Annotated in this window: 47 protein-coding genes and 4 tRNA genes (2 of these 51 cut by a window edge); 21 read left to right on the forward strand and 30 right to left on the reverse strand. The window is 73.0% G+C overall.

Features of this window, described 5'->3' with window-relative positions:
* A protein-coding gene (locus tag ABTY56_RS07495) for a DUF5326 family protein (protein WP_350627421.1) crosses the window boundary here: on the reverse strand, positions 1-53 show its 5' portion. Its footprint begins 148 nt before the window's first position; 53 of the gene's 201 nt are visible here — the first part of the coding sequence; its start codon is at positions 51-53; its stop codon lies off the left edge, out of view.
* A 282-nt stretch (positions 54-335) separates the two neighbouring features.
* The gene (gene tenA, locus ABTY56_RS07500; RefSeq protein ID WP_350627422.1) at positions 336-1004 is read right to left on the reverse strand and encodes a thiaminase II; all 669 of its coding nucleotides are present in this window, start codon (positions 1002-1004) and stop codon (positions 336-338) included.
* Between the two features lie 143 nt (positions 1005-1147).
* Between tenA and ABTY56_RS07505 the strand changes: the two genes are divergently transcribed.
* Positions 1148-1528 (forward strand): phage holin family protein, encoded by a 381-nt coding sequence (locus ABTY56_RS07505; protein ID WP_350627423.1) that lies wholly within the window; start codon positions 1148-1150, stop codon positions 1526-1528.
* A 178-nt stretch (positions 1529-1706) separates the two neighbouring features.
* Here the strand turns inward: ABTY56_RS07505 and ABTY56_RS07510 are convergent, their stop codons facing one another.
* The gene (locus ABTY56_RS07510; protein ID WP_502893045.1) at positions 1707-2132 is read right to left on the reverse strand and encodes an SsgA family sporulation/cell division regulator; all 426 of its coding nucleotides are present in this window, start codon (positions 2130-2132) and stop codon (positions 1707-1709) included.
* A gap of 159 nt (positions 2133-2291) precedes the next feature.
* Between ABTY56_RS07510 and ABTY56_RS07515 the strand changes: the two genes are divergently transcribed.
* Positions 2292-2834 carry an NUDIX domain-containing protein gene (locus ABTY56_RS07515; protein WP_350627424.1) on the forward strand — a complete coding sequence of 181 codons (543 nt, stop codon included), beginning with the start codon at positions 2292-2294 and terminating at the stop codon, positions 2832-2834.
* Here ABTY56_RS07515 and ABTY56_RS07520 read toward each other — a convergent pair whose 3' ends face one another.
* From ABTY56_RS07520 to pdhA, 4 genes are all read right to left on the reverse strand, one after another.
* Positions 2835-4649, reverse strand: coding sequence for a globin domain-containing protein (locus ABTY56_RS07520; RefSeq protein ID WP_350627425.1), 1815 nt, complete (start codon positions 4647-4649; stop codon positions 2835-2837).
* Between the two features lie 234 nt (positions 4650-4883).
* Entirely contained in the window at positions 4884-6248 is a 1365-nt protein-coding gene (locus ABTY56_RS07525; protein ID WP_350627495.1) for a dihydrolipoamide acetyltransferase family protein, read from the reverse strand.
* Positions 6248-7249: an alpha-ketoacid dehydrogenase subunit beta gene (locus ABTY56_RS07530; RefSeq protein ID WP_350627426.1), complete on the reverse strand. Its 1002-nt coding sequence runs from the start codon at positions 7247-7249 to the stop codon at positions 6248-6250. The genes ABTY56_RS07525 and ABTY56_RS07530 overlap by 1 nt, the downstream gene beginning before the upstream one ends.
* Positions 7249-8388: a pyruvate dehydrogenase (acetyl-transferring) E1 component subunit alpha gene (pdhA, locus tag ABTY56_RS07535; RefSeq protein ID WP_350627427.1), complete on the reverse strand. Its 1140-nt coding sequence runs from the start codon at positions 8386-8388 to the stop codon at positions 7249-7251. The genes ABTY56_RS07530 and pdhA overlap by 1 nt, the downstream gene beginning before the upstream one ends.
* Positions 8389-8537: 149 nt before the next feature.
* On the opposite strand from pdhA, the gene ABTY56_RS07540 reads away from it, so the two are divergent.
* Positions 8538-8999: an Lrp/AsnC family transcriptional regulator gene (locus ABTY56_RS07540; RefSeq protein ID WP_350627428.1), complete on the forward strand. Its 462-nt coding sequence runs from the start codon at positions 8538-8540 to the stop codon at positions 8997-8999.
* A gap of 18 nt (positions 9000-9017) precedes the next feature.
* Here the strand turns inward: ABTY56_RS07540 and ABTY56_RS07545 are convergent, their stop codons facing one another.
* Positions 9018-9602 carry a TetR/AcrR family transcriptional regulator gene (locus ABTY56_RS07545; protein ID WP_350627429.1) on the reverse strand — a complete coding sequence of 195 codons (585 nt, stop codon included), beginning with the start codon at positions 9600-9602 and terminating at the stop codon, positions 9018-9020.
* A 189-nt stretch (positions 9603-9791) separates the two neighbouring features.
* On the opposite strand from ABTY56_RS07545, the gene ABTY56_RS07550 reads away from it, so the two are divergent.
* From ABTY56_RS07550 to ABTY56_RS07560, 3 genes are all read left to right on the forward strand, one after another.
* Positions 9792-11054: a hypothetical protein gene (locus ABTY56_RS07550; RefSeq protein ID WP_350627430.1), complete on the forward strand. Its 1263-nt coding sequence runs from the start codon at positions 9792-9794 to the stop codon at positions 11052-11054.
* Positions 11055-11206: 152 nt separating this feature from the next.
* Positions 11207-12907, forward strand: coding sequence for a phenylacetic acid degradation protein PaaN (gene paaN, locus ABTY56_RS07555; RefSeq protein ID WP_350627431.1), 1701 nt, complete (start codon positions 11207-11209; stop codon positions 12905-12907).
* A 157-nt stretch (positions 12908-13064) separates the two neighbouring features.
* On the forward strand, positions 13065-14555 hold the full coding sequence (locus ABTY56_RS07560; RefSeq protein ID WP_350627432.1) for an FAD-dependent monooxygenase: 1491 nt from the start codon (positions 13065-13067) through the stop codon (positions 14553-14555).
* 124 nt (positions 14556-14679) lie between these two features.
* Here ABTY56_RS07560 and ABTY56_RS07565 read toward each other — a convergent pair whose 3' ends face one another.
* Positions 14680-15246 (reverse strand): CGNR zinc finger domain-containing protein, encoded by a 567-nt coding sequence (locus ABTY56_RS07565; RefSeq protein WP_350627433.1) that lies wholly within the window; start codon positions 15244-15246, stop codon positions 14680-14682.
* A gap of 256 nt (positions 15247-15502) precedes the next feature.
* On the opposite strand from ABTY56_RS07565, the gene ABTY56_RS07570 reads away from it, so the two are divergent.
* From ABTY56_RS07570 to ABTY56_RS07585, 4 genes are all read left to right on the forward strand, one after another.
* A complete protein-coding gene (locus ABTY56_RS07570) occupies positions 15503-17665 on the forward strand; it encodes a protease pro-enzyme activation domain-containing protein (protein ID WP_350627434.1) in 2163 nt (720 codons plus the stop codon).
* 353 nt (positions 17666-18018) lie between these two features.
* Positions 18019-19035 (forward strand): XRE family transcriptional regulator, encoded by a 1017-nt coding sequence (locus tag ABTY56_RS07575; protein WP_350627435.1) that lies wholly within the window; start codon positions 18019-18021, stop codon positions 19033-19035.
* A gap of 194 nt (positions 19036-19229) precedes the next feature.
* Complete coding sequence (locus ABTY56_RS07580) at positions 19230-19700, forward strand: VOC family protein (RefSeq protein WP_350627436.1); 471 nt, start codon at positions 19230-19232, stop codon at positions 19698-19700.
* 122 nt (positions 19701-19822) lie between these two features.
* The gene (locus ABTY56_RS07585) at positions 19823-20734 is read left to right on the forward strand and encodes a pyridoxamine 5'-phosphate oxidase family protein (protein WP_350627437.1); all 912 of its coding nucleotides are present in this window, start codon (positions 19823-19825) and stop codon (positions 20732-20734) included.
* Positions 20735-20796: 62 nt separating this feature from the next.
* Here ABTY56_RS07585 and ABTY56_RS07590 read toward each other — a convergent pair whose 3' ends face one another.
* The 5 genes from ABTY56_RS07590 to ABTY56_RS07610 form a co-directional block, all read right to left on the reverse strand.
* The gene (locus ABTY56_RS07590) at positions 20797-21546 is read right to left on the reverse strand and encodes a TrmH family RNA methyltransferase (RefSeq protein ID WP_350627438.1); all 750 of its coding nucleotides are present in this window, start codon (positions 21544-21546) and stop codon (positions 20797-20799) included.
* 54 nt (positions 21547-21600) lie between these two features.
* Positions 21601-23715 carry an FUSC family protein gene (locus ABTY56_RS07595; RefSeq protein WP_350627439.1) on the reverse strand — a complete coding sequence of 705 codons (2115 nt, stop codon included), beginning with the start codon at positions 23713-23715 and terminating at the stop codon, positions 21601-21603.
* Between the two features lie 9 nt (positions 23716-23724).
* Positions 23725-25014, reverse strand: coding sequence for an HTTM domain-containing protein (locus ABTY56_RS07600; protein ID WP_350627440.1), 1290 nt, complete (start codon positions 25012-25014; stop codon positions 23725-23727).
* Positions 25011-25673, reverse strand: coding sequence for a DUF5819 family protein (locus ABTY56_RS07605; protein ID WP_350627441.1), 663 nt, complete (start codon positions 25671-25673; stop codon positions 25011-25013). Before ABTY56_RS07605 ends, ABTY56_RS07600 begins: the two co-directional genes overlap by 4 nt.
* A 140-nt stretch (positions 25674-25813) precedes the next feature.
* On the reverse strand, positions 25814-27043 hold the full coding sequence (locus tag ABTY56_RS07610) for a rhodanese-like domain-containing protein (protein WP_350627442.1): 1230 nt from the start codon (positions 27041-27043) through the stop codon (positions 25814-25816).
* 248 nt (positions 27044-27291) lie between these two features.
* On the opposite strand from ABTY56_RS07610, the gene ABTY56_RS07615 reads away from it, so the two are divergent.
* Positions 27292-30138 (forward strand): ATP-binding SpoIIE family protein phosphatase, encoded by a 2847-nt coding sequence (locus ABTY56_RS07615; protein WP_350627443.1) that lies wholly within the window; start codon positions 27292-27294, stop codon positions 30136-30138.
* A gap of 70 nt (positions 30139-30208) precedes the next feature.
* Here ABTY56_RS07615 and ABTY56_RS07620 read toward each other — a convergent pair whose 3' ends face one another.
* On the reverse strand, positions 30209-30922 hold the full coding sequence (locus tag ABTY56_RS07620) for a hypothetical protein (protein ID WP_350627444.1): 714 nt from the start codon (positions 30920-30922) through the stop codon (positions 30209-30211).
* A 257-nt stretch (positions 30923-31179) separates the two neighbouring features.
* Positions 31180-32949, reverse strand: a complete 1770-nt coding sequence (locus tag ABTY56_RS07625) for a phosphatidylglycerol lysyltransferase domain-containing protein (protein ID WP_350627496.1) — start codon at positions 32947-32949, stop codon at positions 31180-31182.
* A gap of 398 nt (positions 32950-33347) precedes the next feature.
* Between ABTY56_RS07625 and ABTY56_RS07630 the strand changes: the two genes are divergently transcribed.
* A complete protein-coding gene (locus tag ABTY56_RS07630) occupies positions 33348-34001 on the forward strand; it encodes a response regulator (protein ID WP_502893051.1) in 654 nt (217 codons plus the stop codon).
* Positions 33998-35143, forward strand: coding sequence for a sensor histidine kinase (locus ABTY56_RS07635; RefSeq protein ID WP_350627445.1), 1146 nt, complete (start codon positions 33998-34000; stop codon positions 35141-35143). Before ABTY56_RS07630 ends, ABTY56_RS07635 begins: the two co-directional genes overlap by 4 nt.
* 82 nt (positions 35144-35225) lie before the next feature.
* On the opposite strand, the gene ABTY56_RS07640 is transcribed toward ABTY56_RS07635, so the two are convergent.
* Positions 35226-35309, reverse strand: a tRNA-Leu gene (locus ABTY56_RS07640).
* Between the two features lie 419 nt (positions 35310-35728).
* Here ABTY56_RS07640 and ABTY56_RS07645 point away from each other — a divergent pair.
* From ABTY56_RS07645 to pknB, 6 genes are all read left to right on the forward strand, one after another.
* Positions 35729-36595, forward strand: coding sequence for an FHA domain-containing protein (locus ABTY56_RS07645; RefSeq protein WP_350627446.1), 867 nt, complete (start codon positions 35729-35731; stop codon positions 36593-36595).
* A gap of 46 nt (positions 36596-36641) precedes the next feature.
* A complete protein-coding gene (locus ABTY56_RS07650; RefSeq protein WP_350627447.1) occupies positions 36642-37208 on the forward strand; it encodes an FHA domain-containing protein FhaB/FipA in 567 nt (188 codons plus the stop codon).
* Positions 37209-37261: 53 nt separating this feature from the next.
* A complete protein-coding gene (locus ABTY56_RS07655) occupies positions 37262-38914 on the forward strand; it encodes a PP2C family protein-serine/threonine phosphatase (RefSeq protein WP_350627448.1) in 1653 nt (550 codons plus the stop codon).
* Between the two features lie 160 nt (positions 38915-39074).
* Positions 39075-40451, forward strand: a complete 1377-nt coding sequence (locus ABTY56_RS07660; RefSeq protein WP_350627498.1) for an FtsW/RodA/SpoVE family cell cycle protein — start codon at positions 39075-39077, stop codon at positions 40449-40451.
* A complete protein-coding gene (locus tag ABTY56_RS07665) occupies positions 40448-41905 on the forward strand; it encodes a peptidoglycan D,D-transpeptidase FtsI family protein (RefSeq protein WP_350627449.1) in 1458 nt (485 codons plus the stop codon). The genes ABTY56_RS07660 and ABTY56_RS07665 overlap by 4 nt, the downstream gene beginning before the upstream one ends.
* Positions 41906-42164: 259 nt before the next feature.
* On the forward strand, positions 42165-44279 hold the full coding sequence (pknB, locus tag ABTY56_RS07670) for a Stk1 family PASTA domain-containing Ser/Thr kinase (protein WP_350627450.1): 2115 nt from the start codon (positions 42165-42167) through the stop codon (positions 44277-44279).
* 168 nt (positions 44280-44447) lie between these two features.
* Here pknB and ABTY56_RS07675 read toward each other — a convergent pair whose 3' ends face one another.
* From ABTY56_RS07675 to ABTY56_RS07695, 5 genes are all read right to left on the reverse strand, one after another.
* Complete coding sequence (locus ABTY56_RS07675) at positions 44448-45284, reverse strand: class E sortase (protein ID WP_350627451.1); 837 nt, start codon at positions 45282-45284, stop codon at positions 44448-44450.
* Positions 45285-45321: 37 nt separating this feature from the next.
* Positions 45322-46425 (reverse strand): class E sortase, encoded by a 1104-nt coding sequence (locus tag ABTY56_RS07680; protein ID WP_350627452.1) that lies wholly within the window; start codon positions 46423-46425, stop codon positions 45322-45324.
* Positions 46426-46430: 5 nt separating this feature from the next.
* Positions 46431-47093 carry an aminodeoxychorismate/anthranilate synthase component II gene (locus ABTY56_RS07685; protein ID WP_350627453.1) on the reverse strand — a complete coding sequence of 221 codons (663 nt, stop codon included), beginning with the start codon at positions 47091-47093 and terminating at the stop codon, positions 46431-46433.
* A gap of 54 nt (positions 47094-47147) precedes the next feature.
* Positions 47148-47327, reverse strand: coding sequence for a hypothetical protein (locus ABTY56_RS07690; RefSeq protein WP_350627454.1), 180 nt, complete (start codon positions 47325-47327; stop codon positions 47148-47150).
* Between the two features lie 68 nt (positions 47328-47395).
* A complete protein-coding gene (locus ABTY56_RS07695; RefSeq protein WP_350627499.1) occupies positions 47396-48154 on the reverse strand; it encodes a DUF881 domain-containing protein in 759 nt (252 codons plus the stop codon).
* Positions 48155-48330: 176 nt separating this feature from the next.
* Between ABTY56_RS07695 and crgA the strand changes: the two genes are divergently transcribed.
* On the forward strand, positions 48331-48582 hold the full coding sequence (gene crgA / locus ABTY56_RS07700) for a cell division protein CrgA (RefSeq protein WP_350627455.1): 252 nt from the start codon (positions 48331-48333) through the stop codon (positions 48580-48582).
* A gap of 360 nt (positions 48583-48942) precedes the next feature.
* On the opposite strand, the gene ABTY56_RS07705 is transcribed toward crgA, so the two are convergent.
* Positions 48943-49836: a rhomboid family intramembrane serine protease gene (locus ABTY56_RS07705; RefSeq protein WP_350627456.1), complete on the reverse strand. Its 894-nt coding sequence runs from the start codon at positions 49834-49836 to the stop codon at positions 48943-48945.
* 241 nt (positions 49837-50077) lie between these two features.
* Here ABTY56_RS07705 and ABTY56_RS07710 point away from each other — a divergent pair, with 241 nt between their 5' ends.
* The gene (locus ABTY56_RS07710; RefSeq protein ID WP_350627457.1) at positions 50078-50791 is read left to right on the forward strand and encodes a DUF5324 family protein; all 714 of its coding nucleotides are present in this window, start codon (positions 50078-50080) and stop codon (positions 50789-50791) included.
* 89 nt (positions 50792-50880) lie between these two features.
* On the opposite strand, the gene ABTY56_RS07715 is transcribed toward ABTY56_RS07710, so the two are convergent.
* From ABTY56_RS07715 to gyrA, 7 genes are all read right to left on the reverse strand, one after another.
* A tRNA-Ala gene (locus tag ABTY56_RS07715) sits at positions 50881-50953 on the reverse strand.
* A gap of 168 nt (positions 50954-51121) precedes the next feature.
* Positions 51122-51250 carry a DLW-39 family protein gene (locus ABTY56_RS07720; RefSeq protein WP_014137031.1) on the reverse strand — a complete coding sequence of 43 codons (129 nt, stop codon included), beginning with the start codon at positions 51248-51250 and terminating at the stop codon, positions 51122-51124.
* A 386-nt stretch (positions 51251-51636) separates the two neighbouring features.
* Positions 51637-51710 (reverse strand) — tRNA-Ile (locus ABTY56_RS07725).
* An 85-nt stretch (positions 51711-51795) separates the two neighbouring features.
* Positions 51796-51872, reverse strand: a tRNA-Ile gene (locus tag ABTY56_RS07730).
* 16 nt (positions 51873-51888) lie between these two features.
* Positions 51889-53283, reverse strand: a complete 1395-nt coding sequence (locus tag ABTY56_RS07735) for a class I SAM-dependent methyltransferase (RefSeq protein WP_350627458.1) — start codon at positions 53281-53283, stop codon at positions 51889-51891.
* A 260-nt stretch (positions 53284-53543) separates the two neighbouring features.
* Complete coding sequence (locus tag ABTY56_RS07740) at positions 53544-54305, reverse strand: DUF3566 domain-containing protein (RefSeq protein WP_350627459.1); 762 nt, start codon at positions 54303-54305, stop codon at positions 53544-53546.
* A 101-nt stretch (positions 54306-54406) separates the two neighbouring features.
* On the reverse strand, positions 54407-56899 hold the 3' portion of the coding sequence (gyrA, locus tag ABTY56_RS07745) for a DNA gyrase subunit A (RefSeq protein WP_502893052.1). 54 nt of this gene lie beyond the right edge of the window; only the last 2493 of its 2547 coding nucleotides appear in the window; the start codon falls outside the window, past its right edge — the gene reads right to left on this strand; it ends in the stop codon at positions 54407-54409.

The following is a 56899-nucleotide window of genomic DNA, read 5'->3' on the forward strand; positions in this document are numbered from 1 at the left end:
GGGATGACGATGTTGCGCACCCACGAGGGCAGCGACTTCCAGAGCTCAGCCATGTCCGTTCCTCTTCTCCCCTCGGGTCGGCCGCCGTCCGGTGCCGCATCCCGCTTGCTTTCGATACTTCGATCGTACGGGGGTCGGAGTGCCGGAACGAGGCCCAACGGCCCGGAGAGAACCCCGAGATCACCCCGACCCCGACCCCCGGGAAGACCCCCCGGGGATCTACGGGGACACCCCCTGGGAGGCCCCCGCCGAACGGCCGGGAACCGGTTCGCCGCCGGTCGGACCGGCGGGCCCCCGGCGGTCCTCTCCGGAGCCGCCGCCGGATCCGCCGCCGGTCAGACCGGCCAGCGCTCACCGCGCCAGGCGGCGTCCCAGAACATCCACTCGTAGCGCGAGGTGGTCACGAAGTGCTCGACCACCTTGCGGCGTTCGGCCGCGGAGAGGTCCTCGCCGATCCGGTCGGTGAGCGCCAGCACCCGGCGGACCACCGACTGGAACGCCTCGTCGCCGTAGGTCGCGATCCACTTGGCGTAGAGCGGGTCGGGGGAGCCCTGGGCGAGCAGCGCCTCGCCGACCCGGGCGTAGATCCAGTAGCAGGGCAGCACCGCGCCGACGGCCTCGGCGAAGGAGCCGCCGTAGACGGTGGCCAGCAGGTAGCTGGTGTAGGCCCGGGTGGTCGGCAGCACCGGTTCGGCGGCGGCCTGCTCGGCGGTGCCGCCGAAGGCGGTCAGGAACTCGGCGTGCATGCCTTGCTCGGCGGCCAGCGCGCCGACCGCGTCGTCGGCGAAGGCCCGGACGTCCTCCTCGCCGGGCGCCTTGGCGGCGCAGACGGCGAGGGCGCGGGCGTAGTCGCGCAGGTAGTGAGAGTCCTGGACGACGAAGTGGCGGAAGGCCTCGCGCGGCAGGGTGCCGTCGGTGAGGCCGGCGAGGAAGGGGTGGGCCAGGATCTCGGCGTAGACCGGCTCGATGGCCGCCCAGAGTTCTTCGGTGAGGCTGCGGGTCATGCGGACGACCCTAGGCGAGCGCCCCGGCGGCGGGGTTCCGGTCCGCCGGCCGGACGTCCGGTCGGCGGCGGGAACGGGCTTTCGACACCAAACCGCCGCGTGGTGGTTCCCCCGGGCGGTGCCGCCTGCCAGGCTTGGGCGGTATGAAGGGTTTCGTCATCAAGACACTGATCAACGCGGCGGCCATCTGGGCCGCCGCCTGGATCGTCACAGGCATCCAACTCGCCCAGGGCAAGGCCGACTGGCAGCACAAGGCACTCACGGTGCTCGGCGTCGCCGTGGTCTTCGGCGTCGTCAACTGGCTGATCAAGCCGGTGGTCAAGCTGTTCTCGTTGCCGCTGTTCATCCTCACGCTGGGCCTGATCACCTTCGTGATCAACGCCCTGATGCTGATGCTGACCTCGTGGGCGTCGGGGAAGCTGGAGCTGGACTTCCACGTGACCGGCTTCTGGGCCGCGCTGGTCGGTTCGCTGATCATCAGCCTGGTGGCGTGGGGCCTGCACCTGGCCCTGGACGACGACTGACCGCCCGTCGTGCGGGGTACGCGCGAGGGGCCCGTACCCGGGTGGACCACCCGGGTGCGGGCCCCTCCGTCATGCCGCGGACGTGCCGCGGGGCACGCCGCAGGTACACGGCGGCCGTCCTCCGCAGGTACGCCGCGGCCGTCCTCCGCAGGCCGCGGGATGTCCTCCGCGGGCCGCCTCAGCCCGCGTTCTCCCGCCCGCGGAGGATGGCCGCGAGCTTGGCGTCGAGCTCCCGCCCGGTCAGCTCCTGCCCCATCGGCACCAGCCGGTCGGTGCCGGCCAGGAAGGCGAGCAGCGGCGCGGACGGGGCCCGCAGCACGGCGTCGCCGGCGGGGGAGCGCAGCACGATGCGCACCTCCGCGGACTCCTCGCCGACCGGGTGGATGTGCACGTCGCCCTCGCCCGCCGGGCCGGTGATCCCGTCGAGCAGCAACTCCCGCGCGAAGAACCAGGTGACCGGTGCGTCGCCGGGCAGGTGGAAGGCGAGCCGGACGGCGTACGGATCACCGGCCTCGTAGACCGCGTCCACCGGGACGCGCAGGGAGAGCTCGTGCGAGACCACGAGGTTCATCACCAGGTACCCCTGGACTCTGCTGTGCTGCATGGCGCCAGTCCCTCTCGTTCTGCCGGCCCGGACCCGGTCGGCGTTTCGACCCGTTCCCGGGGTCTCGACGTATTCCCCGGGTTTCGTCCCATTCCCGGGGTTTCGACGCATTCCCGGCGCGGGAGACTCCAGCACAACGCTCCAGCCCCGGAGGTGGTCATGGGCCCCGAGAACCGAACCCCACCACCGCGCCCGGTCGTGAAGCGGACGGCGCGGGCGATCCTGCTGGAGCTGGACCCGGACGATCCGTACGGCCCGGCGTCGATCGTGCTGATCCGGCGGGTCCGGCCGGGCGCGCCGCACCCGTACTGGATCACGCCCGGCGGCGGGGTCGAGCGCGGCGACCGGACGGTGGTCGAGGCGCTGCACCGCGAGGTGGACGAGGAGCTCGGCGGCAAGATCGTGGACGTGGTGCCCGCCTTCGTCGACACCATCAGCCACACGCACCATGACGACGGCACCCTCCTGCACCCGCACGGGCTCAAGGTGCAGCACTTCTTCGTCTGCCGGCTCGCCTCGATGGACCTCAGCCGGCGGCACGGGCCCGAGGTGACGGAGCCGAACGGCGAGTACGAGGTGGTCCGGCTGCCGTTCACCCGCGAGGGGGTCACCTCGGTCAACGTCGTCCCGCCCCGGCTGCGGGCGTACCTGGCGGCCAACATCGAGGGCATCCGCGCGCTGCTCGCGCCCGATCTCGGGTGATCACCCGGCGGCCAGGTCGCCGACCAGGTCGTGCCGGATCCGCTCGGCCGGCACGCCCGAGCGGAGCAGCACCCCGACGCCCCGGCGCACCATCGCGGGCGGCCCGCTGAGCACCGCGTCGCGGCCCGCCCACGGGCCGAACCGGCCGACCACCTCGGGGAGTTCGCCGGTCAGCGTCCCCTGGGCCGGGCCGTTGCCGCTGCCGGACAGCACCGGGTGCACCGTCAGCCAGGGGTGGACCCGGGCCAGCTCGCGCAGCCCGTCCAGCCCGTACAGCTCGGCGGTGCGGCGAGCGCCGTAGAACACCTCGACCCGGCGGCCGGGCGCGCCGTGCTCGGCGATCTCCTCGACCAGTGCGCGGATCGGCGCGATGCCGGTGCCGCCGCCGAGGCAGAGCAGGTCCGCGCCGCCGGTGTGGTCGACGGTCATCGCGCCGGCCGCCGGGCCCAGCCGCAGGACGTCCCCGGGCGCGGCCCGGTGGACCAGCGCGTTGCTCACCCAGCCCGCCTGGACGGCCTTGACGTGGAAGGTCAGCAGCCCGTCCGGGCGCGGGGCGGAGGCGAAGGAGTAGTGCCGCCAGACCCGCGGCCACCAGGGCGTCTCCAGGCTGGTGTACTGCCCGGCCCGGAAGGGGTACGCCTGGTCCGGGCGGACGGTGATCACCGCGACGTCCCGGGTGGGGCGCTCGTGCCGGACCACCTCGCCCTGCCACCAGGGCGGCGAGGTGCGGGCGGCCTCCTCGGCGGCCTCGATCATGATCGAGGAGATCAGCCGGTAGGCGCGCCGCCAGGCCAGCTCGGTGTCGGTGTCCCAGCGCCCGCCCGCGTACCTGGCCAGCGCCTGCACCAGGCACTCCCCCACCGGGGCGTAGTGGCCGGTCAGGGTGCCGTACCGGCGGTGGCCGCGGCCGAGAGCGCCCAGCCCGGCACGCAGGGCCACCGGGTCCTCGGCGCCGCGGGCGGCGGTGAGCAGGGCGCGGAACAGCCGGTCCCGCTGGACGTCCATGGCGGCGGGGAAGAGCGAGCGGACCTCGGGGTGGTGCAGGAAGAGCAGCGCGTAGAAGTGCGCGGTGGCCCGGTCGGCCACCGGCTCGACGGCCGCGAGGCTGGCCCGGATCAGCTCGATGTCCCGGGCGGTGAGCGGCAGTTCGACGGCGGGGACGAGGGCCTGCCCGACGCCCGGGGGTGCGGCCGGCAGCGCGGGCGGCGCGGCAGGGGGTGCGGGCAGTGCGGCGAGCGGCGCCGCCGGAGGCTGCCCGGTGGAGGTCGGAGCGGCCCAGGCGTCGCTCCAACTGTCCCCGGGTCCAGCCCAGTTGAGACTGGGCGCGTCGACGAGCAGCGGGCGGAAGGCGGGCGAGCTGCCGGTGATCGAGACCGCCTCCGGGTAGCTCGGCGCCGGATGGACCGCCTCCGGGTAGCTCGGCGCCGAATGGTCCGCCTGCGGGTAGCTCGGCTCGGGAAAGCCCGCCGCGGGGACGGCCGGCGCCGGAACGGCCGGTGGCTCGGACGGCATCGCCGGGATCACCGGGCGGAGGTGCTCCGGCCCTCGGGCGTCCGGGGCCGGCGGCCGGACGGCCGTGGGCCCGTCCGCCAGCGGCGCCGGAGGGACCGGCAGCGTCGGCGGCACCGGCGGCGTCGACAGCACCGGCGGCAGGTCCGGCGGGTCCAGCGGCATCGGCGGCCGTACGGCCCGCTCCGGCGACGGCGCCTGCGGCACCGGAGTCCCCTCGGGCGGGAGCTCCGGCAGGCCCGGGACGGAGGCGGCCCCCGCCGAGCCGTGCCCGGTGCGGACCAGAAGTGTTCTGCGGGACTTCACCGCTACGTTTCGAGTACCCAAGAGAATCGTTTCGCCTCCGGCCGGCCTACGCCACCACCTGGCTTGTCTCTGCTGACGCCTAGGCAGCGTGGCACGCCCGAACTGCTCATCCGACAAATCACGCGAAGCCCGGACACCCGGCCCGGCAACGCGCTACTCTCACTCGATCGCGGTCGCCCTGGGTGGCCCCCCGTCCACCCAGGGCAACCGCCGTCCGCTCGACGACGGTGCTCCTCAGAGCTGCCGCAGCAGCATCCCCGGCTGCTCCACGCAGTCCGCGACGAACCGCAGGAAGCCGCCCGCCGTGCCGCCGTCGCAGACCCGGTGGTCGAAGGTGAACGACAGCTGCGTCACCTCGCGCACCGCCAACTCCCCGGCGTGGACCCAGGGTTTGGCCACGATCCGGCCGACCCCGAGCATCGCCGCCTCGGGGTGGTTGAGGATCGGGGTGGAGCCGTCGACGCCGAACACCCCGTAGTTGTTCAACGTGAAGGTGCCACCGGTCAGCTCGGCCGGGGTGAGCGCGCCGCTGCGCGCCGCCTCGGTCAACCGGCCCAGCTCCTCGCCGAGTTGCTCGGTGCTGCGGGCCTGCGCGTCCCGCACCACCGGGACGACCAGGCCGCGCTCGCCCTGAGCGGCGAAGCCCAGGTGCACCGCCGAGTGCCGGACGATGCCCGAACCGTCCTCGGTCACCGAGGAGTTGAGTTCGGGGAAGCGCGCCAGCGCGACCGTACAGATTCGCGCCAGCAGCGCCAGAACGCTCACCTTCGGACCCGGCGTCGCATTCAACTGCCGCCGCAGCGCCATCAGTTCGGTGGCGTCGGCATCCACCCAGCAGGTCGCCGCCGGGATCTCCCGGTGGCTGCGGCTGAGCTTCTCGGCCACCGCCTTGCGCAGCCCGCGCAGCGGGATGACACCCTCCGGCACCACGGGCGCGGCAGGCCGGGCGGCGGCGGCCGGAGCGGCCACCTTGGCCGCGACCGCCCGTTCGACGTCCGCCCGCATGATCAGCCCGTCCGGTCCGCTGCCGGTGAGCGCGGCCAGGTCGACGCCCTGCTCCCGGGCCAGCCGCCGGACCAACGGCGAGATCACCGGCACCACGGCCGGACCGGCCGGAGCCGGGGCCGGAGCCACAACCGCCGCAACCGCCGCAGGCGCCGTCACCGCCGGAGCGGCCACCTGAGCGGCCACGCCGACCCGGCGCCGCCGACCGCCCTTCCCGGTCTCCGCGACGCCGTACCCGACCAACGGCCGCTCGACCTCGGCGGAGGCCGCATGAGCGCGCCCGGCACCCGAACCGGCCGAACCCGCCGACCCGGCGGAACCCACCGGCTCGTCGGCGGCCCCGCCCGACGTCGCCACCGCGACCGTCACCAGCGGAGCGCCCACGGCGATCTCCTCGCCCTCCTCGCCGTACCGCGCGGTGACCACCCCGCCGTACGGGCAGGGCACCTCCACCACGGCCTTGGCGGTCTCCACCTCCACCACCGGCTGGTCGACCGCGATCACCTCGCCGACCTCGACCATCCAGCGCACGACCTCCGCCCCGGTGAGTCCCTCACCGAGGTCGGGCAGTCGGAACTCCCGCACGACGGGCATCATGCTCGGTCCTCCCACTGCAGCCGGGCGACCGCGTCCAGGATCCGGTCCACCCCGGGCAGGTGGTGGTGTTCCAGCATCGGCGGCGGGTACGGGATGTCGAAGCCGGTGACCCGCAGCACGGGCGCGGCCAGGTGGTGGAAGCAGCGCTCGGTGACCCGCGCGGCGATCTCCGCACCGGTGCCGCCGAAGCCGGTCGCCTCGTGCACCACCACGGCCCGGCCGATCGAGCGCACCACCCGGCAGACCGTCTCGTCGTCGAACGGCACCAGGGTGCGCAGGTCCAGCACCGCGAGGTCCCAGCCCTCGGCCTTCGCCGTCTCGGCCGCCTCCAGGCAGACCGGCAGCGAGGGGCCGTAGGTGATCAGCACGGCGGACGTCCCGGTGCGCCGCAGCACGGCCCGGCCGATCGGCTCGACCGGCGCCGCCGGGTCGAGCTCGGCCTTGCCCCAGTAGAGCCGCTTGGGCTCCAGGAAGACCACCGGGTCGTCGGAGGCGATCGAGGCGCGCAGCAGCCCGTACGCGTCGCCGACCGTCGCGGGCGTGACCACGTGCAGGCCGGGGGTGCTGGTGTAGTACGCCTCGGAGGCGTCGCTGTGGTGCTCGACCCCGCCGATGCCACCGCCGTACGGGACCCGGACGGTGATCGGCAGCGGGAGCCGGCCCGCCGTACGGTTGCGCATCTTGGCGACGTGCGAGAACAGCTGCTCCAGCGCCGGGTAGGCGAAGGCGTCGAACTGCATCTCGACCACCGGGCGCAGGCCGTACATCGCCATGCCGATCGCGGTGCCGAGGATGCCGGCCTCGGCCAGCGGGGTGTCCAGGCAGCGGTCCGGGCCGAACTCGGCGGTCAGCCCGTCGGTGATCCGGAAGACGCCGCCGAGCGCGCCGACGTCCTCGCCGAGGACGTGCACCGCGGGGTCCTCGCGCATGGCGTCCCGCAGCGCGGAGTTGAGTGCCTGCGCCATGGAGGCGGTGCGGGAGGGGGCCAGGGTGGACATCAGTGCTGCACCTCGGCCTCGGCGGCCAGCTCGGCGGACAACTGGGCGGCCTGCTCCCGCAGCTGCGGGGTCGGCTCGGCGAAGACGTGGGCGAACAGCGACATCGGGTCGAGCTCCGGGTCGGCGTGGAACTCGGCCCGCATCCGGGCCGCCAGCGCCTCCGCCTCGTCCGCGGCCTCCTGCACCAGCCGGTCGTCCAGCACGCCGAGTTCGCGCAGCGCGCGCTCCATCAGCAGGATCGGGTCGTGCTCCCGCCAGGCGGCCACCTCGGGCTCGGTGCGGTAGCGGGTGGCGTCGTCGGCGTTGGTGTGCGCCTCGATCCGGTAGGTCAGCGCCTCGACCAGGGTCGGGCCGCCGCCGGTACGGGCCCGCTCGACCGCCTCGGCCAGCACGGAGTGCACGGCGGGGGCGTCGTTGCCGTCCACCAGCCGGCCCGGCATGCCGTAGCCGACGGCCTTGTGGGCCAGGGTGGGCGCGGCGGACTGCGCGCTGAGCGGGACGGAGATCGCGTAGCCGTTGTTCTGCACCAGGAAGACCACCGGCGCGTTGAGCACGGCGGCGAAGTTCAGCGCCTCGTGGAAGTCGCCCTCGCTGGTGCCGCCGTCGCCGAGCATCGCCAGCGCGACGGCCGGCTCGCCGCTCAGCCGGGCGGCGTGCGCCAGCCCGACGGCGTGCGGGGCCTGGGTGGCGAGCGGGGTGCAGAGCGGGGCGGTGCGGCTGGCGCGCGGGTCGTAGCCGGTGTGGGCGTTGCCGCGCAGCAGGGTCAGCGCCTCCAGCGGGTCGACGCCCCGGGAGACCACGGCGAGGGTGTCGCGGTAGCTGGGGAACAGCCAGTCGCGCTCGCCGAGCACCAGCGCGGCGGCGACCTGGCAGGCCTCCTGGCCGGTGGACGCCGGGTAGACGGCGAGGCGGCCCTGCTTGGTCAGGGTGGTCGCCTGCTGGTTGTAGCGGCGGCCGACGACCAGGCGTCGGTAGAGCTCGCGCAGCAGCGCCGGATCGTACTTCTCCAGCGCGGGGGTGCCGAGCACCCGGACGGGGGAGAGGTCCGGGAGTAGGGGGGCCGGATCGGTGCGCGGGGCGGTGGCTCCGGGCGCCCAACCGGGCACGAGCGGGTGGTGTCTGTGGTCGAGAACGGTCATCTCGGGGCACCTCCAGGAGTGGCGGGGGCTCCCTACCGATTGTTCGGTCGTCTGTTCATCTTGACCAGAAGCGTGACAAGGTGGTGGACATTCGGCCCGCTGAGCGGTCGACTGGTGGCAGGGTGTCCAATCGGTGAGGGTGGGGGGTCATGTCGGCTGAACAGATGTCCAGACTCGACCGGGTCGACCGGTCGATCCTGCGGCTGCTGCAGCAGGACGGACGAGCCTCGATCCGCTCGGTCGCCGAGCGGGTGCACGTGTCCCGGGCCAATGCGTACGCCCGGATCTCCAGGATGGTCGAGGACGGCATCATCCGCGGCTTCACCGCCCGGGTGGACCACGAACGGGCAGGTCAGGCCGCGTCCGCGTACCTCACCCTGAAGATCGTCCAGAACTCCTGGCGCACGGTCCGCGAGCAGTTGCTGGAGCTGCCCGGGGTGGCGCACATCGCGCTGGTCGGCGGGGACTTCGACGTCCTGCTGCTGGTCCACACCGCCGACAACCGGGCCCTGCGGGAGCTCGTGCTCAACCGCATCCAGTCCATCCCCCAGGTGCTCGGCACCCGCACCATGCTGGTCTTCGAGGAGACCGACCAGGTCCCCCCGGACTGACGGCCGCGCGCCGGCCGGCTACCGCGCCCGCAGCCCGTCGAAGGCCAGGTGCACCACCGCGTCCGCGACGCCGTCGGCGGCCTTGAGCCCCGGCCGGTACCACTCCACGATCGAGTTGATCATCCCGAACAGCAGCCGGGTGGCCAGCCGCGGCTCCACGTCCGCACGCAGCGAGCCGTCCGCGACCGCCGCCCGCAGCAGCTCCGCGACCTGGTGGTCGAAGTCCCGGCGCCGCTCCAGCGCCCACTGCTCCGCGGCCGTGTTGCCCCGCACCCGCAGCAGCAGCGTCACGTACGGCAGCTCCGCCAGCAGCACCTCCGCGGTGCGCCGCACCACGTGCTCCAGCCGCTCCACCGCCGGGCCCTCCACCGCCGCCGGCTCGGCCAGGATCGCGAACAGCCCGTCCAGCGCCCGCCCGACGGCCAGCCGCAGCAACTCCTCCTTGCCGCGCACGTGGTGGTAGATGGAGGACTTGGAGATCCCGGCCGCCCGGGACAGGTCCTCCATCGAGGTGCCGTCGTAACCGCGCTCGTTGAAGACGTCGACGGTCACCGCGAGCAGTGACTCCACGGTGTAGGCGGTGCGCGTGGTGTGATCGGCCATCCTCCGAGTATCCCCGGCCGCCCCGCGCGCTACGCGATCGGGTCCTCCTGGTCCACACCACCCGGGAGGCCAGGCTCCAGGGGCCGTCTTCAAACCCCCGGCGTCGCCCCGCAGGCGAGGGTTTGAAGACGGGCCCTAGACTCTCCGGACGATCCGTCCACGTCCAGAGCAGGCTGGGGTCCACGGCTGATGAACGCAATACCGGCAGTCGCCTCCGACGTGCCCGAGCAGCGCAGCGGGCAGCCGGAGAGCTCGCGCGGCTGGCAGGAGCGCGCCCGTGCGCTGCTGGTCCGCTTCGGGCCGGCCGTGTGGTGCTACGCGCTGCTGAAGCTGGTCGGCTTCACCGTGTTCATGAAGCTGCTCTCCTTCGCCGGTGACTACGCCAAGAAGCCCGCCCGGTTCGGCGGCGGCGCCAACCCCTGGGACGTCCTGGCCAGCTGGGACGGCTGGTGGTACCAGCAGGTGGCCCAGTTCGGCTACCACCCCGCGCTGGTCCCGGTCGCGGGGACGGAGGGGATGAGCGTCGAGCAGAACTCGGCCGCCTTCTTCCCGCTCTACCCGGGCCTGATGCGGATGACCTCGGACGTCACCGGCCTCGGCCTGTACGGCGCCGGGATGCTGGTCTCCGTGGTGGCCTCGCTGTTCGCCGCCGCCGGCATCTACGCCGTGGTGGAGAAGGTGTCCGGGGACGTCCGGGCGGGCGTGATCGCGGCCGGGATCTGGGCGATCGCGCCGGGCTCGGGCGCCGAGTGGGCCGTCTACTCGGACTCCACCTTCGTCGCGCTGGCCGCCTGGGCCTGCTACTGCGTGATGACCAGGCAGTGGGTCGCGGCCGGGGTGATCACCCTGGTCGCCGGGCTCAACCGGCCGACCGCGGCGGCCCTCATCGGCGCCGTGGGCCTGGCCGCGCTGGTCGAGCTGTACCGGCGGGACAGCGGCGTGCTGCGCCCGCTGACCGCGATACTGCTGGCCCCGATCGGCCTGCTCGGCTACGTCGGCTGGGTGGGCTGGCGGATGGGCGAGTGGGGCGGCTACTTCCGGCTGCAGCACGACGCCTGGCTGCACTACTTCGACGGCGGCCAGGGCACCTGGCACGCGATCCGCGGCGTCCTGCTGGGCCGCAACGACTACCCCTTCGCCTTCCCGGTGCCGGACCTGCTGGCCACGCTGATAGTGCTCAGCCTGCCGGTGCTGATCACGCTGATGATCCGGCTGCGCCCGCCGCTGGTGCTGACCGCCTACACCCTGGCCACGATCGTCTCGGTGCTCGGCAGCCTCGGCATCTTCGGCAACACCTCGCGCTACCTGCTGCCCGCGTTCCCCCTGCTCATCGCGCTCGCGGTCGGGATGCGCAAGCTGAGCTGGCCGGTGCTGGCCGCCGTGCTGGGCACCGGCGCGATCGCGTCCGGCTGGTACGGCGGGTACGTGCTGTTCGAGCTGGGCGTGCCGTAGACCCGGGCCACCCGAGCCCAACGGAGGGCGCGTCCGCCACGGACGCGCCCTCCGTCCGTTCCGGCGGATTCCCACCCCTGCACCCTCTTGAGCCGACCGATCGTTCGGTTACTCTGTGACGTGTCCCGTCCTCCCCTCTGAGGAGCGCACAGATGTCCGCAGCGGTCACCCACCCCCTCGTCAGCGAGCTCGTCGAGCGCCACCAGGCCACCCTGGACGCCGCGCTCGCCGCCGCCGCCAAGCGCGACTACTGGTCGCCCTACCCCGAGTTCCCGAAGGCCTACGGCGAGAACGGCCCGGCGGACGGCAAGGCCGCCTTCGACGCCCTGCTCGGCAAGCCCTTCGCCCTGGCCGGCCACCCCACCGACGGCGACCAGGTCGGCGGCGAGGCCTCCCCGTACGGCGTCGAGCTGGGCATCACCTACCCGCACGCCGACCCGGACGCGCTGATCGCCGCGCTCACCGCCGCCCGCCCCGGCTGGGCCGCCGCCTCCCCGCTGGAGCGCGCCGCCGTCTGCCTGGAGGTCCTGCACCGGATCAACGCCGCCTCCCACGAGCTCGCCCAGGCCGTCATGCACACCACCGGCCAGGCCTACGGCATGGCCTTCCAGGCCGGCGGCCCGCACGCCCAGGACCGCGGCCTGGAGGCCGTCGCCTACGCGTACGCCGAGCAGACCCGGCTGCCCGAGCGGGCCGGCTGGACCAAGCCCCAGGGCAAGCGCGAGCCGCTGGTGATGACCAAGGAGTTCACCGTCGTCCCGCGCGGCCTCGCGCTGCTGATCGGCTGCAACACCTTCCCCACCTGGAACGGCTACCCCGGCCTGTTCGCCTCGCTGGCCACCGGCAACCCGGTGCTGGTCAAGCCGCACCCCCGGGCCGTGCTGCCGCTCGCGCTGACCGTCCGGATCGCCCGCGAGGTGCTCGCCGAGGCCGGCTACGACGCCAACCTGGTCTGCCTGGCCGCCGAGCACGAGGGCGGCACCGTCGCCGCGACCCTCGCGGTCCGCCCCGAGATCAAGATGATCGACTACACCGGCTCCACCACCTTCGGCGACTGGCTGGAGGAGAACGCCAAGCAGGCCCAGGTGTACACCGAGAAGGCCGGCGTCAACGCGGTCGTCATCGACTCCACCGACGACTACAAGGGCATGCTGTCCAACCTGGCCTTCGCGCTCTCGCTCTACAGCGGCCAGATGTGCACCACCCCGCAGAACGTGCTGATCCCGCGCGGCGGCATCAGCACCGACCAGGGCGACAAGACCTACGACCAGGTGGTCGCCGACCTCGCCGGCGCGATCGAGGGCCTGCTCTCCGACGACGCCCGCGCCGCCGCCATCCTCGGTGCCGTCGTCAACCCCGGCGTGCTGCAGCGCTCGGCCGCCGCAGCCGGCGGCGAGTACGGCGAACTCGCCCTCGCCCCGCGCGCGGTGACCTCGCCCGACTTCCCCGGCGCGACCGTCCGCACCCCCGCCCTGGTCAAGCTGAACGCCGACAAGCCGGACGACCGCTCGGTCTTCCGCAGCGAGTGCTTCGGCCCGGTCTCCTTCGCCGTCGCCGTCGAATCCACCGCCGCCGGCATCGAGTTGCTGCGCACCACCGTCCGCGAGAAGGGCGCCATGACGGCCTCCGGCTACACCACCTCCCCCGAGGTGGAGGCGCTGCTGGTCGAGGCCGCGCTGGACTCCGGCGTCTCCCTCTCCCTCAACCTGACCGGCGGCGTCTACCCCAACCAGACCGCCGCCTTCTCCGACCTGCACGGCACCGGCGCCAACCCGGCCGCCAACTCCGCCTACTGCGACGGCGCGTTCGTCGCCAACCGGTTCCGCACGGTCGAGATCCGCCGGCACAGCTGAGCGTTCGTCCCGGCACCCCCACCCCCTCCCGGGCCCCGGCGGTCATCCACCGCCGGGGCCCGGCGGTTCACAGCTCCTGCCGGGCCCGGGATGATGGAGGCTGGGAGAACGCCGGGAACGGCGTCCAACCGCCCTCCGAACACCGGGAGCTGAATACATGGCCGTGAAGCCGACGACCGAAGCCGACGTCCTGATCGTCGGCGCCGGACCCACCGGACTGCTGCTGGCCGGCGACCTCGCCGCGGCCGGCGTCGGCGTCACCGTGCTGGAGAAGCGGGCCGCCAAGTCCAACCTCACCCGGGCCTTCGCCGTGCACGCCCGCAGCCTGGAGCAGCTGGACGCCCGCGGCCTCGCCGAGGACCTCATCGCCACCGGCCGTCCGCTCGACTCGCTGAAGCTGTTCAACCGCTTCCGCATCGACCTCGGCTCGTTGCAGACCCGCTTCCCGTTCGTCCTGATCACCCCGCAGTACAACGTCGAACGGCTGCTCCTGGAGCGCGCGCAGAAGGCCGGCGCGACCGTGCTGCGCGGCACCGAGGTCACCGGCCTGCGCCAGGACGCCGAGGGCGTGACGCTGGAGACCGCCGACGGGCACACCCACCGCGCCGCGTACGCGGTCGGCACCGACGGCGTCCACTCCACCGTCCGCGACCTGCTCGGCATCCCGTTCCCCGGCGAGTCGGTGGTCGACTCCGTGGTGCTGGCCGACGTCCGGCTGGAGCGCGAGCCCGCCGAAGCGATCACCGGCGGCGCGAACGAGACCGGCTTCGCCTTCATCGCACCGTTCGGCGACGGCTGGTACCGGGTGATCGCCTGGGACCGCAACGAGCGCCACCAGGACGGCACCGTCCCGTCGACCGAACAGCTCACCGCCCTCCTGGCGAGCGTCCTCGGCGAGGACTACGGCCCGCACGACGTGCGCTGGAGCTCCACCTTCCACAGCGACGAGCGCCAGGCACCCAACTACCGCTCCGGCCGGGTCTTCCTGGCCGGCGACGCCGCCCACTGCCACTCCCCGGCCGGCGGCCAGGGCATGAACACCGGCCTCCAGGACGCCGCCAACCTCTCCTGGAAGCTCGCCGCCGCCCTGCGCGGCCGGGCCACCGACGCCCTGCTGGACACCTACCAGACCGAGCGGCACCCGGTCGGGAAGACCGTCCTGCGTACCTCCGGCGCACTGATCCGGCTCGCCCTCGCCGAGTCCGCCCCCACCCGCGCCCTGCGCGGGGCGCTCACCGCGCTCGGCGGCCACCTCGACCTGATCACCGAGCGCGGCGCCCGGCTGGTCTCCGGCATCGAGATCTCCTACCCCGCGCCCAAGGGCGCCCACCCGCAGGTCGGAAAGCGCGTCCCGGACCTGCGGCTGACCGCCCTCAGCAAGCCCGCCGAGGGCGCCCCGGCCGCGCCCGAGCGTCTCTACGAGGCCCTGCGCGCCGGAAAGTTCGTCCTCGTCAGCAACGACGAGCTCGCCGCCGCCGAACCCTGGGCCGACCGCATGGTCTCCGCCGCCCCCGCCGATCCGCACGGCAAGCTGCGCGACACCGTCCTGCTGATCCGCCCGGACGGCTACGTCGCCTGGGCCGCCGTCGACCCCGGCCAGGGCGAACTCCGCGCCACCCTCACCACCTGGCTCGGCACCCCGGCCTGACCCCCGTTCGGGCGGGCGCCCCCACCCCGCGCCCGCCCGAACCACGTCAGAGCAACCTCCGCCACGACCGCCCCGGCCCCGCGCAGCGGCCCGCGACCGACCCGACCCATCGTTCGGTCGTCCGTTAACCCCGCGCCTTCTCGTAGTGCCGCGCCACCTTCGCCCGATTCCCGCACACCGCCATTCGGCACCACCGTCGGCGCCCGTTCTGCGAGGCGTCGAAGAAATGCAGAATGCACGCCTCGTGCGCACACTGCTTCACCCGCTGCGCCCCCTGCCCGAGCAGCGTGAGGAAGTCGTCCGCGGCCAGCCAGGGCGCCAGCCACTCCGGCCGGTCGGCCTCGAACCGGTCCTCGGCCCCGCCCGGTCCGGCCGTCCGCCGGATCCGCCCGTGCGCCAGCACCGCGTCCAGTCCCTCCCGCGCCGCGGTGCTCAACTCGCCCTGCTCGCGGGCGTCCTGGGCGGCCAGCCCGATCGCCTCGCGGGCCTGCCGGATCGCCGCCAGCCCCGCGTCGTCGGCCTCGCAGCGGCCGCTCAGCCCGGCGGAGGAGAGCCAGATCCCGTACCCCTCGACCCCGGTGAGCAGGTCGTTGACGGGCGTCCCGGCCCAGCGCGTGTTGAGCAGGTCGAGCGCGAGCGGCTCGCCGATCAGCGGTCGCGGGTCCCTCGGGTCTGCCTTCACGTCAGTCATCGTTCTCCCTCGGCTCCATCCGATTCTACGTCTGCGCCCCACCGCTCGAATTGGTATGGACCGACCCCTGAATTCCACTCATTCACTGTATGGATTCCGCGAGTTTCCCGGCCTCCACACTTGACTGTTTTTTAGCAACGAATTGCTTGATCATGAGCCACTTCGCACACCGGTTCTGTCATGTTCGAGCCAGCGTTCTCGACCCCGGAACGCCTGGCCCCTTGCCGGCCCCCACAGCCGGCCAGAGGAGGATCCGTTGCGCCCCCGCACCCTTGCTCTCGCCGCGGCGATAGCCGTCCTGCCGCTGACCGCCGTCTCGCTCGGCGTCTCCGCCGCGCAGGCCGCCACCCCCAACGCCGCCCCGCGCGTCGCCCTGCCGAACACCGTGAACCCCGCGGTGGCCCACTCGGAGAAGAAGGGCGACGTCCCCGCCGAGCAGCAGATCTCGGTGGCCGTCAGCCTGAAGCTGCGCAACACCGACGCCCTCGACCGCTTCCTCGCCGCGGTCGCCACCCCGGGCACCCCGGAGTTCGGCAAGTACCTGACGCCGGAGCAGTTCACGGCCCGGTTCGGCCCGACCCAGGCCGACGTCGAGCAGGTCAAGGCCTACCTGGCCCAGCAGGGCCTGACCGTCTCGGACGTGAGCGCCAACCGCCAGGTCGTCAACGCCCGCGGCACCGCCGCGCAGGTCTCGCAGGCCTTCGGCACCCACGAGAGCGCGTACGTGGACCCGCAGATGCAGCGCTCGTTCTTCGCCAACGACGACGCCGCCTCGATCCCGTCCTCGCTGGCCTCGGTGGTCCAGGGCGTCAGCGGCCTGGACAACCACCCGGTCCGCAAGACCCACCTGGTCAAGCCGGGCTCGCTCAGCCCGAACGCCGCGACCGCGAGCCCGTCCGGCATGTCCCCGGCCCAGTACACCGGCGCCTACAACCTGAACAAGACCGGCGCCGACGGCACCGGCGTGACGGTCGCGCTGTGGGAGTTCGACGGCTACAGCAAGACCAACCTGACCACCTACGACTCGCAGTTCGGCCTGACCGGCCCGGCCGTCTCCACGGTCTCCGTGGACGGCGCCAACTACGACTCCAAGCCCGGCGAGGGCCAGGGCGAGGTCGAGCTGGACAGCGAGATCGTCCGCGGTGCGGCGCCCAAGGCCACCCAGCTGCTCTACGAGGCCCCGAACAGCGACCAGGGCGAGATCGACATGGCCAACAAGATCGTGGCCGACAACCGCGCCTCGGTCATCTCGATCTCCTGGGGCTCCTGCGAGCCGGACACCACTCCCGCCTCGATGACGGCCGTCGACAACGCCTTCAAGCAGGCCGCCGCCCAGGGCATCTCGATCTTCTCGGCCTCCGGTGACGACGGCTCGCGCGACTGCACCCGCTCCACCAGCGGCGCGACCGTCAAGGCGGTCGACTTCCCGGCCTCCAGCCCGCACCAGACCGGTGTCGGCGGCACCAACCTCAAGGTCGGCAGCGGCAACGCCTACTCCTCGGAGAGCGCCTGGAGCACCGCCGGCGGCGGCGTCTCCACCGTGTTCGGCAAGCCGAGCTGGCAGACCGGCACCGGCGTCAGCGGCACCATGCGCACCGTCCCGGACGTCGCCTCCAACGCCGACCCGCAGAGCGGCTTCTCGATCTACACGGCCGGCGGCTGGCAGGTCTACGGCGGCACCAGCGCGGCCGCGCCGCTCTGGTCCGGCTACGCGGCCCAGTTCAACCAGAAGGCCAAGGCCGCCGGGCAGCCGGTCCTCGGCGAGGCGAGCCCGCGGCTGTACTCGGTCGCGAACAGCAGCGCCTACGGCAGCACCTTCCACGACGTGACCACCGGCGCCAACCAGGACTTCTCCACGAAGTCCGGCTACGACCAGGTCACCGGCTGGGGCTCCCCGGTCGCCGACGCCCTGACCACCGCCCTGCTCGGCGGCGGTGGCGGCACCACCCCGCCGCCCGGCGGCTGCACCGCGGCCCAGCTGGTCGGCAACGGCGGCTTCGAGACCGGCTCCGCCGCCCCGTGGACCACCTCCAGCGGCGTCGTCGACAACAGCTCCTCCCAGGCCGCCCACGCGGGCAGCTGGAAGGCCTGGATGAACGGCTACGGCTCGACCCACACCGACACCGTGTCGCAGACCGTCTCGATCCCGGCCGGCTGCACCTCCGCGAAGCTGACCTTCTGGCTGCACATCGACACCGCGGAGTCCGGCTCCACGGCGTACGACAAGCTGACCGTCCAGGCCAACAGCACCACGCTGGCGACCTACTCCAACGCGAACGCCGCCGCCGGGTACGTGCAGCGCACCCTGGACCTGACCTCCTTCGCCGGCCAGACCGTGACCATCAAGTTCACCGGCACCGAGGACTCGTCCCAGCAGACCAGCTTCGTGATCGACGACGTCGCCCTGAACGTCAACTGATCACGCTGCCGATCACCGCAACCGGTCACCGGGCGGCAACGCCCGGTGACCACCGGTAGTACCGGACAGCACCACCGAGACCCCCGCCGGGGCGGCGCCGAGAGGGCCCGCCCCGGCGGTGTCGCGTCCGCCGGGGCGGCCCGGCCCGGGGCCTCCGGTGAGGGCCGTGTTTCCGGAGTGTTTCAAGATCGCTAACCATTCGGTTGACCTGCCGTGACCACTGTCATACGCACGACTGATGACGTAGCCTCTCGACCGTGCATAGGGTTCCCCAAAGCTCGGTGAAGCCGCTGGCGGCGCGCCCCGGCGTCGACCCGGTGCCACCGAACTCACCTGGTGGGGAGGGTCACCGCATGGCCGCACAGCAGCCTCAGGACGCCGCGCGACTGCGGCTGGTCGGGTCGCACACGGAGCGCCCCGGGCCTCCCGCGCCCGGATCAGCCCCGGCGCCGGCACCGCCCGCCGCCCGGCTCGCCCCGGTCGGCGGCTTCGCGGACACCCTGCACCTGGCCATCGAGGCCAGCGGCCTCAGCCTGGACCGGATCCGCGCGGCCCTCGCCCAACGCGGCGTCAGGGTCAGTGTCACGACGCTGAGTTACTGGCGGCGCGGCCGCAGCCAGCCCGAGCGGGCCAGCTCGCTGCGCGCCGTCCACCTGCTGGAGGAACTGCTCGGGCTGCCGCACAGCGCGCTCTCCTCCCTGCTCGGCCCGCCCCGCCCACGCGGCCGCTGGGCCGCCGCGGCCAACACCCTGCACCTCGGGCTGGAGGACGTCTGGCCGGGCGAGCAGGAGATCGCCAACATCTTCGCCGAGCTGGACGCCCCGCCGGCCGGCGAGCTGGAGCGCCTGAGCATCCACGACTCCTACTACGTGGACGCCGAGCGGCGCGGCAACCTGCTGCGGATGCGCCAGGTGGTGCGCGCCACCGTCGGCGGCGTCGGCCGCTGCCTGGTGGTGCACATGGCCGACGAGGAGGCGGCCGGCTGCCCAGAGATCACCTCGGTGCGGCACGGCCGGCTGGGCCGGGTGCGCCGCCGCCCGGAGGCCGGGCTGACCGTCGCCGAGCTGATGCTGGACCGCCCGCTCGGGCTCGGCGACAGCACCGTCTTCGAGTACGAGGTGGAGATCCCGCCGGGCGGTCCCACGCTGGAGTACAGCCGCCGCTTCGCCACCCCGGTGCGCGAGTACGTGCTCCAGGTGCACTTCGACCCGGCCTCCGTTCCGGCGCACTGCGAGCGCTACGACCGCGAGCCCGGTGCCGACGTCGACCACCGGCGCGAGCAGCTCTGGATCGGCGCCTCGGCCAGTGCCCACGTCCTGGCCCCGGACCAGCAGCCGGGCCACATCGGCATCCGGTGGGAGTGGGCGTAGCCCCGCTCAGCCCTCCGTCTCCCGAGCCCCGTCGGACCACCAGGTCCGGCGGGGCTTTCGCATGTCCGCCCCGAACCACCTAACCACTTCAATGTCGCGCACTGGTTGACGATCCATCACCTAACTCCTACTCTCATGAATACCGGTTAGACATGAGTCTCGCCGGAAGCCCCAGCCCCCGGGAGTGACCAGGCATGTCCAGCACCACCCTGATCCGCACCCTGCAGACCGGCCACGTGGGCCTGAACGTCACCGACCTGGCCCGCTCGATCGACTTCTACCGCGCGGTCTTCGGCCTCCAGGTCACCCACGAGGGCACCGACCCCGAGCGCCGCTTCGCCCTGCTCGGCCGCGACGGCCGCCTGGTGGTGACCCTCTGGCAGCAGAGCGCCGGCACCTTCGCCACCACGAACCCCGGCCTGCACCACCTCTCCTTCGAGGTCGAGAGCCTCGACGAGGTCCGCGCCGCCGAGCGGCTGCTGCGCGAGCTCGGCGCCGAGTTCGCCCACGACGGCGTCGTCCCGCACAACGAGGGCTCGGCCTCCGGCGGCATCTTCTTCACCGACCCGGACGGCATCCGGCTGGAGATCTACACCCGCACCGGCGTGGACGAGACCGAGGCCACGGCCCCCACCACCGGCGCCCCGACCTGCGGTTTCTTCTAGGCCGCCGCCCCGGGCCGCACCGGGCCGCACCGAACCGCCACCGCACCGAACCGCCACCGCGCCGAACCGCCGCCGTCCGACCCAGCCCCAGCCCCAGACCCAGCCCCGGAAGGGAGCCGACCGTGACCACCACCAGCACGCCGTACCACCCCGGCGAGCGGGCCGCCCAGGCCCGGGCCGGCCGGACCGAGCGGGCCGACCACGCCGGCCGGTCGATCCGCAGCACCATCCCGGCGGTCGCCGCCCGCTTCCTGTCCGAGCGGCGGATGCTGGTCGTCGGCGCCGCCGACCGGGACGGCCGGGTCTGGGCCACCCAGCTGACCGGCCCGGCCGGCTTCCTGCAGGCGCCGGACGAGCGGACGATGTCGGTCGCCGCCCGTCCGGCCGGGGCCGACCCGCTGGCCGAGGCACTGGCCCGCCCGGCCCGGGTCGGCACCATCGCCCTCGACCCGGCCGGCCGGCGCCGGATGCGGCTCAACGGCGGCTCCGTCCCGGACGGCCGCGGCGGGCTGCTGGTCAGCGCCGCCGAGGTGGTCTCCAACTGCCCGAAGTACATCCAGCGCCGCAGCCCGCAGGACCGCCCGGAGGCCGGCCCGCCCCGTACGGTCGCCGCCGGCCCGCGGCTGACCACCGCGCAGCGCCTGGCCGCGGCCACCGCGGACACCTTCTTCATCGCCACCACCGGGCCGGACGGCAGCGTGGACGCCTCCCACCGCGGCGGCTTCCCCGGCTTCCTGGAGGCGGTGGCGCCGGACCGGCTGCGCTGGCCGGAGTACCCGGGCAACAGCATGTTCCTGACCCTCGGCAACCTGGAGCTGGACCCGCGGGCCGGGCTGCTGCTGCCCGACTGGGAGACCGGCGGGGCCCTGCTGGTCACCGGCGAGGCCCGCACCGACTGGTCGCCGGAGGCCCGGCAGGCCGCCCCGGGCGCCGAGCGGATGGTCGACCTGGCCGTCACCGGCGTGCTCGAACTCGCCGACGCCACCCCGCTGACCTGGACGGACCCCGAGTACTCGCCCGCCATCCCGCGCTGATCCCGCCTCGACCGCCTTCCCCGGCGCCGCCGCTTCTCCTGACCCGTCCCCCGGGGCCCGGCTCAGCGCTTCCCGGACATCCAGTGGAAGAGGCCCATCGCCACACTGGTCGCCAGGTTGAAGCTGGACACCCCCGCCTGCATCGGCACCGCGACCAGCTGGTCCGCCCGCGCCTTGAGCTCCTGCGACACCCCGTGCCGCTCGGTGCCGAAGGCGAGCAGGGCGTCGTCCGGGAACGGCACGTCCCGGATGTCCGCACCCTCCGGGTCCAGCACGAACAGCGGCCCGGCGGGCAGCTGCGGCAGCGTCAGCCGCTCCACCGCCGTGGCGAAGTGCAGACCGGCACTGCCCCGCAGCACGTTCGGGTGCCACGGGTCCAGATCCCCCGTGGTCACCACCCCCGTGGCCCCGAACCCCGCCGCCAACCGGATCACCGCCCCGACGTTCCCCAGATTCCGCGGGTTCTCCAACACCACCACCGGCGCCCGCCGCGGCCGCGCCCCCAACACCGCCAGATTGGCCCCGGCAGCAGGCCGCACCGCCAGCGCGACCACCCCGGTCGGGTGCAGCCGGGGCACCAGCGTCCGCACCACCGCCTCCGGCGCCTCCACCGCGAGCCCGTCCACCGCCGGCACGACGTCCTCGGCCAACTCGGCGGCCAGCGCCGTCAACGCCCCCCGATCGACGGTCACCACCTTCCGAACATCCCCACCGAACCGCAGCGCGTGCTTCAACGCGTGGAACCCGTCCAGCAGCACCACCCCCGGCTCCCGCTCAGCCGCCCGCCACTCCCGCACCAGCTCCTCGTCCATGCCGCCCACTCTGCCACCCCCTGTACCGGAGCCCACCCGGCGAGCGCCCCCGCGCTACCGGGCCTCCGCGCTGCCCCGCAGGGCCCGCTCCAGATCCCGCAGCGCCTGCCCCACCAACCGCACCCCCGCCCGCACCACATCCCGCTGCACCCCGGCCGGCATCCCCGCCAGTCCCTCCTCCAACCACGCCTGCGCCGCCCGCACCGCCCCGAACTCCACCGCCTGCCCGGTCAGCAGCGCCGCCGCCGCGAGCGCGGTGGCGAGGCGCAGTTCCTCCGCGTACGCCTTCGCTCCCGGCACGGGCTCCGCGTCGCCCGTCGGCAGGTGCGCCTCCAGCAGCACCCCCGCCCGCCCGAGCGATCCGACCGCCGCCAGGGCCCGGTCGATCTGGCGCCGGCTGACCCCCTCCAGCCCGGACTCGTGCCGCCCCGGTTCGGCGTCGGCCCGCTCCATCGCCTGGATGAGTTCGGACCGCGCCTCCCGCGAGTCCAGCAGCGCGCTCCGCACGGCCCGCTCCCGCGGCGCCGCCGGTGTCTCGTAGCAGGCGATCACGGCGCCGGCGTACCGCCCGGCGGCCGCGAGCCATTCGGCGAGCCGTTCCCCGAGCCGCGCGGTCTGCCAGGTGGGGAACAGCGCGTACGTGACCAGCGCGATCGTCCCGCCGAGCAGCGTGAGCCCGACCCGTTCGACGGCGGTCACCAGCGGGTTCCCCTCCTGCAGCCCGAGCAGGAACACCACGTACGTCGAGATCCCGACCGTGGTCAGCGCGTACCCGGTCCGGAACGCGAGGTACGCCCCGCCGATGCAGACCACCGCCAGCGCGGCCAGCACCCACTCCCCGGGATGGGCCAGCTGCACCACCAGCGTGGAGACCGCGACCCCGACGACCGTCCCGGCCAGCCGCGCGACGCCCCGGCTGTAGGTCTGCGCGAAGTCCGGCCGCATCACCATGGCGGCGGTCATCGGCGCCCAGTACCCGTGGTGGAACCCGGCCAGCCGGGCCAGCAGGTACGCGACGGTGACCACCCCCGAGAGCCGTACGGCGTGCTGGAAGATCGCCGAACGCGGATGCAGCTGCCGCCGGACGGTCCGCGCCGCGACGGGCAGCATCCGGCCGATCGACGGCTTGTGCAGCGCCCCGCCGGCCCCGACCACGGGGGTGGTGATGGTGTCCGCGTCGTTGCGTTCGAGGGTGTCCGCGGCCTTCCGCAGCAGTCCGCCGAGCCGTCGGGCGGAACGCCGGGCGGCGCCCCGCAGCCGTGGTCCCTCGTCGTCCGGCCGGATCAGGGTGAGCGCGGGCGCGGACCGGGGGAGCCGGACGGGGTCGCCGGTGCGGATCGCCCGGGCGAGGGCGTCCATGACCTCGGCGGCGGCGGCCAGCACCTCCCGGGCCCGGTCACGTTCCGGCCCTTCCTCGGGGGCGCCGACCTTGGGGTCGGCGAGCGCGGCGAGGGTGGGCCGGATGCGTTCGGCGAGGCCGCGCAGGCCGCGCAGTTCGGGAGGACGGTGCCGGTCCTGCCAGGGCGTCACGGCGGAGGCGTGCCGGGCGGTCATGAACGGTTCCGGGTCGACGTGCGCGGTCGGGTCCTGCCGCAACCGGCGGGCGTAGTCGGCGAGTTCGGCGTAGGTGTCGGCGAGGGCGGCGCGCTGGGCGCTCCAACTTCCGATCGGCCAGACGGTGATGACGACGGCCTGGACGACCCCGCCGAGGGCGGCGACCAGTCCGTGGCCGAGCGCGGTGACGGTGCTGACCGGCAGCTGGACGACGATCAGCATCACCGAGACGGTGTTGGTCGCGACCACCCCCGCGGTGGGCCCGATCGCCCAGGACAGCCCGGCTCCGAAGGCCCACACCGCGAGCAGCACCGGGAACAGCCCGTACACCCCCGCGGCCAGGTAGCCGAGGAAGGTGCTGATGCCGAGTCCGAGGCCGGCCACGACGGCGAGGCTGGCGCGGGGCCGGAAGCTGCGCTGGAAGGTGGCCGAGCCGGCGATGAACGCCCCCATCGCGGCCGAGGTGGCGAGCGGGACGCCGCTGAGCGCGAGCGTCGGGAAAAGCACCAGCGCCACGGCGACCGCCCCGCGCACGGCCCGCTTGGGGTCGGTGAGCGCCCGGTCCAGGGTGAGTCCGGTCCGCGCGGTGTCACGAAGCGCGGCGAACCAGGACATACCGACATCCTAGGGTGCGGACTTCCGCCGGATCCGACCGGTACGGATCCGACTCACCCGCGCCGCCGCCCAGAGCAGTGCCCCGGTCGGCAGGAACACCGCGTCCGCGGCGATCATCGCCAGCGAGAACACCGGCAGCCCGAGCACCACCGCGATCCCGACGTGCTCCAGCATCATGACGGCCAGCAGCCCGTTCTTGACCCGCCGGTTGAGCAGCGTGAACGGGAAGGCCACCTGCAGGATCACGGTGCCGTACGAGATCAGGAACACCGGCAGCAGCGCCGAGCCGACCAGCGCGGACAGCCCGGGCCAGGGCGCGAAGTAGTCCAGGTGCACCGGGTAGTAGAGCGCGGTGCCGTCCTGCCAGCGCGAGCCCTGCACCTTGTACCAGCCGGCCGTGGCGTAGATCAGCACCACCTCGACGGCGATCACCAGCATCGCGCAGTTGTGCACCATGGTGGCCAGCGCGTCGAGCACCGCCCGGAGCTCGCCGTCCGGCCGCAGCCGTCCGACGGCCCACCAGACCCCGGCCACCGCCCAGAGCCCCCAGAACAGCGGCGACCAGCCGAGGTGGGGGAAGGTCCGGCTGGTCCAGGTCAGGCTCTCGCCGGAGAAACCGCCGAACTGACAGGCCGCCAGGACCACCCCGAGGGCGGCCCAGAGCACCACTCCGCTCCGCCCGTCCCGCCCGGTGCGCCGAGCCCGGCCTGGGGGCACCTCCCGGCCGGAGGCCGGGGGAGCGTCCAGCGACCAGACCTCGGCGCAGCGGGTGAAGACCAGGTAGACCGCCATCAGGTGGACGACGTTGTCGCCGCCGTCGCCAAGGAAGACGTCGCGGTTCTGCAGCGACAGCACCGTCACCAGGAACAGCACGGTGCTCGCCCTGGTCCGCCAGCCCAGCAGCACGCCGAGGGCCGCCAGCACCGCCAGGTGGTAGACCAGCTCGAACCAGGGCCGGCCGCCGAACCAGGGCAGCACGGTGAACGCCCCGTCGTCGCCCAGCAGCCGATCGGCCAGCTCCATCGACCAGGGGGAACGGTCGCCGTACAGCACCCGCCGGTTGGGCCACTCGCGCAGCAGGTAGGCGAGCCAGACCAGCCCGAACCCGATCCGCACCGCCGCGGCCTGGTGGCGTCCGAGCACCCGCCCGGTGAAGGCCTCGACGGCCCGTCCGAGCAGCTCGGCCGCCCCCGGCCCGCGCGGCGCCGGCACGTCCGGCCCGGGTACGGGCGGCTGCCCGGCGACGGCCTGCCGCGGAACGCCGTCCGCCCGGGGATCCCGCGCCGACACCCCGTTCATCCGAGCAGTCCCCGGTAGTCCTCGTCCGCCACCGGCCACCACGGCAGCTCCCGTACCTTGGGCGCCGGCGGCGCCGCCTCGCCGCTCCAGGCCGGCGGCGGCACGGTCGCCGCGGTCACCCGGAACCGGATCTCCAGGATCCGCTCGCCGTCCGCCTCCCGGCCGATCCGCTGCAGCGCGATCCGCTTCAGGTACTGCTCGGCGAGCTTGCCGCGCGCGTTGGCCGGCGTCTCGTCCTGCGGGTTGTGCGAGCCGTCGTAGAAGTCCCAGGCCCGGCGCAGCAGGTTCTGGTCGACGTGGCTGGGTGCCGGGTTGCCCCGTATCGCGGCGATGTCCTGCGCGGTCAGCCCGGTCCAGTCGCGGGTGGTGGTCGCCCCGCCGGGGGCGACGGTCCGCACCTGGGCGTCCAGGCTGACGTTCTGCTGCAGCGGGTTGGGGGCGAACAGCTTCCAATTCTGCTCGAACTCCGGGTACACCACGCCGTCGATCGCGGTCCGGTACTGCCGGGACAGCGAGTTGGCAGGCGCGACGTGCAGGAACACCGCGGCGAGGAACAGGCCGGTGCCGCCGATCAGTGCCGCCCCGGCGAGGCCGAGGACGAGCTGCGCGGGCTTCGACCAGGCCCTCCCCGCGGCCGGCCGGTCCGTCGTCTCCGTCATGGCCTCCCCAGCCCGGTCGGCGGGCGCCCCCGGCCCGGTACCGGCGCGCTCGCGCGCGCCCATCCTGCCCTACCGGGTGACGGGCGACGGCGGGCCCGCGGGCCCGGGAGTCCCGGCCCGGGAGTCCGCGCCCGGGAGTCCTAGAGGACGAAGGCCTCCTGGCCGGTGCTGCTCACCATCGGACGGCCGGCGCCCTGCCAGGCGTACATCCCGCCGTCCACGTTCACCGCGTCCCGGCCCTGCTGGACCAGGTACTGGACGACCTGCGCGGAGCGGCCGCCGACCCGGCAGAGCACGTACAGCTTCTCCTCGGGCAGCTCGCCGAGCCGGGCGATCACCTGGCCCAGCGGGATGTGCAGCGCGCCGTCCACGTGCCCGGCGTCCCACTCGTCCTGCTCGCGCACGTCCAGCAGGGCGGCGTCGGCGGGCACGGCGGCGGCGTCGGCGGTGGGGATCTGCGCGAACATCGTGTGGCTCTCCTGGGCGTGGGAAGGCTGGGGGTGGATCGGGTCCGTGCCATTGTCGCCCACCGGCTCCGAAGCGTCGCCGGCCACCGGGCCGGGGCCGCCGAGCAGCCGCTCCAGCTCGGCCTGCCGGTCGGCGGCCTTGGCCAGCAGTTCCTCGGCGAGCTGCTCCAGCAGCCGGTCCGGGTCCTGCGGGGCGAGGGCGAGCAGCTGGCCCATCGGGGTCTGCTCCAGCCGGACCTGCTCGGTGGCGGTCTCGGCGATCTTGGCGGTCAGCCAGTCCAGCCGGCGGCGCAGCCAGCCCGACCGGTCGGGGGAGTCGACGGCGGGCGCGGCCTCGGGCGCGGTGGACCACTCCGCGGCCAGGCCCTCCAGTACGGCGGCGTCACCGAACGCGTAGGCCTCGTTGACCCTGACCAGGAAGGCGGCCCGGCGCTGCTGCTCGGCCGGGTCGGTGGTCAGGTCGGGGTGGGCGCGGCGGACCAGCTCGCGGTAGATCCGCTGGGCCTCCTTGCCGGGCCGCACCCGGGTCGGCGCGGCGGGCGGCGGTGGTGCCGCCTCCTCGCCCCGGCCGGACTGCTCCCGCTGCTCCTGGACGGAGTCGAACAGCGCGTCCAGGTCCGGCAGTTCCTCGACCTGCTGCCGCGCCTCGGCGGCCCGGCGCAGGTCCTCCGGCCGACCGGTGCGGGCCGCGACCGCCTCGGCGACCAGCGCGTCCAGCTCGTCCAGCCGGGCGTACAGCGGGCCGAGCAGCTGGTGGTGGATCAGGGCGAAGTTGTCGATCTCGACCCGCAGCGTCTGCACGTCCACGTCCATGCTGAGCCAGGCGAGCTCGGCGGCGGCGACCCGCTCCTCCAGCTCCTGCTGCTCCGGGTCCGTCCAGCGGGCGGGGCTCTGCGCGCTCACTTCTCGCCTCTGTCTCGTCCGGGCGGCTGCGTCCTGCGGGGCCGCCGGGCGGGCGGTCCGGCCTGCCACCCTACCGCCGCGCACGAAAGCCCCGTCCGGGTGAACCGGGGGTACGGACCGGCGCGCGACGCGCGACACGCAACCGATACTGAGGAATCTCCCCGTTTCGGTATCAAGCCCGGCCCGGTCCGTGCTTCGCTGGTATCCGCACAGCGTGCCTTCCTCCGGAGAGACGGCCGCCTCCAGGCGTGGCGGCCAGGCGGGAGCAGACCGAATCCATGGTGGCCGAGTCCAACTCCACACCGCGTCCGGCGGCCGACGGAACCGAACCGGGCGACCACCCCGCGGGCGTGGCCGCCCTGGTGCGGCTCGCCCTCGTCCAGGTCGACCGGTCCGGCCGGATCGCGCAGTGGGGCCGAGCCGCCGAGGAGCTGTTCGGACACCGCGCCGAGGTCGCCCACGACCGCCCCGCCTCCGGCCTGCTGCCCGCCGTGGAGTCACGGGCGCTCGGCCGGTGCTCCGTCCGCCGCACCGGCGACGCCTTCGACACCCTCGCCGAGCTGACCGCGACCGGCCGCCCCTGGGCCGGTCGGCTGACCGTCACCGACCGCGAGGAGCACCAGCGCGACGTGCTCTGGTGGGCCTATCCGCTGCCCGGCCCGTCCGGCGGGCTGCTCGCCCTGGCAGCCGACGCCCGCCCGCTGCGCACCGCCGGCCCCCGGCTCGCGCTCGGCGAGCGGCTGCTGCCGTTCGCCGCCGCCCCCGCCGCCCGGGGCGGCTTCCACGGGCTGGCCGCCACGCTCACCGCGCCCGCCGACCGGGTACCCGAGCCGCTGGCCCGGCTGCTGCCCGCCGCCCACCGGCCGGCGGTGCTGACCGCGATCGGGCTCGGTGGGCTGCCCGCCCTGCGGCTGGACGCGGTCACCGTACTGCCGGTGCTGCCCGCCGACGCGCAGACCGGGACGGCGCACGCGGCCGCCGGCCTGGGCCGCCGCTACCCGACGCCGCAGCAGCGCGCCGCCCGGGTCGGCCCGCCGCCGCAGCCCGACCAGACCGCGCCCGGCCGCCGTCCGGACGGCCGGCTCCCGGCCCAGCGCGACACCGCCCTGCGCGACCCCGCGCAGCGCGAGACCGCCGACCTGCCCGTCCCCCAGCCCGTCCCCCAGCCCGTCGCCCAGCCCGTCGCCGCCGTCAGCGGTGCCGCGGCGGGCGGCGGCCCGTCCGTGCCTCCCCCGGCCTCCGGCCGGGAGGTGCCCCCACCAACGGGAGGAGGAGCCACCATCGACCGAGCCACCGTCGAGTCGTCCGCCACGGACCACCCGACGCCCCGCGCCGCCCAGGCCCCGCCCGCCGCCGTGCCCGTCCCGGTCCCCGCCCCCGCGAGCGCCTCGGGCCCGCCGTCCGGACGACTCGGCCCGTTCCTCACCAACGGCCAGGCCGGCGAGCAGCTGGCGCTGCTGAACGAGGTCGGCGGCAAGGTCGGCACCACCCTGGACCTCGGCTTCACCGCCCACGAGCTGTGCCAGGTGCTGGTCCCCAGGGTCGCCGACTTCGCCTGCGTGGACCTGGTGGACGGGCTGATCTCGGACTCCGAGCTGCCGGTCGCCCGCCCGGACGACGACACCATGCTGCGCCGGGTCGCCCTGGTCTACAACGAGACCGGCGGCGCCTGGGACCACGTGCTCACGGAGGGCTCGCTGGTCAGCATGCCCCGCCGCACCCCGCCCGGGATGGCCCTGCAGCTGAACCAGCCGGTGCTGGTCCCGGTGGTCAGCGCGGACGTCGCGGTCGACTACGCGATCGCGCTCGGCGGCGTCCGGCTGGCCCCGGTGGTCTCCGGCCGCTCGATGCTGGTCGTCCCGCTCTCCGCCCGGGGCACCGTGCTGGGCATCCTCAAGCTGCTCCGGCTGCCCGACCGCGCCCCCTTCGACGAGAGCGACGCCGCGACCCTCAAGGAACTGGCCGTCCGCGCCGCGCTGTCGCTGGACAACGCCCGGCTGCACCGCGCCGAGGCGAGGGTCGCCACCACCCTGCAGCGCTCGATGATCCCGACCCGCCCGCCGCAGATCCCCGGCGTGCAGATCGCCCACCGCTACCTGCCCGGCGACCCCAAGGCCGAGGTCGGCGGCGACTGGTTCGACGCGATCCAGCTGCCCGGCAGCCGGGTCGCCCTGGTGGTCGGCGACGTGATGGGCCACGGCATCCACTCGGCCGCCGCGATGGGCCGCTTCCGCACCGCCATGCAGACCCTCGCCGCCCTGGACCTGCCGCCCGGCCAGCTGCTGCGCCACCTGGACAACCTGGCCCACAAGCTCGGCGACGACCACCTCGCGACCTGCCTGTACGCGGTCTACGACCCGATCAACCGGACCTGCGAGCTGGCCAGCGCCGGCCACGTCCCGCCCGTCCTGGTGCACCCGGACGGCACCGGCGAACTGCTGGAGATCCCGGCCGGCGCACCGATCGGCGTCGGCGGGGTGCCGTTCGTCGCCAAGACCATCGACGTCTCGGACGGCTCGATGCTGGTGCTGTGCACCGACGGCCTGGTCGAGGTCCGGGGCGGGGACATAGGAGCGGGCCTCGCGGCGCTCTGCGGCAACCTGATCGACCCGCAGCAGAGCCCCGAGCAGGCCTGCGACGAGGTGCTGCGCCGGCTGCACACCGACGACCGCAAGGACGACGTGGCCCTGCTGGTGGCCCGCTTCGACGGGGTCGCCCCGTCCGAGGTGGCCACCTGGGACCTCACGGTGGACCAGCGCGAGGTCCGCCGGGCCCGCTCGCTGGTCCGCGAGCAGCTGGCCGGCTGGCACCTGCAGGCCCTCAGCGACACCACCGAGCTGCTGGTCAGCGAGCTGGTGACGAACGCCGTCCGGGTCGCCAGGGACCGGGTCCAGCTGCAGCTGATCCGGGTGGACAAGCTGCTGGTCGAGGTCAGCGACGACAACCACAACCTGCCCTCGCTGGAGCCGGCCGAGCAGCTCGGCGAGACCGGCCGCGGCCTCACCCTGGTCACCAAGCTGGCCGAACGCTGGGGCACCGCCCGCAAGGCCGTCGGCAAGGTCGTCTGGTTCGAACTGCCCCTCCCGCACGCCTGACGGCCGCGTACGGATGTCCGTACGCGGCCGTCAGGGGTGGACAGCGTCCGTCAGGAACAGGCAGCGTCCGTCAGGGGATGAGCGCCCCGGCCGGCCGACGCCGCCGGGCCTCCACCGCGACCTCCCGCGAGGCGGCCGTGGCCACCGAGGTGGCGGCGCCGACCCCGGCCAGCACCCGCGGCCAGAAGTCCCCGAAGACCTCAACCGAGACGGCGATCAGCAGCGCGGTGATCACCGCGACCACGTGCTCCAGGCCCGCCAGGTTCGGCAGCACGATCGCCTCGCCGACCATCGTGGCCACCACCAGGCAGGCGGTGAACCAGGCCCGGCATCGGAACGCGATGCAGATCGCCAGTGCCACCACCGCGGCCGACGGCCCGGTGTCCCGCACGTAGGCGACCCACTTCGGGAAGCCGAACAGGTGGTGCGGCCCGATCGCCACGCCGACCCGGGCGAACAGCGTGCCCGCCAGGGTGCAGGCGTAGGCGACCACCAGGGTCATCCGCCGGCCGAGCACGATCTCGGCGATCGCGAAGACCACGAACACCTGGGCCAGCGCCCCCCAGACCGGCAGGTCCAGCGCCGGGACGTACAACGACAGCGGAGTCCGCAGCAGCGAGACGTCCAGCGGCAGCGCCGCCCGCACCACCCCGATCCGATTGACGAAGTGCTCACCGCCCGGCAGGTGCTGGACGATGCTGAACAGCAGGATCAGAAACGTCGCCAGCGTGGCCAATGGAACCGCTGCGAACTTCTTTCGCACCACCGCGTTCCGCACAGTCACGAACAACGTTCCCCACTCGGCGACAGCGGCCGTTCTGGCTAGCGCCAGCGGCCCCTTTCGCACGCCCCCCGCGTGGGTCCTGAAAATCACAGCCGTTTCTCCGAATCCCCGAACTCTCGTCTACTCCAACATTAGAAGCCTCTTAACAAAGGCACATCGGCACGGATGGGGATAAGGGTCATCCTCAAGGGGGAGAGCCGTCCCCCCTCCGGACCCCCATTCGACCGGCCGGCCCCCTCCGCCCCCCCGACGGAGGGCTACCCCTTCCCGTCCCGGGCCGCCACCGGCACCCGGGGCGCCACCACGGCGGTTCCGGCGTGCCGGCGTCGGAACAGGGCGGGCAGGCTCGGCGCGACGATGAAGCCCTCTGCGCGCGCGCTCGCGATGCCGATCCGCGGAATCTCGCTGCTCTTCTCGAACAGCAGGTAGCGCGGCTCCCAGATCGGCCGGTACTTGGCATTCGCGCGGTACAGCGACTCGATCTGCCACCAGCGCGAGAAGAAACCCAGGACGGAGCGCCACAGCCGCAGCACCGGGCCGGCCCCCAGCCGGGAACCGCGCTCGAAAACCGAGCGGAACATCGCGAAGTTCAGCGACACCCGCTTCAGCCCGACCTCGTCGGCGCGCTGCAGCAGCTCGATCACCATGAACTCCATCAGGCCGTTCTCGGTGTCCCGGGCCCGACGCATCAGGTCCAGCGAGAGCCCGTCCGGGCCCCACGGGACGAAGCTCAGCAGCGCCTTGAGCTCGCCCTCGCCGTCACTGCACTCCAGCATCACGCAGCGGCCGTCGCCCGGGTCGCCGAGCCGGCCGAGCGCCATCGAGAAGCCGCGCTCGGTCGCCCCGTCGCGCCACTCGTCGGCCTTGGCCACCAGCGCGGCCATCTCCGTCTCCGCGATGTCCTCGTGGCGGCGGATCCGCACCGTGTACCCGGCCCGCTTGACCCGGTTGTACGCCTGCCGGACCACCCGCATCGCGCGGCCGTCCAGCGAGAACTCGTCCAGCTCGACGATCGCCTCGTCACCCAGCTCCAGCGCGTCCAGCCCGTGCCGGGCGTAGATCACCCCGGCCTCCTCGGAGGCGCCCATCACGGCCGGCGCCCAGGCGTGCTCGCGGGCCTCGGCCAACCAGGCGTCGATCGCGCCGGGCCAGGCCTCCGGGTCGCCGATCGGGTCGCCCGAGGCGAGCGAGACGCCGCCGACCACCCGGTAGGTGACCGCCGCCTTGCCGCTGGGGGAGAAGATCACCGCCTTGTCCCGGCGCAGCGCGAAGTAGCCGAGCGAGTCCCGCTCACCCTGCTTCTCCAGCAGCCCGCGCAGCTTCGCCTCGTCCTCCGCGGTCAGCAGCTCGGTGCCCCGCGGGCTGCGGAAGGCCACGTACAGCACCAGCAGGAAGAGCACCCCGCCCATCGCGTTGATCGCGGCGTTCACCCAGGTCGGCGCGGCGATCACCGAGCGCAGGTGCTCGGACGGCGTGATGGTGATCATCCGGCCGACCGAGTAGCGGAAGAGGTCCCAGAAGCCCGCGCCGGACAGCTCGTTGGTCGCCCAGACCAACAGCGAACCGGCCAGACCGCCGAACAGCAGCCCGCCGACGAAGGTGGCCGCCGCGGTCTTCGGGTTGGAGCTGTCCCCCTTGGACGTGAACTCCTTGCGCCCGACCAGGAGCGCCAGCACGAACAGACAGGTCAGGATCGTGGAGAAGTAGTTGAGCGGGTGCTCGTCGAAGTGCTCGTCCGGAAGCGCCATCAGCGCCAGGTACAGCAGCGCGAAGAGCCCGCCGAGCGCCGCGTTGAAGATCCACGCGGCCCGCTTGCGCCGCCGCATCGCGATGGCGAGGAACACCGACAGCACCGCGCTGGCCAGGCCCGAGGTCATCAGGTACGGGGTGAAGTACTCACCCTCGTTGTGCTCGCTGACCTGGTTGCGGAAGGGCACCAGCAGCACCGTCGCCACGTTCAGCAGCGCGATCAGCCGCAGGTACCAGACGGAGGCCGCGGCGGCCCTCGGGCGCCAGCGGTCGAGCACGCCGACGGGCCGGGGCCCGGGGGGCGTGGCGGACGGCTCCGACTTCACAGTGGACGACACAGCTCAATTCCAAACGATCAGATGGTGGGGCGCATCCGCGTACGGCCCGGCGCCGGGCGCCCGCACGGGCCCGACGGACTGACCGGCGACGCCCGTCCGGCCGTCCGCCCAGGTGGGGCAGCGGGCCGAAAAGGGTCAGCCAACTCCATGGTTCCCCACGAAGCCTGAGAATTACGTGAACCGGGTAGCGGATTCCCACCCCCGCCGAACGGCGGGGGTCACCGCCCCCGTGCGTTCGGCGCCCCACCCCCGCTACCCCTACCCTCGGAAACGACCCACGCGGACCGCCCCCACCCGGCCGCCCGAACCGAGGAGGCACCATCACCACCACCCGCGTGCTGATCGTCGACGACGAGATCCTGGTCCGTTCCGGCCTCGGCCTGATCGTCGGCTCCGCCCCCGACCTCGAGGTGGTCGGCGACTGCTCCGGCGGCCAGGCCGAGGAGCACGTCCAGCGGCTGCGCCCGCACGTGGTCCTGCTCGACATCCGGATGCCCGACCTCGACGGCATCTCGGTGCTGCGCCGCCTGCGCGCCCTGCCCGACCCGCCCGCCGTGGCGATGCTCACCACCTTCGACACCGACGAGTTCATCGGCACCGCGCTGCGGGGCGGCGCCGCCGGCTTCCTGCTCAAGGACACCGCCCCCGAGCAGTTGGTGCACGCCGTCCGGGTGCTCGCGGCCGGCGGCAACATCCTCTCCCCGACCGTCACCCGCACCGTGATCGGCGGCTACGTGGACGGCGGCGGCCCGGACGCCGAGGCGACCGCGCTCGCCCGCACCCTCACCGGCCGGGAGCTCGACGTCCTCGCGCTGCTCGGCGAGGGCCTGTCCAACGCCGAGATCGCCGACCGCCTCTTCCTCGGCACCGGCACCGTCAAGGACCACATCAGCGCGATCCTCGGCAAGCTCGGCGCCGCCAACCGGGTGCAGGCCGCCGTCGTCGCCCACCGGGCCGGGCTGGTCCGGCCCAAGCCCGGCGACGGGGCATGACGGCCGCCGACCCGCTGCCGTCCCGACGGCTCCCGGCCTGGTGCACCGCGCCCTGGCTGATGCTGCTGCTGCCCGTCCTGTACTCCCTGCTGGACGCGGCCCTGGTGGCCCGCGACACCACCTGGTGGCAGCTGACCCTCTCCACCGTGGCCGCCCTCGCGCTGTTCTGGCGCCGCCGCTTCCCGGTCACGGTGCTGCTGCTCACCATGCCCGGCACTTGGGTGGAGGAGATCTGGCTGGCCCCGATCACCGCCGTCTACACGGTCGCCGCCGAGCGCCCCCGCCCGCGGATCGTGATCGCCTGCAGCGTCCTCTTCACCCTGGTCGAGTTCTTCCACTGGCCGCTGCCCGCCGACGTCTTCGACCTGAGCCGGGCCACCGCCCTCGACGCCATCCAGGCCGTCATGCTGGCCGCCGGCCCGGCCGCCACCGGCCTGCTCGCCCGCACCCGCCGCGAGCTGGCCGCCCGGCTGGACGAGCTGACCCGCGGCCAGGAGCGGGAGAGCCGGCTGCTGGCCGAGCGGGTGCTGATCAGCGAACGCGGCCGGCTCGCCCGCGAGATGCACGACGTGGTCTCGCACCAGGTCAGCCTGATCAGCATCCAGGCCGGCGCGCTCCAGGTCAGCACCGCCGACCCGGCCGCCGTGACCACCGCCCGCACCATCCGCGAGCTGTCCGTACGGACCCTGGAGGAGCTGCGCCAGATGGTCGGGGTGCTCCGCGGCACCGGCGGCGTGCCGGACGCCCCGCTCGCCCCGCAGCCCCGGCTGGCCGACCTGCCCCGGCTGATCGAGGAGAGCGGCCTGGCCGCCGACGCCGAGCTGAACCCCGGCGACCGCCCCTGGCCGGAGGCGGTGCAGCGGGCCGCCTACCGCACCGTGCAGGAGGCGCTCACCAACATCACCAAGTACGCCCCGGAGGCGACGGTGCACGTGAAGGTCCGGGCGAAGGGCCGCCGGCTGCGGGTCGAGGTGCGCAACGACGCCCCGCCGGTGTACCCGGCCGAGACCCTCCCGGGCGGCGGCCACGGCCTGGTCGGCCTGCGCGAGCGCGCCCAGCTGCTGGGCGGCACCCTCACCGCCGGCCCCACCCAGGACGGCGGCTTCGAGGTCCGCGCCGAGCTGCCCGCCGCCCGCTCCTGACCCACCGGGCCGGAACGATCCGGCGGGGCCGGGCGGGAAACGAGAAAGCCCCGCAGATCCGTAGATCTGCGGGGCTTCGCTGTGCGCGAGGGGGGAGTTGAACCCCCACGCCCTTTCGGGCACTGGAACCTGAATCCAGCGCGTCTGCCTATTCCGCCACCCGCGCATGGGTGTTGTCCTCATTGCCGACCGATCTTCCGAACCGCTCGGTACCATGAGGACTTCGCGTTTCTTCGAGCGGCCTCCCTTTCGGGGCGGCCCTTCCGACGTGGAAAACATTAGCACGACCTCGGGGGCTGCTCCGAATCGGTTCTCCGGCGAGACCGACCGCATCCGAACGGGTGCCCGACGAACGCGTGCACGAGGGGCGGGCGGCCGCTCCGACCGGCACACCTGGCGTGCCGTACCCGGAATGCGTCACCCTGTGTGTCCGAGCCCACCCCCGGGCACCACACGGTCCGGGAACCGTACGGAAGGGCCCGGCGTGGATACGATCAGTACGGAAGTACCGCAAGTAGGCACGACCGGTTCCCCGGCGGAACCCGGCCGGCAGGCAGGCGAACGAACCCTGGAAGGGGGTGCCCCATGGGAGTGCTGAAGAAGTTCGAGCAGCGACTCGAGGGTCTCGTCAACGGCACCTTCGCCAAGGTGTTCAAGTCCGAGGTCCAGCCCGTGGAGATCGCCGGAGCGCTGCAGCGCGAGTGCGACAACAACGCGAGCATCTGGAACCGCGACCGCACCGTCGTGCCGAACGACTTCATCGTCGAGCTGAGCCCGCACGACCACGAGCGCCTCAGCCCCTACTCCGGGCAGCTCGGCACCGAGCTGGCCGGCATGGTCCGCGAGTACGCGGAGGCCCAGCGGTACACCTTCATGGGCCCGCTCCAGGTGAATCTGGAGAAGGCCGACGACCTCGACACCGGCCTGTACCGGGTGCGCAGCCGCACCCTCGCCGCCGAGGAACCCCAGCAGTACGCCCCGCAGCCGCAGCAGCCCGGCTACGACCGCCCGCCGGCCGCCCCGGCCCCCGGCGCGCCGTGGCAGCAGCCCGGCGCCGGCCAGTACGGCGCGCCCCCGCCGCCGGCGGCGCCCCCCGCGATGCCCCCGGGCCCGCCCGCGCCCGCCGGCGGCAACGTCCGCAATCTCCCCGGTGCCGGCCACGGCGGTGCCTCGGTCCGCCGCTGGATCGAGGTGAACGGCTCCCGCCACCAGATCACCGGCTCCGCCTGCGTGCTCGGCCGCTCCACCGAGGCCGACGTGCGGATCGACGACCCCGGGGTCTCCCGCAAGCACGCCGAGATCCGGCCCGGCAGCCCTTCGATGGTGCTCGACCTGGGGTCCACCAACGGCATCGTGGTGGACGGACAGCACACCCAGCGCGCTACGCTCCGCGACGGATCCCGAATCGTCGTGGGCTCCACCACCATCGTCTACCGGCAGGTCGAAGGGTAGTGTCCGAATTGTTCGCGCGCCTCGCTCACCGACTGGCGGGACGGTCATGTCAGAACTGACCCTCACGGTCATGCGGCTGGGCTTCCTGGCCGTGCTGTGGCTGTTCGTCATCGTCGCGATCCAGGTGATCCGCAGCGACCTCTTCGGCACCAAGGTGAACCCGCGCTCCTCCCGTCGCGGCGCGTCCGCCACGGCGGGCGGCGGCGCTCCCACCCAGGCCGCGGGTCGCCCCACTCCTCCCCCGGCCGGAGCCGCCACCGCGGCACCCGCGCCCGCGGCGGCGGCCCAGACCCAGCCCGGCAGCGGACGCCGTCGCGGCGCCCCGACCCAGCTGGTCGTGGTCCAGGGCTCGCTGGCCGGCACCACCGTCGCGCTGCAGGGCCAGACCATCACGCTCGGCCGCGCGCACGACTCCACCATCGTGCTGGACGACGACTACGCGTCCTCCCGGCATGCCAGGATCTATCCGGATCAGACTGGGCAGTGGACGGTCGAGGATCTAGGCTCCACCAACGGCACCTATCTGGACCGGCAGCGCCTGACCGCGCCCACCCCGCTCCAGCCGGGCATGCCGATCCGTATCGGCAGGACCGTCATCGAACTGCGGAAGTAGTAGCGCATGAGGGACAGCATCCCGTCCATGACCCAGAGGGGGGCACAGGTCGCATGACCCTGGTGCTGCGCTTCGCCGCCGGCTCCCACAAGGGACTGATCCGGGAGGGGAACGAGGACTCCGGCTACGCCGGGCCGCGGCTGCTGGCCGTGGCCGACGGCATGGGCGGCGCCGCGGCCGGCGAGGTCGCTTCGTCCGAGGTGCTCGGCTCGATCGTCCGGCTGGACGAGGACGTGCCGGGCGCCGACCTGCTGACCCTGCTGGGCGACGCCGTCCAGGGCGCCAACGACCGGCTCCGGCAGATGGTCGAGGAGGACCCGCAGCTCGAAGGCATGGGCTGCACCCTGACCGCCATGCTCTGGACGGGCCAGCGGATGGGCCTGGTGCACGTCGGCGACTCCCGCGCCTACCTGCTGCGCGACGGTTCGCTGGTGCAGATCACCCAGGATCACACCTGGGTGCAGCGCCTGGTCGACGAGGGCCGGATCACGCCCGAGGAGGCCGAGACCCACCCGCAGCGCTCGCTGCTGATGCGGGCGCTGGACGGCCGCGGCCAGGTCGAGCCCGACCTGTCGATCCGCGAGGTCCGGGCCGGCGACCGCTACCTGATCTGCTCCGACGGCCTCTCCGGCCCGGTCAGCCACCAGACCCTCCAGGACACCCTCGGCAGCTTCTACTCGCCCGAGCAGACCGTGCAGGAGCTGATCCAGCTCGCGCTGCGCGGCGGCGGTCCGGACAACATCACCTGCATCGTGGCGGACGTCATCGACGTCGGCGCCACGGACACCATGAGCGGCCAGTTCAACGACGTCCCGGTGGTGGTCGGCGCGGTCGCCGACGCCCCGCCGTCCTCGGCCGCCGCCGACCGCTCGATCGCGGACACCCCGGCCGGCCGCGCGGCGGGCCTCGGCCGCGGCCCGCAGGGCGCCTTCGGCCCGGCCGAGGGCTACCAGGCCGGCTACGACCCCGCGGCGGGCGGCTTCGGCCCCGCCGAGGGCTACGAGGGCGCGTACGGCTACGGCTCCGCCGAGCCCTCGGTCTACGGCACCGAGGACTTCGACGAGGAGCCGCCCCGCAAGCGCAAGCGCAAGGGCCTGACGATCTCGGTGGCCGTCCTGGTCACGCTCGGCCTGCTCGGCGGCGCCGGCTACTTCGGCTACCAGTGGACCCAGGACCAGTACTACGTCGGCGAGGACGGCGACCACGTCGCGGTCTACCAGGGCATCAACCAGAACCTGGCCGGCCTGAGCCTCTCCTCGGTGCGCGACTCGTACAGCGGCATCCAGCTCAAGTGGCTGCCGCAGGACCAGCGCGTCCACGTGAACAAGACGATCTCGGTCAGCAGCCTGAAGGACGCCCAGTCGACCGTCCAGGAGCTCGACGGCTGGGTGCAGCTCTGCCAGAAGGCCGCCAAGGCGACGGCCCCGGCGACGCCGGCCACCCAGGCGACGCAGGCGACGCAGGCCAGCCACGCCGCGTTCCTGACGACCACGCCCACCCCGATCGAGAAGAACCGCGGCCCGGCCGCGGCGGCGCCGAGCGGAGCCCCCTCGACCACGCCCACCCCGACCGCACCGGCACCGACCGCACCGAGCACGGCCGCCCCGACGCCGAACGCCACTCCTCCGGTGGCCGGCGCCCAGGGCGACCCGAGCCAGTTGACCGAAGACGAACTCAGCCGGGCCAACGCCTGCCCGAAGCAGTGACGTCCGTGATCCGACATAGGACCGCCCCGCGCGGGCTTGCCGGCCGTCAGGGAGCGGTCACCACGTGAGCAGCTACGACCTGAGCGAAGACACCGGCCGGTCCGGTCGGCGCCGGGCAACGGCCGAACGAGCCGTCCCGCGCCGACGGGCCAACACCACCATCTCCCCGCAGGAGGCCCCGAACCGGCGCAACACCGAGCTGGCCCTGCTGCTCTTCGCGGTGCTGGTGCCGGTCCTCGCGTACGCCAACGTCGGCCTCGCGATGGACTCCAAGCTGCCCGCGGGCATGCTCGGCTACGGGCTCGGCATGGGCGCCCTGGCGCTGGTCGCGCACCTGCTGGTGCGCCGCTTCGCGCCGTACGCGGACCCGCTGATGCTGCCGATCGCCACCCTGCTGAACGGGCTCGGGGTGGTGATGATCTGGCGGCTGGACAAGGCGGGCAAGCTGCTCCGGGGCAACTACCCCGCGGCCGAGAACCAGTTGATGTGGTCGGGCCTCGGGATCGCCGGGTTCATCGCGGTGATGGTCCTCCTGAAGGACCACCGGGTGCTCCAGCGCTACACCTACATCTCGATGGTGGTGGCCCTGGTCCTGCTCGCCGCGCCGGCCTTCTTCCCGTCCCGGGAGGAGGACTTCGGCGCCAAGATCTGGATCCGGATGGGCAGCTTCTCCATCCAGCCCGGCGAGTTCGCCAAGATCATCCTGACGGTGTTCTTCGCCGGCTACCTGATGGTCAAGCGGGACGCCCTGGCCCTGGCCAGCCGCCGGTTCATGGGCCTCTACCTGCCGCGCGGCCGCGACCTCGGCCCGATCGTCGTGATCTGGCTGCTCAGCCTGCTGATCCTGATCTTCGAGAACGACCTGGGCACGTCCTTCCTGTTCTTCGGCCTGTTCGTGGTGATGCTCTACGTCGCCACCGAGCGGACCAGCTGGATCCTGTTCGGCCTGCTGATGTCGATCGGCGGCGCGGTCGCGGTCGCCTCGACCGCCGACCACGTGAAGGTCCGCATCAACGCCTGGCTCGACCCGATGGCCGCCTTCGCGCCGCACCCGCCGAAGGGCGCGACCGAGCAGATCGGCCAGTCGCTGATGGCGCTCGGCTCCGGCGGGGTCACCGGCTCCGGCCTCGGCCAGGGCCGGTCCTGGCTGATCGCCTTCGCCGCCAAGAGCGACTTCATCCTGGGCTCCTTCGGCGAGGAGCTCGGGCTCACCGGCCTGATGGCGATCTTCCTGCTGTACGCGCTGCTGGTCCAGCGCGGCCTGCGCACCGCGATAGCCGCCCGCGACCCCTTCGGCAAGCTGTTCGCGGTCGGCCTCTCCTCGGCGATGGCGATCCAGGTGTTCGTCGTGGCCGGCGGTGTGACCGGGCTGATCCCGCTGACCGGTATGACCATGCCGTTCCTCGCCCAGGGCGGTTCGTCCGTGGTCGCCAACTGGGCACTGGTGGCGATCCTGCTGAAGATCAGCGACAGCGCCCGCCGCCCCGGGGCCGAACCGGCCCCGGCCACCGAGGGCCAGGGAGGACCCGCCCGATGAACAAGCCGATCCGACGGGTCTCGATCTTCTGCCTCGTGCTGATCCTGGCCCTGATGGTGCGCACCAACTGGGTGCAGGGCGTCCAGGCCGACTCCTGGGCGAACAACAAGAACAACAAGCGCCAGCTGTACGACCGCTACGCCCACCCGCGCGGCAACATCATCGTCAGCGGCCAGCCGGTCACGAAGTCCGACTTCGTCAACGGCCTGCGCTACAAGTACAAGCGCTCCTGGGTCGACGGCCAGATGTACGCCCCGGTGACCGGCTACTCCTCCCAGGTCTTCGGCTCCAGCCAGCTGGAGAACCTGGAGGAGGGCATCCTCTCCGGCACCGACGACCGGCTGTTCTTCCGCAACACCCTGGACATGCTGACCGGCGAGCAGAAGCGCGGCGGCGACGTCGTCACCACCATCGACGCCAAGGTGCAGAAGGCCGCCTTCGACGGCCTGGGCGGCAAGAAGGGCGCGGCGGTCGCGATCGACCCGAAGACCGGCGCGATCCTGGCGCTGGTCTCCACCCCGTCCTACGACCCGGGCGCCTTCTCCGGCAGCGACTCGGCCGACTCCAAGGCCTGGACCGACCTCAACGCGGACCCGAACAAGCCGATGCTCAACCGGGCGCTGAAGGAGACCTATCCGCCCGGCTCGACCTTCAAGCTGGTCACCGCGACCGCGGCGTTCGAGAACGGCCTCTACCAGAACGTCGACGACGCCACGTCGACCCCGGAGCCGTACACCCTGCCCAACACCAACACGCAGCTGAAGAACGAGAGCCCGTACGAGCGCTGCGAGAACGCCACCGTGAAGTCCGGGATGGACCAGTCCTGCAACACGGTGTTCGCCAAGATGGGCGCGGACCTCGGCAAGGAGAAGATGCGGGCGCAGGCCGAGAAGTTCGGCTTCAACAGCACCGTCGACACCCCGGTCCGCTCCGAGAAGAGCATCTTCCCGGACAGCCCCAGCCTGGACGGCACCGCGCAGGACTCGATCGGCCAGCACGACACCCGCGCCACCCCGCTGCAGATGGCCATGGTCTCCGCCGCGATCGCCAACAACGGCAGCCTGATGCAGCCGTACCTGGTCGACCAGGAGCGCTCGGCCTCGCTGACCACCATCTCCAAGCACACCGAGAAGCAGTTCTCCCAGGCGATGAGCCCGACCACCGCGGCGAAGATGCAGGACCTGATGGTCTCGGTGGTCGAGAACGGCACCGGCACCAACGCCAAGATCCCCGGGATCCAGGTCGGCGGCAAGACCGGCACCGCGCAGCACGGCGAGGACAACGCCGGACTGCCCTTCGCCTGGTTCACCTCCTGGGCCAAGGCCTCGGACGGCCGGTCGGTCGCGGTCGCGGTGGTCGTCGAGGACGGCTCCCAGAACCGTGACGGCATCAGCGGCGGCCGGCTCGCGGCCCCGATTGCCAAGGCGGTGATGCAGGCCGCACTCGGCAAGTAAGGAGCCGGTCCGGAGTGAGGGGAATGTCACGATCGAAACCCCGGTCCGGATACCGGTCTGATATCGGCCGACGGCTGACTCCGGTCCGATGGGGTGCGACCGGTAGCGTATCCGCCAGCAGCGGGTGTGCCCGTTGCCGCCCGCGAGGCACCGCACGGCCCGGCCGGAGAACCGGTCGCGGACCGCGCGGCGTCACCCAGAGCGTGCGGGGACACCTACGTCACAACCTCACCGGCGGGTGAGGGAGAGGGTCGGAACTATGGAAGAGCCTCGTCGCCTAGGCGGCAGGTACGAGCTGGGCGGCGTCCTCGGACGCGGCGGCATGGCCGAGGTCTACCTCGCCCATGACACCCGGCTCGGCCGTTCCGTCGCCGTGAAGACGCTCCGGGCCGACATGGCCCGGGATCCGTCGTTCCAGGCCCGCTTCCGCCGTGAGGCGCAGTCGGCGGCGTCCCTGAACCACCCCGCGATCGTCGCCGTGTACGACACGGGCGAGGACTACATCGACGGCATCTCCATCCCGTACATCGTGATGGAGTACGTCGAGGGGTCGACCCTGCGCGAGCTGCTGCACTCCGGCCGCCGGCTGCTGCCGGAGCGCGCGCTGGAGATGACCATCGGCATCCTCCAGGCCCTGGAGTACTCGCACCGGGCCGGCATCGTGCACCGCGACATCAAGCCCGCCAACGTGATGCTGACCCGGCAGGGCAACGTCAAGGTGATGGACTTCGGCATCGCCCGTGCGATGGGTGACGCCGGGATGACGATGACGCAGACCTCGGCCGTCATCGGCACCGCCCAGTACCTCTCCCCCGAGCAGGCCAAGGGCGAGCAGGTCGACGCCCGCTCCGACCTCTACTCCACTGGCTGCCTGCTCTACGAGCTGCTGACCGTCCGCCCGCCGTTCGTCGGCGACTCGCCGGTCGCGGTGGCCTACCAGCACGTCCGGGAGGAGCCGCAGCCGCCGTCGGTCTTCGATCCCGAGGTGCGGCCCGAGATCGACGCGATCGTGCTGAAGGCGCTCGCCAAGGAGCGGGACTACCGCTACCAGAGCGCCGACGAGATGCGCGACGACATCGAGCGCTTCCTCGACGGCCTGCCGGTGGCCGCCGCCCAGCAGGCCGCCTACGGCATGGGCGCGGCCGGCTACGGCTACGACCAGAACGGTTACCCGCAGCCGCACGACCCGTACGGCCAGACCAACGTGCTGCCGCAGCAGCCCGGCGGCGGCCCGACCACCGTCCTGCCGCAGGCCTCCGGGCAGCCCGGCTACGGGCAGCAGGGCGGCTACCCGGACGACGGCTACGGCCAGACCTACGCCGGCGCGGGCGGCAACGACGGCTACGACGACGGCCAGGGCCGCGGCGGCCGGCGCGGCGACCAGCCGAAGAAGAGCAACACCTCCTGGATCGTGCTGGCGGTGGCCGCCGTGCTGGTCCTGGTCGGCACCTTCTTCGTGGCCCAGGCGATGTTCAGCGACAAGGGCGCCAAGGATGCCGCGAAGATCGCGGCGCCGAACCTGGTCGGCAAGAGCCTGGCCGACGCCAAGACGGCCGCCGCCGCGGCCGGAGCCAAGCTGGTGGTGACCGAGGGCGACAAGATCGCCTGCCCGGACGCCGCCGTCAAGAAGGACCAGGTCTGCACCCAGACCCCGACGCCCGGCACCCAGGTGGCCGAGACCGCGACCATCACGGTGCAGGTCTCCTCCGGCCCGGCGAAGGCGACCGTGCCGCCCGTGGTCGGCAAGACCAAGGACCAGGCGCTGCAGGCCCTGGCCGCGGCCGGCTTCACCAACGTCGGCGCCCCCGAGTACAAGGACGACGACACCGCCGCGCAGGACACCGTCACCGCCCAGGACCCGCCGGCCGGTGGGAGCGCCGACCCGACCGCCCCGATCAAGCTGACGGTCTCGCAGGGCAAGAGCAAGATCAACGTCCCGAACGTGGTCGGTGCCCAGAAGGACGACGCGCAGAACCAGCTGCAGACCGCGGGATTCCAGGTCGACGCCTCGAAGACCACGCCGACCAACGACCCGACCAAGGTCAACACCGTCGCCTCGCAGTCGGTCCAGCCCAACACCAAGGTCCCGGCCAACACCAAGATCGCGCTGACGATCTTCAAGGCCCCGGACAAGTCGCAGGTCCCGCCGCTGCAGAACCAGAAGCTGTCGGACGCCATCGCCCAGCTCGCGAAGGTCAACCTCGGCTACACCGTGGTCAGCGGCCCGTCGGACCCGAACGCGATCGTCCAGATGAGCAACCCGGGCGCCGGCACCATGCTCGACCCGAACACCCAGGTCCAGCTCTTCACGAAGCCGGCCGATCCGGCCAAAGGGGGCGACCCCACCACCCCACCCGCCAAAGGAGACCACTAGGCCTCCGATCTTCCCCTGGTTCGGCTGAACCGGGGAGCCGGAGCCCGGTAGCACCGGACAGCGAAGCCAGAGGGCCCGCCGCAGCGCATGCGGCGGGCCCTCGGGCGTTCCCGCTCCTCCTCCCGCCCTCCTGCACGCCGGGCGGTCCGGACGAACCGTCAGGCGGCCTCAGGAGTGCCGCAGCTCCGGCGGCGGGGTGCGCTTGGCGTCCATGTCGTCCACCCGCACCAGGCTCCCCCAGACCGCCATCCGGTACCGCGAGGTGTAGACCGGCGTGCAGGTGGTCAGGGTGATGTAGCGGCCGGGGGCGGTGTAGCCGGAACTCACCGGGACGGGCGCCACGATGCCGGTGTCGAACTTGGAGGTCTCCGGCAGGGTGTTGTCGACCTTGTAGACGTACCACTTGTCCTTGGTCTCGACGACGACCGCGTCGCCCCGGTGGACGGCGTCCAGGTCGTGGAACTTGGCGCCGTGGCCGTCCCGGTGGGCGGCCAGCGCGAAGTTGCCGGCCTGGTCCCAGGGCATCGCGGCCTTGTAGGGCTGCTCGTAGACGCCCGCCACGCCCTCGTCCAGGACCTCGGTGGAGGTGCCCATCCGGATCAGCACCTGGAAGTCCCTGCCCATCGCCGGGACGTGCAGGAAGCCGACGTCGTCCCCGACCGCGAACTGCGTCGCCGCGGGCGGGGCGCCGGGGGCGGGAGCGGGGACGGGGGCGGGGGTGCCGCCGGGGGCGGCCGAGGGGGCCGCCGTCGCGGTCGGGCCCGCGGCCCAGGAGCTGCGCAGCCGGTCGGAGGCCTCCGACGCCGCGCGGTCGGCCTGCACGTTGGTCCACCACAGCGAGTAGGTCACGAACAGGCCGAGCACCAGGCCCAGGGTGATCAGCAGCTCGCCGAACACCCCGAGCGCGGCCAGCGCCCGGCTCCGCCCCCGCCCGGTCGCCCGCCCGGTCGGGGGGAAGGCGTCCTGCCCCGGTTCGGTCGACCGGGCGGTCTCGTCGTCCTGCATGTGCGGTGGTCCCCCTCCGGGCCGGGCGTCCGGGCGGCTACCCGCCCGTGATCGCGGCCGGCTTGCCTTGGCTGCGCGGCCGTTCCTCGATCATCTTCCCAAAGACGATGAGACGGAACTTGGAGGTGAACTCGGGGGTGCAGGTGGTCAACGTGATGTAGCGGCCGGGGCCGGTGTAACCGGAGCCGTTCGGCACCGGCTTGATCACGCTCACGTTGCTGGGGGACGTCTCCGGGATGCCCCCGGTGATCTCGTAGGTGTAGTACCCGGCGGCGGTCTCCACCACGACCTTGTCGCCCTTGGAGAGCTGGTTGATGTACCGGAACGGCTCGCCGTGGGTGTTGCGGTGGGCGGCCAGCGCGAAGTTGCCCGCCTTGTCGCCCGGCATCGCGGTGCCGGTGTAGTGGCCGACCAGGCCCTTGTCGAGCACCGCCGACTTGGAGGTGCCCTCGGCGATCGGGAACTTCAGCCCCAGCTTGGGCAGGTAGACGATGGCGAAGCCCTTGCCCGGCTCGAACACCTCGGGCTTGTTCGGGTCCGGAGCCGGCTGCCCCGGCTGGGCGGGCGCCTGGGCCGCGTCGAACTGCTGCTCCAGCTGGTCGCGGGCGCCGGAAGCGGCCGCGTCGGCCTGCACGTTGGTCCACCAGAGCTGGTAGGCGACGAACAGCAGCATCACCAGGCCGAGCGTTATGCACAGTTCGCCGACGGCCCGGGCGGTCACGACGAGCGCGGACTCCTTGGGGCGCGCCCGTCCCGCGGACCGGCCCCTCGCCCGCCGACGCCCGTTGCCCGACCGGATCGCCGTACGGCCCTGGGCGGCCCGGCGGCGCTCGGCCCGGCCGCCGGTCGGCGGGGCCGGCTCGGTTGCCGACGCCCCGGCCCCGACGGGCAGCCGCAGCTGGAGGGTCTGGTCGGGCAGCCAGGGGTACTCGGGCCCGCCCTCAAGGGGCTCCTCGGCCTGCTCGTACACGCCCCAGGCGTCCTCGTCCCCGGTCCGGACCGGGGACTCCTGCGGGTACGGGGCGGCGCCGGCAGCGCCGTACTGCGGGCTCGCGTACGGCTGGGCGCCGTCGAACTGCCGCGCGCCGCCGTACGGGTCCGCCTCCGGCTGGTAACGCCCCTCCGGACGCAGCGTGGTCACGCCGCTCAGCCCCGGCCGATCACCGGGGCGAGCCCGGCCGACCGGTCCACGGCCTGCGGGAAGCCGCACTCCGCGAGCCAGTTGGCGAGCATCCGGTGCCCGCCCTCGGTGAGTACAGACTCGGGGTGGAACTGCACGCCCTCGACCGGCAGTTCACGGTGCCTCAGGCCCATGATCACACCGCTCTCGGTCCGCGCGGTGACCACCAACTCCTCCGGCACGGTGGACGGTTCGACCGCGAGCGAGTGGTAGCGGGTCGCGGTCAGCGGCGAGGGCAGGCCCTCGAACACCCCGCCGTCCTCGTGCTCGACCGGCGAGGTCTTGCCGTGCAGCAGCTCCGGCGCCCGGCCGACCACCGCACCGTACGCGACCGCGAGCGACTGCAGGCCCAGGCAGACCCCGAACACCGGCAGCCCGATCCGCGCGCAGTGGTGCACCATCTCGATGCAGACCCCGGCCTCCTCCGGCGCGCCGGGCCCGGGGGAGAGCAGCACCCCGTCGAAGCCCTCCTCGCCCGAGCGGCGGACGGCGTGCTCGACGCTGACCTCGTCGTTGCGCACCACCTCGCAGGTGGCGCCCAACTGGTACAGGTACTGCACCAGGTTGAAGACGAAGCTGTCGTAGTTGTCCACCACCAGGATGCGGGGCGGGTTCGACTGGGTGGTCATGCGCGCGTGGTCTCCGTGGGATGCGGTGCTGGATGGAAGTGCCGGGCCGCCGGCTCAGCCGGCCGCGGCGCCGGCGCCGCCGTCCACTGTGACGTCACCGAAGGGGAGCAACGGTTCCGCCCACGGGAAGACGTAGGTGAAGAGCAGGTAGACGATCCCCAGGACGAGGAGCAGCGAAATGACGGCCTTGACCAGGATGTTCCCCGGGAGGTGACGCCAGATGAAGCCGTACATGGTGCTCCCTCGTCGTAGCAGACTGGGTCAAGAGTAGACCCGCCTCCCACGGCCGCGAGGCCGGTCCGCTACTGCTGCCCGCCCGCCGACCGCAGCTCGGTGGTGCCGGAGTACCCCGGCAGGGTGAGGTCCCCGCTCTCCTGGACCTTCCAGCCCAGCCCGTACGCCTGGACGTACTGCAGGTAGTTGCGGATCGTCGGGTCCGCGTCGACGGCCGAGCGCAGCGCGTCGGTCCTCCCCACCGCCTTGACCACGTACGGCGGGGAGTAGACCCGGCCCTGGAGCAGCAGGGTGTTGCCGACGCAGCGGACGGCGCTGGTGGAGATCAGCCGCTGGTCCATCACCTGCACGCCCTCCGCGCCGCCCCGCCACAGCGCGTTGACCACCGCCTGGATGTCCTGCTGGTGGATGACCAGGTCGTTGACGCCGGGCTCGGGGACGCCGGGGATGCGCGCGGTGGCGTTCGGCGGGGCGTCGTTGAGGGTGACGGTCAGGCCGCCGCCCTGCAGCGGCTCCAGGGCGGCGCCGAGCCGCAGGCCGTCCAGCTGCGCCGCGTCGGCGGGGCTGTGGCCCTGCTGCTCGGTGAGGTCCTGGGCGCGGGCCTGGAGGTCGGCGAGCTGGGACTGCGCCTGCTGGTTCTGCGCGCTGCGCTGGCGGACCACGTCGCCGAGGCTCAGCAGCGAGTTGTCCGTCCGCAGGTCGGTGCCGCGGGCGGTCTGCGCGCTGATGTAGAAGAGCAGCCCGGCGAGCGCGAAGACGGCGCAGGTCAGGGCATGTCCGACAATTCGGGTACCGGAGCGGCGGGTACGGACCGCCTCAGGGGGAATCGACAAATTAGTCACCGTACCCTTATCTCCTCAAGACCCGCCGAGCCACTACGCTAACGGACGCCGGTGGCATGTGCGGAGCGGTCCTCAGAGCGTCCTCACTGCCGACCGCAGACACCCGACCCACCCGCTGCACCTCTGCGCGGTCTCACAGCGCATCGACAGGAGAACCCCTCGTGCCGAAGTCTCGACTCCGCAAGAAGTCCGACTACACCCCGCCGACGACGACGGCCACGGTGAAGATCAGCTCGGGCCGCGGCTGGGTCGCGCCGCTGATGCTGGCACTGTTCCTGATCGGCCTGGTGTGGATCGTCACCTACTACGTGACCAGCGGCAACTACCCGGTCGAGAGCTGGCGGAACTGGAACATCCTGGTGGGCTTCGGCTTCATCGCCGCGGGGTTCGGCGTCTCCACCCAGTGGAAGTGACGACCCGCTCGTCCTGAGGCCCGGAACCGGGCCGCTCCCCGCCGCTCCGGATCGCTCGTCCCGGGGCGGCGGTCAGGCGTGCCCCGACATCGACGGGAACCCGGTCGGTTATCCCCACCATCGGACTGTCGGGCTTATCCACATGGTTATCCACACTGGGGAAAAGTCCCCCCAGCCTGTGGATAACTTTCCTGCCCGGAGCCGTCCACAGCTGTGCACAACTTCCCGGAAACAGGAGAACCGCACAGCAGGACACGCGTAGAACAACAGTCCACAGCCGGGGCGGCGCACAGCCTGTGCACAACCCCGCACCCGCTGTGGACAAACGCCCGGGCAGTGGGACGCCGTGACGCCCGGCCCTCAGGCGCCGTAGAGGGACATCCCGATCAGCAGCATCGCCGCCTCCACGGCCAGGGCCCCCGCCACCGCCAGCCCCTGGAACGGCCCCCGGCGCTCGCGCGGGGCGTACATCAGGCCGGCCGCGGTCAGCGCGCCCAGCACCAGGCCGCCCAGGTGCGCCCGCCAGTCGATGCCCGGGCGCGAGAAGGTGACGACCAGGTTGAAGACCAGGAACGCCACCGCCGGGCCCAGCGGGCCCTTGTTGCGCAGCTGCAGCACGATCGTGGCGCCGATCAGCCCGAAGATCGCCCCGGAGGCCCCCACCGAGTTCATCCAGTCCCCGGCGACCAGGAAGGCGAAGGTGCTGCCGCCCAGGGCGGAGACGAGGTAGAGGGCCAGGAAGCGGAGCCGGCCGAGCGCCTCCTCCAGCGGCGGGCCGAGCCAGAGCAGCACCAGCATGTTCAGCCCGATGTGCCACCACTCCAGGTGCAGGAAGGTGGCGGTCAGCAGCCGGTACCACTGGTCCGGGCCGTCCGCGATGCCGGCCGGGCCGCCGAGGATGTCCCGGCCCGCGCTGAACAGCGACCAGGTCTGGCCCAGCCGCGGGGTGAGCACGTAGGCCGCCAGCAGCCAGACCACCACGTTGACCCCGACCAGCACCCGGGTGACCAGCCCGCCGTCGGCCGCGAGCGCCCCACCGAACCGGGTGGTCGCCCGCCGGTTCCCGGCGTGCCCCTGGCTGACGCACTCGGGGCACTGGAAGCCCACCGCGGCGGTCACCATGCACTCCGGGCAGATCGGCCGCTCGCAGCGGGTGCAGGAGACCCCGGTGGCCGTCCCTGGATGGCGGTAGCAGCCGGGCAGTCCGCCCTCCGGGGACGGATCGGCCGACGACCGCGGCTCGTCCGGGAGCATCAGCGGGTCCCCTTCCCGTACGCGACCTCCGAAACAGCCAGCCTACTGCCGCACCCCCGCCCCACGGCCCGCTCCCCCACATCCCGCCACCCTCGCGTGCCCCGCCACGCCCACCACCACCCCGACGCCCCGCACCACCCCGCGTACGGCCCATCCCGAGGTGCCGTCGGACAAATCTGCATGCATGATCAGCATTCAGGTGGATAGGTGCATAAAGGACGCCACCCAGGAGGAGAGACTCGTGAGCTTTTCGGACTCAGCCCGTGAGACGGCCACCAGGACCCGGGACACCGCCGCACAGTTCGCGGACGGCGCCAAGCAGCGCATCGGCCCCGCCTTGGACGCCGTCGGGCCGATGGCCGCCCAGGCCGCCCACAACCTCCGCGTCCAGTACGACAAGCACCTCGCCCCACAGTTCGGCCACGCCTTCGCCAGCCTGCCGCCGGAGGCCCAGCAGAACGCCCTGAAGGCCCTCCACCGGGCCCAGGAGGCCGCTCTGGCGGCCCGCCTCTCCGCCGCCCGCGCCGCGGACCAGGCCCGCACCACCGTCGGCCCCAGGGTGGCCCAGGCGGTCGGCGACGCCCGCGCCGTGGTCGTCCCGGTCGCCCAGGAGGCCCAGTACCGGGGCGCCGCCGCGCTGACCGCCCTGCAGGGCCACGTCAGCTCGGCCGAGATCAGCGAACTGGCCGCCCGGAACGCCCGGAAGGAACGGTGCCGCGGCTGGACCACCGGCCTCACCGTGGCCGGCCTGCTGGCGATCGGCAGCGGCCTGGTGGCCTGGCAGTGGTGGCGCCGACACAGCAACCCGGAGTGGCTGGTCGAGCCCCCGGCCACGCAGGAACCCCGGCCGGCCGGCGCGCACGCCGCCACCGCCCCGGTGAACGGCGCCGGCCCCGAGGGCGGGACCGCCGAGCCCGGCAAGCCCACCGACGACGGGGGCCCCGCGGCGGACTGACCGTGCGGAGGACGCGGAGAGGCCCGCGAACGCCGATCGGCCGCTGACCGGAATCCGGTCAGCGGCCGATCGGCTACTGCTGTGAACTGTGGAGCATAGGAGACTCGAACTCCTGACATCTGCCTTGCAAAGGCAGCGCTCTACCAACTGAGCTAATGCCCCTCGACGGCATCGCGCGTGCCGACGGGCACTAGCGTACCGGGTCCCGGCGCGTTTCCCAGCGCCGTCCCCCGAAGGGAACCGGCCGGTCCGGTCGGTCGACCGGGCCGGCCGGCCCGGGAGGCGCGGGTGGGCGCCCCCGAAGATCGTCGATCGTCAGATCGCCCGGGGTCAGCGACCGGCCGGAACCGGGTCGGTGGCCTCGGTCCACAGGTCCTGCTCGGCGCGGTCCGCCTGGACCTGACGGTAGACAAAGAAGCCGCCGAGGGCGACCAGGGCGACCAGGAGAAGCTTCTTCACCGCGGGACCTCGTCCTTCTTGCGTTGGTGGACTCAAGAGCCGGATCCGGCCGGACTGACCGGGCCGACGAGTCCAGATGTGTTTCGAGCGCAAACGGGCGGCCGGGTGCCAGACTGCCCTTGCGGCCGATGATACACACCGGTGTCCCAATCGTGACCAGCCACCGGTGCGGCCAACCCGGCGGTCCGGTCCGAGGATTGACGCAGCACCTCCTGCCGGGTGCTCCACCCGCGCACGGCCGGCCCCGGAATCCCAGGCCGGGCCCGGTCCGCCGGGCCTTCCGACCGGAGCACCACGACCACCGCGCCGGGCGGACGGTTCCCGGGATCCGCAGCCCGGGAACGTCGAAGGCCCCGGAGTGGATCACTCCGGGGCCTTCGGGGAGGTGGGCCTAACAGGACTTGAACCTGTGGCCTCTTCCTTATCAGGGAAGCGCTCTAACCGTCTGAGCTATAGGCCCTCGCCGAACAGAGAGCGTACCCGAATCCGCCCGATCCGCGAAAACGTCGAAGGCCCCGGAGTGGATCACTCCGGGGCCTTCGCGGTGGTGGGCCTAACAGGACTTGAACCTGTGGCCTCTTCCTTATCAGGGAAGCGCTCTAACCGTCTGAGCTATAGGCCCTCGCCGCACTGAAAGATTAGCGGACCGACGGCCGATCTCCCAAATCCGGGCCGGCCGGACCTGCGGCGGGGACGCCGACGGCCGGCTGCGGCGTACCGGCGGCGGGGCGCAGCAGCCACTCCTCGCGGGTCGGCGGGAGGCCCGCCGCGCCCTCCTCGGTGCTGCGGACGGCGAGGACCTGGTTGATCCCGATCCGGTTCTGCTCGAAGGCGAGCGCGGAGGCCGCCATGTACAGCCGCCAGACCCGGGCGCGGCCACGGCCGACCAGCCGGACCGCCTCCGTCCAGTGCGCTTCGAGGTTGGCCACCCACTCGCGCAGGGTCAGCCCGTAGTGCTCGCGCAGCGACTCGACGTCGCGGACCTCGAAGCCGGCCTCCTCCAGCCGGGCCACGGTGGAACCGACGGGGGAGAGCTCGCCGTCGGGGAAGACGTAGCGGTCGATGAAGGGACTGGCGTGGTACCGCTCACCGGGGTGGTTCGGGCGGCGGGCGATCTGGTGGTTGAGCAGCCGGCCGCCGGGGGCCAGCAGGCGGTACAGGCCCTCGGCGTAGACCCGGTACTGCTCGGAGCCGACGTGCTCGGCCATCCCGACGCTGGAGATCGCGTCGAACGGCCCGTCGGCGGTCTCCCGGTAGTCCTGGAGCCGGATCTCGACCCGGGCGGCCAGGCCGGCCTCCTCGACCCGTGTGCGGGCCAGCGCGACCTGTTCCGCGGAGATGGAGACGCCCACCGCGGTGACGCCGTACCGCCGGGCCGCGTGCAGCAGCAGCGACCCCCAGCCGCAGCCGACGTCCAGCAGCCGCATCCCGGGCCGCAGGCCGAGCTTGCGGCAGATCAGGTCGAGTTTGGCCTCCTGGGCCGCCTCCAGGCTCTTCGCCCCCGGCGTCCAGTAGGCGCACGAGTAGACCATCGACGGGCCCAGCACGAGGCCGTAGAAGTCGTTCCCGACGTCGTAGTGGTGGCTGATGGCCGCGCGGTCCCGGCTGCGGCTGTGCAGCCGCCCCGCGGCCTTCCTGACCTCTTCCCGGGGCGGCGCGGGCTCGGGGCCGAGCGCCCCGGCCCGCAGGGCGGCCGCGAGGACGCGGCGGCCCTTGGCGCCGAGGACGTCGCCGGGCCCGAGGTCGAGGGTGCGGATCTCCGGCCGCTCGGCGAACCGGCCGACCACCGAGAGCACGTCGTAGAGGTCGCTGCCGGGGCCGACCTCCAGGTCCCCCGCGACGTAGGACCGGGCCAGCCCCAGCTCGCCCGGCTGCCAGAGCAGGCGACGCAGTGCCCGGCGGTTGCGCAGGACCACGGTGGGCGCTCCCGGCGGCCCGGCGACGCTGCCGTCCCAGGCCTGCACCCGCAGCGGTACCGGAACCCCCAGCAGCCCGTCCAGGGCCTCGACCAGTTGACCTGCGAGCTTCGCCACCGCGCGCCTCCGTCCAGTCGTCCTGCTGAACCTCACCTGGCCCGGTCGGGCGGACCGGGGGCGGCCTGCGGCACTCCCAGGCGCGGAACGGGCGGCACCCAGCTAATCCCACGGCGGCCGACCGGCTTCCGGACGGCACGCCGCGGGGAGCCGGCTGTCACCCGAATGCCGACGGGCCCCACCGACCTGAACAGTCGGTGGGGCCCGTACATTCCGTCCGTGGACGGGGAGCTGAGCGCGGGTCAGGATCCGGCCCGGGGTCAGTCCTCCTCGGCCAGGGTCAGCTCGACGCCGCCGGTGAAGCCGGCCGCCGCGTTGTAGATGAACGCGGACAGGGTGGACAGCGCGGTCAGCAGGACGACGTCGACCACGGCGATCAGCGTGGTGAAGGTCATCACCTTGCCGAAGCCGACGTAGTCCATCAGGTTCACGCCGCCGCTGCTGTCGGAGCCGGTGACGTCCTTGAGGGTCTTGCTCAGCGAGTCGAAGACGCCGAGCGAGTCCAGCGTCATCCACAGCACCGCCGAGGCCACGATGATGATGATGCCGACGGCCAGCGACAGCAGGAAGCTGACCTTCATCACCGACCACGGGTCGACCTTGGTCACCCGCAGCCGGGCCTTGCGGGTCCGGCCGAGGCCCGGTCCGGCGGCCGCGGCCGCGGGCGCCCCGGCGGGGCGGCGCGCCGCCCCGGGGACGGGGGTGCCGCCGGCCGGGGTGTTGCCGGAGGTCCGGGTGCCCCGGGCCGGGGTCGGCTGCCCCTTGGCGTACGTGGTCGGCTGGGAGAAGCCCCCCGAGCCGGGCGCCGGGCTCCCCGACGCCGGGGGTGTCTGGCCGCCGACCGGCGGCATCAGCGAGGTGGACGCGGTCGAGTGCTCGGTCGGCGGCTGCGGCACACCGTACGAACCCCCGCCCTGCGCGCCCGGACGGCCGCCGGAGGTCCCTCCCGCAGCACCCGTGGCTCCACTCACCTGGTCCTCCCGCACTTCCACCAGGACGGCGCGGCCGCCCTGCTTCGTCACTCGTCATCCAGCGCCCGGCGGGATTGCCCGGAACTGGTCGGCGTCCGGTGTCGCCGCGCCCTCTGTGTATGGACGCGGCGACACCGGTCTGCGGTTTCGGGTCAGGCCTCGACGTCTCCGCCGACCGCCGTCTCCGCACCCTCGGCCGTCTCGGTGGCCTCGGTGGACTCGGTGCCAGCGACCTCGTCCTCCACCGTGTCCTCGTCCTCGGCCTCCGCGTTGCGGGCCATGCCCACAACAGCATCGCGCTTTCCGAGGTTGATCAGTTGGACGCCCATCGTGTCACGTCCGGTTTCACGAACCTCGGAAACCCTCGTACGGATCACCCCACCCGAGAGGGTGATCGCCATGATCTCGTCGGTCTCGTCGACCACGAGTGCGCCGACGAGCGAACCCCGGCCCTCGACGATCTTCGCCGCCTTGGTGCCGTAGCCGCCGCGTCCCTGGACACGGTACTCGTCCACACCGGTGCGCTTGGCGTACCCGCCGTCGGTGGCGGTGAAGACGTAGGTGCCCGCACGGACGACGTTCATCGAGAGCAGCTCGTCGTCCTCCCGGAAGGCCATGCCCTTGACGCCGGAGGTGGCGCGGCCGGTGGGCCGCAGGGCGTCGTCGGTCGCGGTGAAGCGGATCGACTGGGCCTTCTTGGAGACCAGCAGCAGGTCGTCCTCGGAGGAGACCAGCTCGGCGCCGATCAGCTCGTCGTCCCGGCCCTCCTCGTCCTGGCGCAGGTTGATCGCGATCAGGCCGCCGGAGCGCGGGGAGTCGTAGTCCTTCAGCGGGGACTTCTTCACCAGGCCGGCCCGGGTGGCGAGGACCAGGTACGGCTTGTCCTCGTAGGTCCGGACGGCCATCACCTGGGCGATGTGCTCCTCCGGCTGGAACGCCAGCAGGTTGGCGACGTGCTGGCCTCGGGCGTCGCGACCGGCGTCGGGCAGCTCGTAGCCCTTGGCGCGGTAGACCCGGCCCTTGTTCGTGAAGAACAGGATCCAGTTGTGGGTCGTCGTCACGAAGAAGTGGTCGACGATGTCGTCCTGCTTCAGCTGGGCACCGCGCACGCCCTTGCCGCCGCGCTTCTGCGAGCGGTAGAGGTCGGAGCGGGTCCGCTTGACGTAGCCGCCACGGGTGATCGTGACGACGATGTCCTCCTCGGCGATGAGGTCCTCGATGGAGAGGTCGCCGTCGGAGGGGATGAGCATGGAGCGCCGGTCGTCGCCGTACTTCTCGACGATCGCGGTGAGTTCCTCGGAGATGATCTCCCGCTGGCGGGTCGGCGAGGCCAGGATCGCGTTGTACTCGTCGATCTTGCGCTGCAGCTCGTCGTGCTCGTCGGTGATCCGCTGGCGCTCCAGGGCGGCCAGGCGGCGCAGCTGCATCTCCAGGATGGCGTTGGCCTGGAGCTCGTCGATGTCGAGCAGGCTCATCAGGCCGGTGCGGGCGGCGTCGGCGCTCGCCGAGGCCCGGATCAGCGCGATGACCTCGTCGATCGCGTCCAGGGCCTTGAGCAGGGCACGCAGGATGTGGGCGCGCTCCTCGGCCTTGCGCAGCCGGAACCGGGTGCGCCGGACGATGACCTCGACCTGGTGGTTGACCCAGTGCCGGATGAAGGCGTCCAGCGACAGGGTCCGCGGCACGCCGTCGACCAGGGCCAGCATGTTGGCACCGAAGTTGGTCTGCAGCTCGGTGTGCTTGTACAGGTTGTTCAGCACGACCTTGGCGACCGCGTCGCGCTTGAGCACGACCACCAGGCGGGTGCCGGTGCGGGACGAGGACTCGTCGCGGACGTCCGCGATGCCGGCGATCTTGCCGTCCTTGACCAGGTCGGCGATCTTCAGCGCGAGGTTGTCCGGGTTGACCTGGTACGGCAGCTCGGTGATCACCAGGCACTGGCGGCCCTGGATCTCCTCGACCTCGACCACGGCGCGCATGGTGACCGAGCCGCGGCCGGTGCGGTAGTAGTCGTCGATGCCGCGGCGGCCGACGATCAGCGCGCCGGTGGGGAAGTCGGGGCCCTTGATCCGCTCGATCAGGGCCTCCAGCAGCTCCTCGTTGGAGGACTCCGGGTTCTCCAGGTACCAGAGCGCGCCGGAGGCGACCTCGCGGAGGTTGTGCGGCGGGATGTTGGTGGCCATGCCGACCGCGATGCCGGTGGCACCGTTGACCAGCAGGTTGGGGAAGCGCGCGGGCAGGACGGTCGGCTCCTGCGAGCGGCCGTCGTAGTTGGGCGCGAAGTCGACGGTCTCCTCGTCGATGTCGCGCATCATCTCCATGGCCAGCGGCATCATCTTGCACTCGGTGTAGCGCATGGCCGCGGCCGGGTCGTTGCCCGGGGAGCCGAAGTTGCCGTTGCCGTCCACCAGCGGCATCCGCATCGACCACGGCTGGGCCAGGCGGACCACGGTGTCGTAGATCGAGGTGTCACCGTGCGGGTGGTAGTTGCCCATCACGTCGCCGACGACGCGGGCGCACTTGTAGTAGCCCTTCTCGGGGCGGTACCCGCCGTCGTACATCGCGTAGAGCACGCGGCGGTGCACCGGCTTGAGGCCGTCGCGGACCTCGGGCAGCGCACGGCTGACGATCACGCTCATCGCGTA

This window comes from Kitasatospora sp. NPDC097691, assembly GCF_040302665.1.
Taxonomy (GTDB): domain Bacteria; phylum Actinomycetota; class Actinomycetes; order Streptomycetales; family Streptomycetaceae; genus Kitasatospora.

What these genes read in the sequence shown, in the direction of transcription:
- ABTY56_RS07645 (WP_350627446.1), top strand. Translation starts at nt 35,729, where the DNA reads ATGGGAGTGCTGAAGAAGTTCGAGCAGCGACTCGAGGGTCTCGTCAAC.
- ABTY56_RS07515 (WP_350627424.1), top strand. Translation starts at nt 2,292, where the DNA reads ATGGGCCCCGAGAACCGAACCCCACCACCGCGCCCGGTCGTGAAGCGG.
- ABTY56_RS07505 (WP_350627423.1), top strand. Translation starts at nt 1,148, where the DNA reads ATGAAGGGTTTCGTCATCAAGACACTGATCAACGCGGCGGCCATCTGG.
- ABTY56_RS07560 (WP_350627432.1), top strand. Translation starts at nt 13,065, where the DNA reads ATGGCCGTGAAGCCGACGACCGAAGCCGACGTCCTGATCGTCGGCGCC.
- ABTY56_RS07540 (WP_350627428.1), top strand. Translation starts at nt 8,538, where the DNA reads ATGTCGGCTGAACAGATGTCCAGACTCGACCGGGTCGACCGGTCGATC.
- ABTY56_RS07655 (WP_350627448.1), top strand. Translation starts at nt 37,262, where the DNA reads ATGACCCTGGTGCTGCGCTTCGCCGCCGGCTCCCACAAGGGACTGATC.
- ABTY56_RS07705 (WP_350627456.1), bottom strand. Translation starts at nt 49,836, where the DNA reads ATGCTCCCGGACGAGCCGCGGTCGTCGGCCGATCCGTCCCCGGAGGGC.
- ABTY56_RS07525 (WP_350627495.1), bottom strand. Translation starts at nt 6,248, where the DNA reads ATGCCCGTCGTGCGGGAGTTCCGACTGCCCGACCTCGGTGAGGGACTC.
- tenA (WP_350627422.1), bottom strand. Translation starts at nt 1,004, where the DNA reads ATGACCCGCAGCCTCACCGAAGAACTCTGGGCGGCCATCGAGCCGGTC.
- ABTY56_RS07650 (WP_350627447.1), top strand. Translation starts at nt 36,642, where the DNA reads ATGTCAGAACTGACCCTCACGGTCATGCGGCTGGGCTTCCTGGCCGTG.
- ABTY56_RS07600 (WP_350627440.1), bottom strand. Translation starts at nt 25,014, where the DNA reads ATGAACGGGGTGTCGGCGCGGGATCCCCGGGCGGACGGCGTTCCGCGG.
- ABTY56_RS07595 (WP_350627439.1), bottom strand. Translation starts at nt 23,715, where the DNA reads ATGTCCTGGTTCGCCGCGCTTCGTGACACCGCGCGGACCGGACTCACC.
- ABTY56_RS07685 (WP_350627453.1), bottom strand. Translation starts at nt 47,093, where the DNA reads ATGACCACCCAGTCGAACCCGCCCCGCATCCTGGTGGTGGACAACTAC.
- paaN (WP_350627431.1), top strand. Translation starts at nt 11,207, where the DNA reads ATGTCCGCAGCGGTCACCCACCCCCTCGTCAGCGAGCTCGTCGAGCGC.
- ABTY56_RS07675 (WP_350627451.1), bottom strand. Translation starts at nt 45,284, where the DNA reads ATGCAGGACGACGAGACCGCCCGGTCGACCGAACCGGGGCAGGACGCC.
- ABTY56_RS07550 (WP_350627430.1), top strand. Translation starts at nt 9,792, where the DNA reads ATGAACGCAATACCGGCAGTCGCCTCCGACGTGCCCGAGCAGCGCAGC.
- ABTY56_RS07635 (WP_350627445.1), top strand. Translation starts at nt 33,998, where the DNA reads ATGACGGCCGCCGACCCGCTGCCGTCCCGACGGCTCCCGGCCTGGTGC.
- ABTY56_RS07665 (WP_350627449.1), top strand. Translation starts at nt 40,448, where the DNA reads ATGAACAAGCCGATCCGACGGGTCTCGATCTTCTGCCTCGTGCTGATC.
- pknB (WP_350627450.1), top strand. Translation starts at nt 42,165, where the DNA reads ATGGAAGAGCCTCGTCGCCTAGGCGGCAGGTACGAGCTGGGCGGCGTC.
- ABTY56_RS07510 (WP_502893045.1), bottom strand. Translation starts at nt 2,132, where the DNA reads ATGCAGCACAGCAGAGTCCAGGGGTACCTGGTGATGAACCTCGTGGTC.
- ABTY56_RS07590 (WP_350627438.1), bottom strand. Translation starts at nt 21,546, where the DNA reads ATGGACGAGGAGCTGGTGCGGGAGTGGCGGGCGGCTGAGCGGGAGCCG.
- ABTY56_RS07690 (WP_350627454.1), bottom strand. Translation starts at nt 47,327, where the DNA reads ATGTACGGCTTCATCTGGCGTCACCTCCCGGGGAACATCCTGGTCAAG.
- ABTY56_RS07565 (WP_350627433.1), bottom strand. Translation starts at nt 15,246, where the DNA reads ATGACTGACGTGAAGGCAGACCCGAGGGACCCGCGACCGCTGATCGGC.
- pdhA (WP_350627427.1), bottom strand. Translation starts at nt 8,388, where the DNA reads ATGACCGTTCTCGACCACAGACACCACCCGCTCGTGCCCGGTTGGGCG.
- ABTY56_RS07580 (WP_350627436.1), top strand. Translation starts at nt 19,230, where the DNA reads ATGTCCAGCACCACCCTGATCCGCACCCTGCAGACCGGCCACGTGGGC.
- ABTY56_RS07605 (WP_350627441.1), bottom strand. Translation starts at nt 25,673, where the DNA reads ATGACGGAGACGACGGACCGGCCGGCCGCGGGGAGGGCCTGGTCGAAG.
- ABTY56_RS07575 (WP_350627435.1), top strand. Translation starts at nt 18,019, where the DNA reads ATGGCCGCACAGCAGCCTCAGGACGCCGCGCGACTGCGGCTGGTCGGG.
- ABTY56_RS07530 (WP_350627426.1), bottom strand. Translation starts at nt 7,249, where the DNA reads ATGTCCACCCTGGCCCCCTCCCGCACCGCCTCCATGGCGCAGGCACTC.
- ABTY56_RS07545 (WP_350627429.1), bottom strand. Translation starts at nt 9,602, where the DNA reads ATGGCCGATCACACCACGCGCACCGCCTACACCGTGGAGTCACTGCTC.